The following is a 57,671-nucleotide window of genomic DNA, read 5'->3' as shown; positions in this document are numbered from 1 at the left end:
GGTTGCCCCTAAACAAGATTCGATCTTCTTGGCGTCAAAAAATTGACAGCTGCACTCTCTCACTCAACCCGAAGCGAATGTCAACACGCGTGCTCAATGAACCGAACTAACGGAATACGTTTGCACCCGCATTGCTATAAGAAGCGATAGCAAATACGCATTCAATCGTAAAACATGAGTAAGAAACGCAAATTCATAAACGATGCCAAGAATTTCTCGAGGGTGGTAAAGACTCGTTGGTACTTGCGCCATCGTCGCAAGATTGAGGCGATCCTGCGTGACGGAACGCCGCCGGACACCAGGGAGACCGACCGGAACTTTGATGCCATTCAAAACCGAACTCCAGCGCGACGTTTCGTCTACGGATACAGCCCGCTTGAGTGCTGGACTCGAGCCTCTGAACGTGTCGCAGAGTTGCTCAAGCTTGATTGCCTGCAGGAACCCGGTGCGAAGACGCTTGAAGTGGGCTGTGGTGACGGCTTAGTCTCCTTGCAGTTGTCCGCATTCGGACACGACGTTGCCTGCACCGATTTGGAAGACTGGCGTTCGGAACAATGCAGCCATCTACCAAGCCACATCGGAAAAATGGAGGATGGACTGCCCTATGAAGACAATGAATTTGATTGTGCCTTCAGCTACAACACTTTTGAACATGTCGAACAGCCAGACCAGTGCTTGGCAGAGATGTCTCGAGTGGTCCGCCCGGGTGGCTTGATCCTAATTTCATTTAGTCCGCTGTACTGCAGCCCTTGGGGACTGCACGCCTACCGGACAATCAACGCCCCCTATGCGCAATTTTTGTTCTCCGAAAACACAATCATTGAGAAACTCCGAGAGATCGGCCATCGCGACCTTGGCCGTGAATCAATGGAATTGCAACCTCTCAACAAGTGGCGTATTGAGTCATTCTCCGAGACGTTTGGAGCAGCGCCCCAAACCAGAATCCACACGCTAGTTCGCACTTATGATTTTCTACACCTTGACTGGGTTCTGCGGTTCCCACAGGTTTTCACCGGTCAAGAACTAGAACTCGACGACATCACAGTGGCGGGCATCTCATGCATATTAAGGCGTTGCAAGTAAAATCGTCATGAATTGGAAAACTCGAGTTCTTGAGTATATCAACTCGCTGAGAATCAAAGATGACGCGGGCTTTGCATCCGTAGAGGGAAAGCGCAGGACTGTATATGGAACTGGATATGCGTTACAGACGTTGCACTTTCTCAACGCTCTAGATAACAGTCACAACAACGACCTCGATTGGCTACTCGATTGCCAGGACGCAGAATCGGGCTGGTTTGTCGGAGACGAATTCTCCACCATTCCTAAAGGGCAACAGCACGACATTTCGCATTTGAGCCTGCATCTCACTTGCTCATCTGCTCTTCCGGCGATTGACAACATGGGGGCACGCCCCACCCATCCGTTTCGCTCGTTCGAAAGATTCCTAGATCGCACTCACTTGCTCCAGTGGCTAAATGAAAGAGACTTATCGAACCCTTGGTATGAAGGCAATAACCTGCTATTTGTGGGGCAACTAATTGATTGGCATCAGCGAATCGAGGCAGGCAAAGAATGGAAGGAAAGACTAAGGGATTGGTTCGACTTCCACGATCAGCATTTTGACATTGAAACAGGAATGTGGGGCACTGACGAGGGAGCTTCAACGCGTGCTGCAATGTGCGGTGCCTATCATCAACTGATATTGTATTGGCATCACAGCCACCCTGTTAATCATTGGCAAAGACTTATCGATTGCACCTTGTCTCTCCAACATGCCGACGGAGGCTTTTCAGAAACTCTTGGGGGCGGCGCCTGTGAAGACATCGACGCCATCGATATCCTCGTCAATTGCTATCACCGATTTGATTATCGACGCAGTGAAATTCGAGATGCACTCTTGGCGGCCAGGCGATTGATACTATCAATTCAAAACCCTGATGGCGGTTTTCCGTATAAAAGGGGCGCAACCAACGTGCATATGGGGATGAAAGACACGCGTACATCACGTGGTGGATCAGGTATTTTCCCCACCTGGTTTCGGGTACACGCACTCGCACTAATTGACCGAGTTGTTCAACAGGAAAATTTCGGCATGCAGTTCAATAACTCAGTTTGCATGGGTGGGTACTGCCAACCTGAAGGCAAACTACTTCCTTGCAGTGTAAGCCTCAGCGAACAAGAGCGTCTTCGCCGCAGAGTAAGGAACGATAAGCTCACCCGTGCCGTCAAGGAGTATTCGAAGTTGACTTTAAAGCTCCCATTCAGGGCTGTAAAGCGACTACTTGCAACGGGATAGCAACAGAACGCTCACGACACAAATGAGTAGTGCAGCAAAGCTAACGATCAATTCAATCGCGAATTATCTTCGTTTGGTCATAGTGCTCGTCGCAGGAATAGCAACCATGCGGTTTTTGCTAGACGTCATGGGAAAGCCCGGCTACGGTTTGTATTCTGCAATCTCAGCAAGTGGAACACTTCTCACTTTCATTTCTTCAGCGCTTTTGGTTGGATCTCAGCGGCAAATTGCCTATTCTATTGGAATCGACAATTTTGAAGAGCGTCGTAGGACATTCGCCGGCGTTGTCTTTTCATTTCTTGCCATAGCGGTTCTTATCGGTGGTGTAGGATTTGCGATTCGAGATACAGTCTTAAGTTCACTCGATCTCGGTGACATCTCATTTTCTGTTGCTTCGGCTACCTACTCCGCGGCAATCGTCGCTTTGGTTGTGAATGTCGCTTCGACTCCTTATCGGGCAGCCTTCACTGCGCGACAACAATTCGGTTTTACGTCAACTGTCGACAGCGGCTCCAAAGTCATCTTGTTGTTTGGAGCACTAGCCCTTCCGCTGTTCGCGACGTCGCCACTGGTGTCGTACAGTAGAATCACAGTGCTCGTTGGCTTACTGAATCTTGCACTTTATGCTTCACTTTCAATGCGTCGCTTCAGCGAAACGCGCGTTAGGCCAAGCGATTTAAGCTTATCCACTTTGAAACCGATAGTCACTTTTGCAGGCTGGAAGCTTTGGGAGTCTATTGCTCAAGCTCTCAGGCAACAAGGATCCATTGTGGCTGTCAACTCCTTCTTTGGCCCAACGGTTAATGCAGCTTATTCCATTGGTCAGCAATTCGCGGGACATATCGTCAACGTGGCGGGCGCAATAAGCGCCGTGATTGCTCCTGCTGCGGCGACAAGCGAGGGCAAGGGGCAGTCACAGCGACTTCTGCAAATGTCGGTCGTGGGAAGCAAGTACCCGGTCTTCGCGGCAAGCTTCATCGCCATTCCACTGCTGATCTGCACCAAGGAAACGCTAGAGCTGGCAATTGGCACCAAGGCGGACCAATGGATGGTAGCGTTTCTCCGCATCCTGATCGTCACACGGGTAATCGGAATGATCAGCTGGGGAGAGGCTTTGGCTGCGGATGCAAAGGGAAAAGTTGCCGTTCTTTCGCTCGCTCACACCTTCCCATTCTTCCTGGCGTTCGGACTTGTCATCGCGTGTTGGACAGCTGAGAAGCTGTTCTCGCCATACATGATGCCCATCACAATGCTGATAACAACGGCGCTTATCGCCGTTTGGTTCAAGCCTTGGTGGGTCGGTGCTATGCTGAATCGTCCTTACCAGAAGTATCTTTCGGACACGATTCTTCCAGTAGCCAGCAGCCTGGCCGTTCCGTTCGCCGTCGCGTTCGCCGTCAATGGCACGGTGCAGCACCCCTTCGCAAAACTGATCCTCGTTTCGCTAGTCTCTGGAATCTCGCTAGTCGGATCGATATGGTTCTTTGGAATGTCACCCTGGGAACGCGACAAGTGGATCCCGCTGATCCGTTCAGCGAAAAAGCGGCTATCAACTGGTCTCCGCTGATCTGCCACGCCTAAATTTCTCCTGAAGCGAATGGCGATTACAGATAATCACAACGTGCCCAAGGTAAGCGTGTTGATGGCAGTGCGGAATGGAATGCCGTTCTTGCCATCTGCGTGCGACAGCATCTTGAAACAGAACACTGTTTCATTGGAACTGATCGTCGTGGACGATGGTTCACAGGATGGATCTAGTCACTTTTTAGCAGATTTGGAACAGCGGGTTCCCCACGTACGTTGTATCACCGCTGTGCGTCCCGGGCTTGCGGCATGCCTAAACCAGGCGGCCAGACTGGCCGAAGGAGAGTACTTGGCTCGAATGGACGCTGACGATGTGGCGATGCCACATCGGTTCGCTGTGCAGACAAAGGTTCTGGAATCGAATCCGCAAATGGTTGCCACGTTCAGCCGGGTATTCTGTATCGACTCAGACGATGTCACAGTCGCGCCCGCATTCTCCATCCCATCAGAACAAATCGACCAAAAACATATCCAATCTGGATTCGGAGCCGTTTGCCATCCAACCGCTCTGATTCGTCGCTCGGCGTTTGAAGCGGTTGGTGGCTACACTGAAAAGCTCCAGACATCTCAAGACCTTGATCTCTGGCTCCGATTGGCAGAAATTGGCGAACTACACAATAACCATCAAATTCTACTCAAATATCGAATACACGACGGGCAGGTATCGACAACGAAAGCAGGTAGACAGCGTGAAGACGGACGCCTGGCGGTGGAATCTGCCATTTCAAGAAGAAAGATTCTCGGCATACGCACTACGCAGCCGGCAAAAGCAGCCACAGAATATAGACCATCCCCATTAGCGCACCGCGTGATCGGAAACGGATTTCCGCAATCGCTGTACTACTCGATGCGGTACATTGCGTACAGCAAAGCGTCAAGGCGATCATGGTCTACGCTTTCCGACGTCATCAACTACTATTTCAACGCAATACTTGTGCGTCTTCCACAACGCAAAAACCTTTCCGAGAAGTAGCTGGAAATTACGGTAAACTGTTGAGCCTTTTGAATCCGCACTGCCGAGTCAATATTGTTTCACCGAAGTATTGGAGCGGTGGCGCCGAGCGTGCCTCACGAGAATTGTCGGCTGCACTTCACGCATCCCAAGCGAACGTCACACACTACGTTGCTGTCGAGCAGCCGGACACTCCGACGTATGTCAAGGGCATCCGAATTCCGCTAGAAAAGTACCTGCGTTCATGTGATTCATCTCATAGCTGGGGTGACTGGCGTTGCATTGGCTCTGCGATGCTATTCAACAGACTGGCGAAGGAATCCAGACGCAGCTCCGATTCGAATCTCTTGCATTTGCACAACATTGCGCACAATCGCGGAAATTGGTGTTCATTAACCGCGCTTAAGAATGCTTGCAAAGAGATTCCCGTGGTCTGGACCTTGCACGACGAATGGGCGACTCATCCAGGCATCAGCTACGATTTGGGAAAAATCTACGCATCCGAATTTTTAAAAACAAAGTACCCCGATATCTGCGAGTACCTGGACAGATCGCATCCAATGGCACAAAAACGAGTCAATTCTATTCTGCCCAGGATGCCACGTCCGGATGCCCTTATCACGCCGTCTGTCTGGCTCGCGGATCTTGCACAAAGTGCCGAGCATTTTTCTGGAATTCCGGTTCACGTGGTTCCCTACGGACTTTCGTTTCTTAACCAACCGGAAGTATCATGTCCTCAATTGGCTGCTAGATCGCGGCTGGGCCTGCCACAGAAGGCCAGCATCATTTTAGTTATTGCTGCCAACATGATGTCGCCCTTTAAGGGAATTGGCCATGCGATTCAGTTGTTGTCTCGACCGGAATTATCAGAATACGACGTATTGATAGCTGGAAATAACGGACGATTTATCTCAGAAAGTGTACAACAACGTTGCTTTGACCTGGGCTTCATCGACGGAGATGAGAACTTAGCACTTTGTTATCGTGCTGCTGATATTGTGCTACTGCCTTCCGCGGCCGACAACCTTCCCTATACAGCTCTTGAGGCTATGGCATGCAGCCGAGCTATCGCTGCCTTCGAAGTCGGTGGAATGACCGAACTTGTGGGAAATGATGAACGCGGTGTGGTTTCTAAACCATTCGACACCGACTCGCTTGCCGCGAAAATTGACAGTGCATTCCGAAGTCCGGGCATGCTTTCCACAATGGGCGATGCCGGAAATTCATGGGTGAAAGCGAACTGCGATCCAGATCGGTACCTGAGAAGGACGATTGAAATCTACTGCGATGCGTTTCGGGCAAAGGGAGTTTCGCGCATCAGCGAAGCGTAGATCTTTTTCCGTCATTTGAACACTCCAATGTCTCGTACAACTCTACATAGCAACTCCAGTCGGACTATTCTCTCATTTGAGAATCTATATTTCTTCGCAATGGGTTTGACTGTCACTTTGCCGGTCGTTCTTATTGGAAAAATTGCCGTTGCGGAGATTTTGACAGCCCTGTTCGCTGTTCACTGCGTCTTCTTCGGGAAGCGTCTCGCCACTCGTGAACTTCAGACATTTCTGGTTCTTGGTGGACTCTGGCTTGCTGGAACGGCCATTTCTGGCTGGGCAAATGGCTCAGATCCAGACAAGGTGCTGCGTACTTCGGCAAACGCCGTTTTCTTTATGACAAGCCTACTGGTGCTAACAACGGCATTCCAGCAAAGTCAAAGCCGCATTTTTGCGTATGTTTTCGGGACGCTTATTGCTGCGTTTTTAACGCCAATAACTGATCCCGACCTGATACGCACAACGACAGACTATCGCCAAACCGTACTCCTGCCGATGGTATCGTCTGGCGTGTTTCTGTTGCTTCTTCTGAATTGGCGAATAGCCAAGAACTACAGCGTGCACATGGTTTTGTTGCTTTCGGCAACCGCAGTCTTCTCTGACGCACGCCTGAACTTTATTGGCTACACTCTGACTGCCATCGCTCTCTTGCTTGGTGTTTCACGCACGGAAGAGTTGTCACTGCGGATTCGAAAATCCTTGACGTCGCCGAGATTGATATTTTTCCTTCTGGCAACCTATATGGGTTACCTCGCGCTCGTCTTTATCTCCGAGCAGGGCATCCTTGGAGAGCACAGAAAGTCACAAATTTCAAGAATGTACAATAAGTTCAATCCGCTCGAATACGCCATGTACAATGGGAGAGGCGGTTTGGCCGTCGGGTACATTGCGATTGCGGAGAAACCATTATTCGGGCATGGAAGCGGTGCCGATGGTCGGACGTATGTCGCAAAAGCGCGCAGTCGCTTTCGAGTCACCTTCGAACGTAGTGAGTTGGAGAAGTACGACTGGGTAATTCCAACGCACTCAATGCTGCTATCGGCCTGGGTCGACGGAGGAATCTTGGGAGCCAGCTTCTTTATATACACAATTTACTTTTTCGCGATTCGCGCTTTCGTAGAAGCTCGCCCACCCGATCGAATCAAGGCCTGGCTTACCCACGGGATCATCGCAGCTGGGCTAGCAATCATACTCTCGCCCACCACCTATCGATCACGTCAGCTAATTCCCGCAACGATTGCTGTTTGCGTTGCAACTGCGCATGAAAAGCGAAAGTCCTCGGCGGCCGCGCGAGGATACCATTCGGTAGACGGATTGTCGGCGAGCTTACAACGCGCGTGATTTTTCCAAGACACTTTTGGTCTGTGCAGTCTATTGCGTGAAATACTAGTGCTCTACACGCGCCTGGCGCCCTATTTCCGCGACTGTTTAGAACAGTTTTGCAATAGTCACGGGTATCGCGCTCACATTGTTCATTACAGGCCCAATCCCGATGCGCCGCTATCATTTGAAAGCACATCAAAGTTACGGCTGTACGACCGTGGGGAATACGGAAGGACGGATCTGCTGGAGTTCGCGAAAGGATTGGCTCCAGCCGGTATCCTTTGTGTCGGTTGGAGCGACTCGACCTACAACTATGTCTGTAGGCACATGGGAACACCGACCATCTCAATGATCGACAACCCGTACACTCACTCGCTACGCCAGCGAGTGCTTTGTCGCGTTGCCAGACGCCATTTACTGAAGACTTTTTCGCATGCCTGGGTTTGCGGTCGCTCCCACTATATGTTGATGAGGAAGGCTGGGTTTTCAGATCAACGAATCATACCAGGACTTTATTGCGCATCAGCGAAAACGTTTTCCCCCAACTTTGATCAAGGCATCGACGGAGAGAAGAGAATTCTCTACGCAGGACGCCTTTTGGATTGGAAGGGCGTGGAGGACCTCGTCGTAGCGTTCATGAGAATTCCTGAATCCGAGAGAAACGGGTGGAAGCTGAGGATCGCAGGGACCGGTCCACTAGCGGAGCGCATTGATCGAAAAGCTTCGCAAGAATCTAGCGTCAAAGTGCTCGGATTTCTGTCGCCCGAACAACTGGCGAAGGAGATGAAGAATGCAGACGCCTTTTGCCTTCCGAGCTGGCATGAGCACTGGGGAGTGGTTGTCCATGAGGCAGCCCTCTCGGGACTTCCGCTGATTCTTTCCACTGGCGTTGAGGCCGCATCTGAATTTCTGATCGATGGGTATAACGGCTACTCATTTGAGCCAAGGGACACGCAAGACCTAGAAACTGCAATACGAAAACTTATGTCGACTGACGACCTCTCAGATTTTAAGCGCCACAGCAGAGAGCTAGGTGACCGGCATCGAGTCGAACACTGGTGCCAGCGTCTTCTATCCGTGATCCAATCAGCACACCGTGGGGATTGATGCCAAAGATGGATCAACCTGACTTTCCTGTACTCACGATCGCAACGATTTCATTCAACCAGGCTGAATTCCTCGAGCAGACCATTGTTTCTGCACTGGAAGCAATTCCAGATGGTAAGACCGTTGACTATATCGTTTTGGACGGCGGGTCCACCGATGGGTCCGTCGATATAATCCGTCGCTATAGTGATCGATTATATCACTGGGACTCTAAGCCCGACGGCGGGCCGGCAGCGGCGCTGAAGGAAGCTGTCGAAAAGTCTCGAGCTCCTTGGTTCTACTACTTGAACGCCGATGATCTCGTTTCAAGGAAAGGATTCCGTTTGGCCTTTGATCGAATTTCCAGAGACGTCAATACCGACGTGTACTATGCCAACGGATACACGTTGAACGAAGCCACTGGTAAAGTCTGTCGCCGCGTCAGCGACACGTGGCATCTATCTAGCTATGCCCGTGGCACGTGCTCGATTATTCAACAATCAACGTTTATTCGCCGAAGTTCACTAATTGAATCCGGCAACTTCAATCCTGAAAATCGCTCTTGCTGGGACGGGGAAGCAATCTTTGAAATTGCGAGAAACGGCGGCCGATTTTGCCGACTCCCATTTCCCGTTGGAGTATTCCGCATCCACGAAAACTCCATCACCGGATCGCAGCAAATAGTCGATCGCTACATTAGCGATCGCCGGAAGATTGCTAGACGCATTGACCAAACCTACCTTCACCCAAGTGGCCATTCAATTTTGGCATACCTAGCTACAAGGCTCAAGCAGCCGCGTGATGCTATTCGTCGGCTTAACGCCTCCATTGCGGATCTCATCAAACCCGTTCATTTGCAAGAGATCCTAAACGATGGCAACTAAGTCTCGCCCCTGTCTTGTCACGTCACAATTCGATAGACAGCTTGGCGGTGCGGCGAACACAATTGGCAAATTTCGGAATGCACTGAATGCCGCGGTGCTGTCCTATGGGGGGGAAGAGGACTCAGATTTCCCCGCCGACTTTCGTGTTCCCATCCCAAAGGGGATTATGGGAAGAGCTTTCGGAATGCCTCGAGCATGTGACAGGCACTTGCCAACGGAAAGTTTCAACCTGGTTTCGAGCCACCTCCTTTATCGATATCACTGTGAAGCTGCCTACCAGATCCATCGAAAGCAAAAGGCGCCGTTGTGGATCGTCCCTCACGGCGGTCTCGATCCATATGTATTCTCATACCGACGAGCACAAAAAGCGTCATGGCTGAAATATGTTGCTTCTCGATACTTTCGATCTGCCAGCCGCGTTATCTTTGCAACCCGTGCGGAAAAGAACAAAGCGCTGAACTATGTTGCAGTTGATAAGACGGCGGTAATCAACTGGCCTGTTAGCCCAATCGAACTGTCTGATGCACAAATCCGACGGAAGGCATTCCGACGATCCCTGGGGATATCAGATTCTTCGCATGCCATGCTTTATTTGGGGCGAGTTTCACCAATGAAGCGGCCAAAAGAGACCATAGCTGCATTCGCGGCAGCCAAGAGGAACCAAGAAGCTGATCTTATTATCGTTGGCAACGAATCGGGCATTACACTTTCTGATTTACATGCTTCGATACCTCTTTCTGTGAAAGATCACGTGCACATCGTAGGCCCACTATGGGGCCGTGACCGGGACAACGCTTTTCTTGGTTGCGATTCGTACATTACACTTTCGTTTCGCGAAAATTTCGGACATACCGTCGCCGAGGCGCTTTCCGCTGAATTGCCGATTGTTTCTGCGCCAGGTATCGACCTGCTTGGTGAGTTGCCGGCGAATCCGTTTGGTATTTATCTGAAATCAGATGATTTTGACGAAGCGGTTGCGGGGATTGAGGCAATGCTCGACATGGCCTACCGAGATCGCAAGCAGATCGGATCTGACGCGTCTGCTTGGGTCCGAACACATCTGACAGCTGAACGCTTTCGATCCCAACTATTGGACATTTATCGTCAAGACATATCATCCCCAGAATCAGCAACCTACCTTGGGCAGCGATCCGCGGCCGAGGGGACGTCTATATGACACACAAACACGGCATCTCAAACTTGTTACGGAATGTCCTCGGACATCCCTTGAATCGTGATCGGAAAATGCACGCTGCATGGAACGTGATCGCTTGGCAATTAAGCCAGCGTCTATTTCCTTCCCCATCTATAGTTCCATTTACATCCAAAACACGGCTGGTTGTATCGAAGGGCATGACCGGTGCCACAGGCAATATATATTGCGGGCTCTATGAGTTTGCAGACATGGCATTCCTATTGCATTTTTTGAGACCTGAAGATTTCTTCCTAGACATCGGGGCAAATGTCGGTGTGTACACTGTGCTGGCATCTGCACACGTCGGCGCAAGTTCGATGTGCTTCGAACCAGTTCCGGACACCCTAAAGCAGTTGCGCGACAATATTTCTACGAATGGAATCGAGCAACTCGTCGAGGTTGCTCCATATGCATTAGGCGAGTCCAATGGAAGCGTGGCATTCTCGAATGAAGAGCTCGACACCGTAAATCATATCGTCTATGATCAATCCGAGAATGTGAATGCCTTGATGATTGAAATCCGAACGCTGGATGGCCTGGAATTGGCCCAGCAGCCAGATCTTATCAAAATGGATGTTGAGGGCTTTGAATCTGCAGTGATAGCGGGTGGTGGAGTCACGTTAAAAGGCGACCGCTTGGCTGCGATACTTGTGGAGTTAAACGGAAGCGGCGAACGTTATGGTTTTTCAGACACCGACACTCACAAAAAGCTTTTGGATATCGGATTTCATCCGTGCTCATACGATCCATTTGAGCGCAGCTTGACGCGGCTTGAGAATCGCTCTGGATCAGTGAACACGCTTTATGTACGCGACTTCAATCGCGTTTCAGAGCGTCTATCCTCCGCTAGCCCAGTGCATCTACCATTTTGCACGGTGTGACTTAATTTTATACTGCAGATTTTGCCTGTGCGTCCACCTGTTAAGTTTGAGTGCATTACGGCGGTTTTCAACCGGGCGTCGACAGTCACTGATTGCCTGAATTCTATTGCGGAACAGACACTGGAGTTTTCGACGTCGCTTGTCGTCGACGGCATGTCTACTGATGGGACGGAGGCGGTGATAGCTGAGCATCGAGGTCCCACGACAACGGTGATCCGTGAGCCGGATGACGGGATCTACGATGCGTTGAACAAGGGGATTCGGTACGCGACCGGAGATGTGATCGGGTTTTTGCATGCCGATGACATGCTGGCCGATGCGGATTGTCTGGCGGCTGTTGCCGAGGCCTTTGAAGATCCCGATGCCGATGCGGTGTTCGGGGATCTGGTTTATGTGGATTCGGTGGATACTAACCGAATCATTCGGTATTGGCGAGAAAAGCCTTTCGATCGCCGGCGATTTCGAACGGGTTGGATGCCGCCACATCCGACGGTGTATATCCGGCGCGAGATCTACGAGCGCTACGGCGGGTTTCGCGATGATCTGAGAACGTCCGCCGACTATGAGTTGATGGTACGTCTTTTCTACAAGCATCAGGTGCGGCTGAAGCACATCCCGAAAATCTTGGTCAAGATGCGGATGGGAGGACAGAGCAACGCGTCTTGGTCCAACCGAAGACTAGCAAATCGTGAAGATCGCATGGCATGGATCGTGAACGACTTGAAGCCTCCGCCCTTCCTGCGTTTGACCAAGCCGATGCGGAAACTTCCGCAGTATTGGCTTCGTCCCAGCGAGCCTCTTCCGAACTTTCCGTGAAGCGAAAGCTCGGAGTTCGTGATGATTGCTCCGGAAACCCTGTATTCAAAGTTGCGGGATCTCTATCTTCGGAACCCTAGGCGTCTGCACGACGTGATCGACGCCTCATCGCTGCTTTCCGCCACCGATACGAGGATTTCCGATGATCAACAACAATACGTTGTCGCAGACAATGAGTGCATCTGAACTTCTTCGTGAACGTATCGCTGATGGGACGGCGAAGGTGGGGGTGGTTGGTCTGGGGTATGTCGGGCTGCCGCTGATCAGCGCGTTTACCAATGCGGGGTTCCAGTGCATCGGGTTCGATGTGGACCAGAGAAAGGTGGACGCTCTGCTGAAGGGCGAAAGCTATATCAAACACATCGCCGACCAGACGATCGGTGAGTGGATCGAAAAGAAGATGTTGGATCCGACCGCCGATATGAGCCGACTGGCCGAGGCGGATGTGGTGCTGATTTGTGTCCCCACGCCTCTTTCGGACACTCGCGATCCCGATCTGAAATACGTGACCAGCACCACCGAGGCGATCGCAAAGGTGCTGCGCCCCGGTCAAATGGTCATCTTGGAAAGCACCACTTACCCGACCACCACGCGGGATGTGATGGTGCCGATCCTTGAAAAGAACGCCAGCGGACTGAAGATCGGCGAAGACTTCTTCGTCGCCTACAGCCCCGAACGCGAAGATCCTGGCAACGCGGATTACACCGCCGCCGGAATCCCGAAGGTCGTCGGTGGTGTGGATGAGGCGTCCACGAAACTGGCGTGTGACCTGTATTCCAAAGCGATCGTGCAGGTCGTCCCGGTGTCATCGGCCGAAGTCGCCGAGGCGTGCAAGATCCTGGAGAACACTTATCGCAGCGTGAACATCGCGTTGGTCAACGAGCTGAAAACGTTGTACGACCGCATGGGCATCGACGTTTGGGAAGTGATCGATGCGGCGAAGACAAAGCCGTTCGGCTTCCAAGCGTTCTATCCCGGTCCAGGCCTGGGCGGTCACTGCATCCCGATCGATCCATTTTATCTGTCGTGGCTGGCACGCCGTGAAGGTATGGCGACTCGGTTCATCGAGCTTGCCGGTGAAGTCAACACGAACATGCCGCACTACGTGATCACTCGCGTGGCCGAGGCGTTGAATGACGCCGGCAAACCGATCAAAGGCAGCCGCATTTTGATCCTGGGGATGGCTTATAAGAAGGACGTCGATGATTCGCGGGAAAGCCCGTCGTTTGAGCTGATGGACTTGTTGCTCGATCGCGGTGCGGACGTCTGTTACAACGATCCTTATATCCCCGAACTGCCTCCAAAGCGTCGTTATCAAGACTTGCCGTCGTTGTCGAGCGTGCCGCTGAGTAGTGAGTATTTGAGGGCGATGGACTGTGTTCTGATCGCGACGGACCACAGCGATTATGACTATGACTTCATCGTGAAGCATTCGCCGTTGGTCGTGGATACTCGCAATGCGACGAAGGATGTCACGGAGGGTCGGGAGAAGATTCGGAAGGCTTAGGGGCTTGGGTGACGGGTGGGGCAGGTCGCGGGTTCGCGGGGTGCCGGGTTCGCGCGGGAGAGGACGCTACTTTCGCGGAGCGAAAGGCGACGATGTGAGCCGCAGGGCGCTAGCCGCGGGTTCGGTTTGTCGATGCGGCGCAGCCCTCCCCTCGCTTAGGCTCGACCCTCCCGGAGGGAGGGTGAAGTGGGGTGGGCCCGGCCGCTCACGCGTCACGGCTCACGTGGAGGGTGAAGGACAGTTACATTTCACCCTGCTGTTTTGCGCGAGGGTCGGAATTGAGGGACGAGATACCGGGGAGGGTGTTTGGGTGTGGGGCGGACGCTACTTTCGCGGGAGCGAAAGGCGACGATGTGAGCCGCGGGGCGCTAGCCGCGGGTTCGGTTTGGCGATGCGGCGCAGCCCTCCCCTCGCCTAGGCTCGACCCTCCCGGAGGGAGGGTGAATTAGTTTGGGCCCGGCCGCTGACGCGTCACGGCTCACGTGGAGGGAGGGTGAAGTCCGGTTTGTTTTCACCCTCCTGCTCTGCGGTAGGGTCGCGAAGTGAGCTCCAGCGAACTCACGCGGGGAGGGTGTGCGGTGGCGAAGAAGACGAGCGAACAGCGTCTGATCAATCATGCACGTCGGCGCAGGAGTGAGGCGACCACCTCCGAAGGGCTGCTTTGGAGCTTGCTCCGTGGCAAGCAGTTGTGCGGACTGAAGTTCCGACGTGAACACCCGGTCGGATCGTTCATCGCGGATTTCGCTTGCGTCAGCGAGCAAGTCGTCGTGGAAATCGACGGCGGGTATCACGACGAGAATGCCGAATCCGATTGGCAAAGGCAAAATGCGATCGAAGGCTTGGGCTGGCGAGTCATTCGGTTCACCGACCAAGAGGTCGAGCAGGACGCTGATGCGGTTTGCCATGGCATCGCGAGTTTCTTGGGGATCCCGTACGAGTTTCAGGAGAGGTCGTGTGAGGGATCCGGGTTTCGCAGCGTTCACGCTTCGCCCGCGAAGAGACGTAGGGAAGGATGACGCGGCCCTCCCCTCGCTTTGGCTCGACCCTCCCGGAGGGAGGGTGAAGGACAGTTACATTTCACCATCCTGCTTTTCGGGAGGGTCGGAATTGAGGGACGAGATTCCGGGGAGGGTGTTTGGGTGTGGGGCGGACGCTACTTTCGCGGAGCGAAAGGCGACGATTTGAGCCGCTGGGCGCTAGCCGCGGGTTCGGTTTGTCGATGCGGCGCAGCCCTCCCCTCGCTTAGGCTCGACCCTCCCGGAGGGAGGGTGAAGTGGGGTGGGCCCGGTCGCTGACGCGTCGCGGCTTACGTTGGGGGTGGGTGCTGGTTGGGCGGAGGGCACTTAGAATGGCGGGATGAACGAATCATCTCAGCCAGCCGACGCGGACTTTTCGGCACTCTGTGATTGGCGTGATCTGCACGCCGACGCTTTCGACGGCACCCGGTGTTTGATCACCGGAGGTGCCGGTTTCATTGGGTCGCATCTGGCCCACGCTCTTGTCACCCTGGGCGCCGAAGTTGTCTTGCTGGACGACCTGTCGGGAGGATCTCGTGACAACGTGCCGCCGGGATGCCGGTTGGTCGAAGGCTGCATTCGCGACCACGACGCGGTGGCGTTGGCGATGGACCGCGCGGAGCTGGTCTTTCACTTGGCGGCACTGGGCAGCGTTCCTCGGTCGATCACGATGCCCGCGGTTTATACTGACATCAACATCGGCGGGACCATGCGAGTGTTGGAGGTCGCCAGACAAAGCGGCGTGCGACGGCTGGTCCTGGCCAGCAGCAGCAGCGTTTATGGCGAAACGCCCGAGTTGCCCAAGCATGAATCGATGCCGATGTTGGCCTTGTCGCCCTATGCGGCCAGCAAGATCGCGTGTGAAGCTTTGGTGCGGTCTTACGCCAAGTGTTACGACATCGACACCGCTTGTTTGCGATTCTTTAACGTCTTCGGGCCTCGCCAGAACGCCAATTCCGCGTATGCCGCCGTGATCGCCGCGTTCGGCAAAGCGCTTGCCGATGGCAAATCACCGATCGTCTATGACGACGGCGAACAGTCACGCGATTTCACGTTCGTGGAAAACGTCGTCCACGCGAATTTGTTGGCGGCTCGATCGTCGCAACCTATCGACGGTGCCGCGGTCAACGTAGCGTGTGGTCGCCGCGTGACGGTCAATGAGTTGGCGAAGCGAATGATGCAGTCGTTCGGTCACGGTGATTTGTCGATCGATTATCGCCCGGCGCGAACCGGTGATATTCGGCATTCGTTGGCATCGTTGGATCGAGCGTCCGAGTTGTTGGGATATGAACCGGTCGTCGATTTCGAAGCCGGATTGGACGCGACGGTGCGATGGATGCGATCGGAAGGGTAAAGGATTGGTGATTGGGGGCAGGTCCCGAGGCCTGACGGCCGGCGGCTCACGGGGGGGCGGCGGATTAGAGAGAGCCGTGGGCCGTGAGGCACCGGGATTGGGGATGTGGCAGTGGAAGGGAACAAGGGCCCGAGGCCTGACGGCCGGCGGCTCACGGGGGCGGTGGTTTGGGGTGAGCCGTGGGCCGTGAGGCACCGGGAATTGGGGTGTGGAAGTCAGCGGGCGAATGCGAACAAACGGCTGAAGGTGGAGATGTACAGCGTGCCGCCCGAGGCGACGGGGCTGCCGTACAGGCCGGTCTCAAACTGCGTTTCGCTGATCAAATTCTTTTGTCGACCGGCTTCAAAAACAAACATCGATCCTCGTTTGTTCCCCACGTAGACTTTGCCGTCGGCGACCAGAGCGGTCGACCAGAATTCTGCTTTCGTCGGATGTTCCCAAACGGTTGCACCGGAGTCGGCATCCAGGCAATAGAACGTGCGTCCAAAATCACCGATGTAGACCAAGCCGTTGTGGATGGTCGGGGATGCACTGCAGTGACGCCCCAGAGGAAATCGCCACAACAAGTTGGTTTTCGTCACGTCGCCGGTGCCCGACAAATCGATGCACTGGAGTGAGGCTTCGTTTTTTCCCCACCAGATGTCGCCGCCGCTGCTGACGAACAACCGATCGTCCACGACCACCGGCTGGCTCATCACGTTCGTCGGACTCTCGTGCCGATTGCCGACGAAGTCGTGGACGTGTTCCTTCGGCGAACCGGGGTCCAGATCAAACTGCCAGACTTTGCGAAGCGTTCGCCCGCGACCGGGCTTCGCGTCAGACACCAGGGGTTCGAAGCCGTAACAAATGCCGTTGCCGCCGCAAAACAGGATACGTTCGCGGCCGTCGACATTGGCGACCACGGGCGACGACCAATTGCAATGAAAGATCTCGTTGCCGATCCCCAAACCATCGGTGGCCAAGAGTCGTCCGGTGTGACGATCCAACACGACCAGGCTGGGCGCATCGGGTTGGGGGATGTGACTGTGCTTCGGATCGACGCCGTTGGCCGTGTTCAGGTAAAGGTGATCGCCATGGGCCAGGATGATACTGTGGGCGGCATCGTGATGATGCACATCCAATTGCTCGGGCATGGAATATCGCCAAAGGATATCGGCGTCATGATCCGCTAGCGTGATTGCCGCTTCGGAATTGCCAGCGACGAAAGCGGCTTCATCCACGAACGGGCCGTCGTTCCCATCGGCCAATCCGTTGATGTCCAGACACAAGACTTCCGCACGATTGCTGACCACATAAACATGGTCACCCACGACGGTCGGCGCGGAACAGATTCCGCCGAGATGCCAATCCAGGTACTTCTTGTCCGTCAACTTCGGCACGGTCAATTGCCAGATCAATTCGCCGGTCGCTTCATCCAAACACAACAGCGTCCCGCGGATCCCCGTGAATCGATCGTCCATGGGGGCACTGTTGTTGCCGCCGATGATGACCTTGCCGCCGACGATCACCGGCGTGCCGTAGGACGAATTGCCCATATCGATCGACCACCGCAAATTTCCTGCGGCGTTGGGATCCAATTGATCGGGAAGACCGGTTTCGTCGGAGACCGAGTTGTGGGTCCGTGGGTCGCCCCATTGCGGTTGATCGGCCGAGAGGTGCGCAAGCCCAAAGATGATCAGCAAGCCACCGAACAGCGTGAATCGACGGTCGGGTGGCATCGTCCCAATCCTCTGTTTCGCGATGCGGCACGCGCGGGAGAAGGTATCGCGTTGGCGGAGCAAGCGAGGATTCTTGAAACCGTTTGAACGAATCATGGAGGGGTGTTCAGCTTGGCTGGGTGGGATGATTGGCGGGGCCGATGGGTGCGTATCGACCACTTCAGTTTAGCCGACACGGTATCGCCGGATGTCTGGCGAATTTTGAGGCATCCCATGATTGCCAGCGGGCTTTGGTACCATTAACGATCCACCAACGGTCTTTCATCCGGACCGCACCCTACGCCGCCACGGTTCGTCTTCCATGCGTCTAAATTTTTTGCGATTTGCCGATCGTATTCACTCGGTCCCCTGCCCTGCACGACGGTCGTCTGTTTTGGCCAACACGTTGCAGTTGGCCGCGATTGCGATGGCGGGTTTCGTGACGCTGGCAGTGGTAACTCACGGCGTCGCCGATGAACCATCGTCCGGTTCAAACGCCGTTACCGTGACCGCTGAAGACTTTGGGGCGATGTCTGACGGGACGCGGGTGCAGCGGTTCACCATCGACAACGGTACGTCGGTTCGGGCGAGTGTGATCAGCCTGGGTGCCACGCTGCAGAATGTCGAGACCGTCGATCGCGACGGCCAGTGGGCCAGCATCACGCTGCACCGTGACACGCTGGACGAGTACTTGGCCGGTCATCCGCTTTTGGGCAGTGTGGTCGGTCGGTACGCCAACCGGATCTCCGGTGCATCGTTTCGCATTGATGGCGAAACGTACGATCTGACAAAGAACGCGGGAAAGCACCACATTCACGGCGGCGGCAAGACGGGCTTTCAAAACCAATTGTGGGCCGCGGAACCATTCACGAAGCCCGATCGAGCGGGCGTGCGATTGCGGCTGACCAGCCCTGACGGCGAAGCGGGCTATCCCGGAACCTTGAAAGTCACGATGACTTACGCGGTGACATCCGACGGGCGGCTGATCATGGATTACCGGGCGACGACCGATGCGGCGACGGTTGTGAATCTGACCAATCACGCTTACTGGAACTTGGCCGGTGCGGACACAGAGTCCACGGTCGCGGATCACATCGTCACATTACAGGCGGATCAATACTTGGTGGGTGATGAAAAGAAGGTTCCAACGGGCGAGATCCGATCCGTCGATGGTGGGCCGATGGATTTTCGCCAGCCGCGTGCGGTGGGCTCGCGACAAAGCGAAACAGATTACGGAATCTACGACCATTGTTATGTCATCCGGGGCTGGGATGGCAGTTTGCGAAGGTGCGCCAGTGTTTACGAACCATCGTCGGGGCGCACGATGAGGGTCCACACCACACAGCCCGGCGTCCAGCTTTACACGGGCAATCCACAGGGCCTGTGCTTGGAAACGCAGCACTTTCCCGATTCACCCAACCAGCCAAAATTTCCGTCGACTTTGCTGCGTCCTGGTCAGACGTTTCGCGAAATCACCGTGCACACATTCGGTGTCCGCAACGATTGATTTCCTCCTTGGTGGTGGGCGCATTTCGGGAACGGAAGGATGCGATAAATTGTCCACATGAACAAAAAGCAAATTCGAATTTCCGCGGTGACGCTGTTTTCGGCGTTGATCTTGTTGGCCGGGCCGTCCGGATGTGATCGGCAAACGGAGACGCCAGAGACGACCGAGCGACGCCCGGAGAGTTTTCGGACGAAGTATCGTGCGTTGATCCGGTCGAGCAACTTGGCGGCAGCCGATGAATTGGTCGTCGCGGAAATGGTCCGTCGTCCGGACGATTTGGAAGTGCTGCAACTGGCGGCGGAGCTGTCGGCCGAGCGTGGCCGATGGGACGAAGCGGCCCAGCGATACCAAGCCTTCATCGAATCGGGCGCGACGGTCGACGACAAAATTCGCCAGCAATGGATCGACGCCCGATGTGCCGCCGGCGACGTGATGCTGTGTATTGAAGAACTGCAACATACGGACGAGCCGACGGAGTTCGAACGTCGCCAATTGAGTCGTCTGGCTGCGATCGTCGGTGATGTTTGGCTGTCACAGCAAGCGATGTTGGACTTGCTGGATGCCAGACGCATCGAGCCGTTGGAAGCCGCGTTGTTGACGTGTTTCCGTCAACCTCGCGAGACCAACGACGAATTCATCCAGGCGGCGTTGCAAAAACACCCGACGGATCAACGGCCGGCGATGGCGGCGGCCGTCCGCCAATGGCTGGCTCAAGACCGTGCATCGGCCATCGAAGTCTTGGAACCAATCGTCCAGCAGCATGCTGATTATCGACCGGCGATCGGACTGCTGGGGTTTTTGTACGCTGATTCTGCGGATTTCCAGTCGCTTCGAGAACTGCTTCAGGAGTTTTCTCCCGACAGCATCGACCGAGCGGAGTATTGGTACGCCCTCGGCGTCGCCAATCAACAATCGGGGGCCAACGAAGCGGCGATCGGAGCGTTCGCAAAATCCGTCGACGATCCGTTTTTGGGAATGCTGGCGTCCGGACGCATGGCGACAGTTTTGGCGGCCGCTGGAAAGCTGGATTCGGCCAAGGCGTTCACGGCGGATGATGCCACCTACAAACAACTGTGCATGGCCCAGGGGACGTTTCTGAACAGCGGCCAGCAATCGCAGAAAGCTTGTTTGGAGATCGCGCAATTACTGGCGACGCTGGGACGCGAACGTGAAGTCCAGTTTTGGACTCGGCTGGCGTCATCGCGAACCAGCGAGCCGGTAGATGATTTGACCGCGCAAACACGTTCGATCAACCGTGCGGCTCGAACCTCCGATCGCCGCAACCTCTTGGCCTCACTTCGCCAAGAGTATCCAGTCGTTGCATCGGAGCTGGAGCCCACCGACACAAACGACGTCGCGGACACGGCATCGGGCCGAATTCCCAGTGTCGACTTTGAACAATTGACGCCGGTTCGGTTGATCGACGAAGCGAAACAACGCGGGCTGGAGTTCACGTTCAACCACGGCGAGCCCGACGGATCGCTGGGACGATGGATTTTGCACATCACCGGCGGTGGCGTCGCGGCACGCGATTTTGATCGGGACGGATGGCCGGACATCTTGATGACGCAAGCGGGCAGCGACCCACGTTCCGGCGGCGCGACGGAGACCGCCGGCACCTCCGATGCATTGTTTTGGAACCATGATGGGAGGTTCGCGCGAGCGCCCGACTGGGCCATTGATTCGCGGGGATACGGCCAGGGCGTGGCGGCCGGTGACGTTAACGGCGACGGGTTTGATGACTTGTTCATCGCGACGGTGGACCGAAATCGGCTGTGGATCAACCGCGGGGATGGCACGTTTCGTGACGCGACCGACGAAGCACAGATGACCAGCCGCCAATGGTCGTGCAGCGTGGCGATGGCTGATTTGAATGGCGATGGGCTGAGCGATCTGATCGAGACCAACTACACCGAAAAGCCGGCCTCGCTGGATTTGCCTTGCTATGACAACGATGGCGAACTGACCGCATGCATGCCGTTGGCGTTCGGTCCGACGCCGGATTATTTGTGGCTATCCAACGGCGACGGGACCTTTCGCAACGACGGCGACTGGGACGAACCGTCACGACAAGGCCGCGGCTTGGGCGTTTTGGTGGCCGACGTCGATGGCAGTGGCGAATTGGATGTGTTGGTGGCCAACGACCAATCGGCCAACCATCTGTGGCAACGTCGTGATGATCGCTGGGTGGATATGGGAACGCTGCGAGGGCTGGCCGTCGGTTCGGCTGGGCGACCGCAGGGATGCATGGGCATCGCGTGGGGTGACCCGGATGACGATGGCGACATGGATCTGGTGGTCACGAACTATACCAACGAGCACAACAATTTCTTCGTCCAGCAATCCGCCGGGCACTTCATTGACCGGGCGGCGATGAGTGGGATGACCGACATCTCGTTGGTCATGCTGGGGTTCGGCGTCGCGTTGACCGACTTGGACGTCGACGGTCGCGACGAAGTCTTCATCGCCAACGGCTTGGTGAACAAGAACACGGACCCGGGATTACCGTTCAAACAACCGGCGCAGGTGTTGCGAACGTCGGGCATCCGGTTGTGGGACGACTTGCGAACCGAAGGCACCTATTTGGAAGAACCCCATGTCGGCCGCGCGATCGGACTGGCGGATTTCAATCGCGATGGTCTGACCGACATCGCGATCACGCACTTGGGTGAACCTGCGGGGCTGTTGATCAATCACAGTGATGTGGAAACGCCGGACCGATGGATCGCTTTCGATTTGGTCGCCAGCAACGGTGATCGCGACGCCGTCGGTGCGACGGTGACGGTGAAAACCAATTTGCGTAATCGCGTCATTCAGCGGGTCGCCGGATTCGGTTACCAGTCGACGCACGACCGAGTTTTGAAGACCACGCTGGCGTCGGGCGAGACGATTGAATCGGTACAGGTCCGCTGGCCCGGCGGCGGGACGGATGACCTGGGACCGCTTGCGGCCGGAAGCGTTTGGCAGCTTCGCCAGGGCGAATCGGATCCGATTTTGCTGGGCGGATTGTCGGCCGGGCAATAGTCCAGCCGGAACCCTGGGGGGCTCTTCACCAGGCCGGCTTTTCTGGATCGCCCCGCACTGATTGACCCTACAGAATCTGGTGCGGTTCCGGTAAGTTGATGCCAAAATTCAAGACTCCGACATTGAAAGCAAAGATGACGACACGCAAAGGTTCGGATTTCGCTGGCTTATCGGTCGCCATTGTGACGCCGTTTCGTGACGGCGAAGTCGACTATGGACGCCTTCGCGAACAGGTCGAATTTCAGATCGCAGCCGGCATCACTTGTCTGGTTCCCGCCGGTACGACCGGTGAGAGCCCGACGCTGTCGCACGATGAGCACGAGAAGGTGATCGGCGAAGTGATCCAAATCGCTGCCGGTCGCTGCAAAGTGATGGCGGGAACGGGCAGCAACAGTACCGCCGAAGCGTTGCGATTGACCAAACGCGCGGCGGCCGAAGGTGCCGACGCGACGCTGCAGGTCGCCCCGTATTACAACAAGCCGACGCAGGAAGGGTTTTACCAGCACTTCAAAGCGGTGGCCGAAGCCGTTGATATCCCGGTGTGCGTCTACAACATTCCCGGGCGTACGGGAAAGAACATCGAAGTCGACACGATTGCGCGGCTGAGCGATGTTCCGGGCATCACGATGGTCAAGGAAGCGACCGGTTCGCTGGACCAGTGCACCGCGGTTTTGGGATCGACCGACCTGACGGTGCTGTCGGGCGACGATTCGTTGACGTTGCCGATGATCAGTGTGGGTGCGGAAGGCGTGATCAGCGTGGCGGGCAATATCGTCCCGGGCGACATGAGCGAGTTGGTTCAAGCGGCCGTGGCCGGTGATTTGGCGACGGCCCAGCGGCTGCATCACCGTTTGTATTCGCTGTGCAGCAACATGCTGGGACTGGCGACCAACCCGATTCCGGTCAAAGCGGCGATGGCGATGCTGGGGCGTGACAGCGGTGAATTGCGATTGCCGATGACGCCGCTGGACGACGCCGGCAAGGAGAAGCTGGCGGCGACTTTGAACGCGTTTGGGATTTCGGCCGCGGCGGTTTCTTGAACGTTGGGTTTGACACGTCGGAACAGGTTGCGAGCTGTTATTCGGAGCCTGAGGGTATTACAACAGCAGCCCTCCCCTCGCTTAGGCTCGACCCTCCCGGAGGGAGGGTGAATTCGTATGGGCCGGGCCGCTGACGCGTCACGGCTCACGTGGAGGGAGGGTGAAGGACGGTTTGATTTTACCCTCCTGCTCTGCGGGAGGGTCGCGAAGTGAGCTCCAGCGAACTCACGCGGGGAGGGTGTGCGGTGGCGAGAAAGACGAGCGAACAGCGTCTGATCAATCATGCACGTCAGCGCAGAAGTGAGTCGACCACCTCCGAAGGGCTGCTTTGGAGTTTGCTCCGTGGCAAGCAGTTGTGCGGACTCAAGTTTCGACGTGAACACCCGGTCGGATCGTTCATCGCGGATTTCGCTTGCGTCAGCGAGCAACTCGTCGTTGAAATCGACGGCGGGTATCACGACGAGAATGCCGAATCCGATTTGCAAAGGCAAAAAGCGATCGAAGGCTTGGGTTGGCGAGCCATTCGGTTCACCGACCAAGAGGTCGAACAGGACGCTGAGGCGGTATGTCGCGCGATCGCGAGTTTCTTGGAAATTCCGTACGAGTTTCGCAAGAGAGCGCTGGGTGGATCCGGGTTTCGCAGCGTTCATGCGTCGCCCGCGAAGAGAGGTAGGGAAGGGAGACACGGCCCTCCCCTCGCGTAGGCTCGACCCTCCCGGAGGGAGGGTGAAGGACAGTTTGAATTCACCCTCCTGTTTTTGGGAGGGTCGGAATCGAGGAACGAGATTCCGGGGAGGGAGTTTGGGGGTGGGGCGGACGCTACTTTCGCGGGAGCGAAAGGCGACGATTTGAGCCGCTGGGCGCTAGCCGCGGGTTCGGTTTGTCGATGCGACGCGGCCCTCCCCTCGCCTAGGCTCGACCCTCCCGGAGGGAGGGTGAATTTGTGGGGGCCCGGCCGCTGACGCGTCACGACGTACGTGGAGGGAGGGTGAAGACGGCGACTATAGACCCAGGTCGCCGAACAGCGGTGTGCTGAGATAGCGTTCGCCCAGGCTGCACATGATCGTGACGATTCGCTTGCCTTTCATTTCCGGTCGAGCGGCCAATTGGGCGGCAGCACACATGTTGGCACCGCTGCTGATCCCCGCCACGATGCCTTCTTCCTTGGCCAGCTTGCGGCCCCAAGCGAACGCGTCTTCGTCGTCGACTTGGATCACGTCATCAATGATTGCGGTGTCCAAATTCTTGGGGATGAAGCCGGCACCGATGCCTTGGATGCGGTGCTTGCCTGGCGACCCACCGCTGATGACCGGCGAATGCTTTGGTTCCACCGCAATGGCTTTGAAGTCCGGATTGCGTGACTTCAGATAACGTGCGACCCCGGTGATGGTTCCGCCGGTGCCGACGCCGGCGACGATCGCATCGATGTTGTGATCGCTGTCTTCCCAGATCTCCGGTCCCGTGGTCGCTTCGTGGATCGCCGGGTTGGCCGGGTTTTCGAACTGTTGTGGCATGAAAGCACTGTCGGTCTGGGTGACCAATTCGTGAGCCTTTTCGATGGCACCGCCCATCCCGTCGGCGGCCGGTGTCAAAACTAGGTTCGCGCCCATCGCCCGCAACAGGGCTCGCCGTTCGACGGACATCGATTCCGGCATCGTCAGCGTCAACTTGTATCCTTTGGCGGCACAGACGAAGGCCAACGCGATGCCGGTGTTGCCGCTGGTCGGCTCGATGACGTGGGTTTCCGACGTGATGCTGCCGTCTTTCTCGCCGGCTTCGATCATCGCGACGCCGATCCGGTCTTTGACACTGTTCAGCGGTTGGAAAAATTCGCACTTCGCGAACACCGTCGCATGGTCGTCGGGGACCAGGCGGTTGATGCGAATCATCGGGGTGTCACCGATCGCCTTGGCGACGTTGTCAAACGTGTGATTTCGCGGCATGGGGTAAGCCTCTGCGATGCTGGGTGAATGCGATGTCAATGTGCGATGGATGGGTGCGACCGCCGCGCCGCGACGTGAACGCGATGATGCGGGTACCGAGAAGCGGATCTGGATGAAACCGAATCCGATTCCGCATTTCGGCCCGAAAGAGCGTCATGATACGAATTTTCCGCCGCGCGTACGGTGGGGGACACCGTCACAAAAGTGATGGCGGCATGATTCGTCGGAGACATCGGCGGTGACTTCATCCGTGAAGTGCCCGTGAATGTTCAAAAGAAGACCGAACGCGCTCTAAATCAGTGCCCACGCGGCGAATGCCGAAGCGTCATGCCAGGGCAGTCGGACGATGACACGCGGATTCGAGTGCAAGTATCACCACCACCCGGGCGATGATCGCTTCGCAAACGTGATCAGGCGACGTTCCAGGTGTCGCCCGAATGGAACAGGGTGTTCAAATCGCCTTCGCCCTTTTCCCGCTTCGCCGTCGTGACTTGATCGTTGATCTGGTCGTTGTAGGTGGCAACGCCGTCGACCTGACGCAAGATGCCGAACGGTTCGGGCATCACCGGGTAACGCATGCGAGCCAGCATCATTTGGATCGACGGATCCGGGTTGTGGGCGTCGTGAATCAGCAGATCATCGGCGGGCACGTCCGCGGTGTCGACGACTTCCAAGTGGTTGCCGGTCAGACGGATCCCTTTATCACGGTTTTCGCCGAAGATCATCGGCTTGCCGTGTTCCAGTTCGATGATGTTGTTCGGACGCTGTTTCTTTTCCTGGGCGTACGCCATCGCGCCGTCGTTGAAGACGTTGCAGTTCTGGTACACCTCCACCAGCGACGTGCCCTTGTGCTGGGACGCAGCCATCAGCATGTCGCCGAGGTGCTTGACGTGGGCGTCCATGCTGCGCGCGACGAAGGTGGCCTCGGCGGCCAATGCGATCGACAGCGGGCTGAGCGGGTGATCGATCGAGCCCATCGGGGTGCTCTTGGTGATCTGGCCTTCGGCGCTGGTCGGGCTGTATTGGCCCTTGGTCAATCCATAGATCCGGTTGTTGAACAAAACGATGTTGATGTCCAAGTTCCGGCGGATCGCATGGATGAAGTGGTTGCCGCCAATGGACAACGAGTCACCGTCGCCGGTGATCACCCAAACCATCAGATCGGGCCGAGTCGACTTCAATCCGGTGGCAAACCCCGGTGCACGTCCGTGGATGCTGTGCATCCCGTAGGTGTTCATGTAGTACGGAAAACGGCTGCTGCAACCAATCCCGCTGATGAAGACGATCTTTTCACGCGGCACGCCGACGTTGGGCAAGACTTTCTTCATCTGGGCCAGGATCGAATAGTCGCCACAGCCGGGGCACCAGCGGACGTCTTGATCGGAGGCAAAGTCGGTGGCTTTCAGAACGGGCAAAGACATGAGTGGCTCGGTCTTGCAGGAGAACGTTGAAATGTCGGGGTGGCAGCGAAGGAACGGAACGGCAGGTCGATCGGTGAAGCGTCACGCGAGTCTCCGGTGCAAACGCCTGTTCGCAACCGAATCACAGATGACACGGTGACCGGATCGATCTTATCCGGCTTTGCTTTTGCGAGCCGGCGCGGCGTGCGACTGGATCGCATCGACCAGTTCGTTCACCGTAAACGGCTTGCCTTTGATCTTGTTGATGCCGATGCAGTCGACCAGGAATTCGCTGCGTAACAGCATCCGCAGCTGTCCGGCGTTCAATTCCGGCACGATGACTTTGCGGAACGATTTCAACAGCGTGCCGATGTTGCGTGGCATCGGGTTCAGGTAACGCAGGTGCGCGTGGCTGACGTCGTGTCCGTCCATCCGGGCACGGCTGACGGCGGTGTGACAGGCACCGTAGGTCCCGCCCCACGAAACGACCAACACGTCACCGCTGGTTTCACCCAACACGTCCTGTTCGGGAATCCGGTCGGCGATCCGAGCGACCTTTTCCGCGCGGGTTTGAACCATGTGTTGGTGGTTGTCTGGGTCATAGCTGACGTTGCCCGTGCGGTCTTCTTTCTCCAGACCGCCGATGCGGTGCATCAGTCCGTCGGTTCCGGGAACGGCCCAAGGTCGCGACAGGTTTTCGTCACGCTCGTACGGCAAGAACGGTTCTTCGCCCGACGTGGCCGGCGGGTGCTGGATCGTGATCTTGGGCAACGAATTCATTTCCGGAATCTTCCACGGCTCGCTGCCATTGGCGATGTAACCGTCGGACAACAGCATGACCGGGGTCATCGTTTCAGCGGCGATTCGCCAAGCCTCGATCGCCATGTCGAAACAGTCCGCGGGCGAACACGGAGCCAAAACCGGCATCGGGGCTTCACCGTTGCGTCCGAACATCGCTTGCAACAAGTCGCTCTGTTCGGTCTTCGTGGGCAAACCTGTGCTGGGACCGCCACGTTGGACGTTGATCACGATCATGGGCATTTCCATCATCACGCCCAAGCCCATGGCTTCGCCCTTGAGCGCGATTCCAGGACCGCTGCTGGCGGTGACTGCCATTTCGCCGCCGAACGCGGCACCGATGGTGGCACAAATCGCGGCGATCTCGTCTTCCGCTTGGAAGGTTCGCACGCCGAAGTTCTTGTGCTTGGTCAGTTCGTGCAGGATGTCGGATGCGGGCGTGATCGGATAAGTGCCGTAAAACAGTTCTTTACCCGAGATCTTTGACGCCGTGATCAGCCCCCAAGCCAACGCCTGGTTGCCCATGATGTTGCGGTACGTGCCTGGCTGCAATTCCGCAGCGTCGACACTATACGATTCGCCAAAAGCTTCGGTCGTTTCGCCGTAAGCCCATCCCGCACGCAGTGCCGCTTCATTGGCCGCGACCACGTCTGGTTTCTTGTAGAACTTTTCTTGGATGAACCGCAGGGTGGGTTCCAAGGACCGGCCGAACAGCCAGTACACCAACCCCATTGCGAAGAAGTTCTTGCAACGATCGGCGTTTTTGGCGCTCAAGCCGTGTTCTTCCACCGCGGCTCGAGTCAGCTTGGTCATCGGAACCTTCACCAATCGATACGACTGGTTGATGATGTCCGATTCCAGCGGGTCCGATTCGACCTTGGCCAGCTTGAATTCTTTCGCGTTGAAGCCGTCTTCGTTGGCGATCAAGATGCCGCCTTTGCGAAGATCGCCCAGGTTGGTGACCAACGCGGCCGGGTTCATCACGACCAGGGCGTCCAGCGTGTCGCCGGGCGTGAAGATTTCTTCCGAAGCGAACTGCAACTGGAACCCGGACACACCGGCGCGAGTCCCACGCGGGGCGCGGATCTCCGCAGGGAAATCGGGGAATGTCGCGACGTCGTTGCCGGCCAGCGCGCTGGTGTTGGTCAGTTGGGTGCCCAACAACTGCATCCCATCGCCACTATCGCCGGCCAAACGAACCGTGATCCCGGTAACCGAACGCACCGATTTTCCGGCGTTGTCGGATACTTCGGTGCCGGAGACGTCGTTGGCCAGGGGACCGGGTTGGGATGCCGTCATGGAAAAACCGTGCAAAGGCTTGAGTGTTCAAAATGACAGCCGGCAATGAGGTTGCCGCGGTCAATGACGCGACAATTTTGCATCCGCCAGCGGGTTGTGGCGGTTGTGCCCTTCGTTCGAATCGGGCCGGCCGTGTGGGATGTATCGATCATTCCGGATCGGATACTTGTTAAAAATTCTATAATTCGGACCGAGCACGGCTAGTTCAGGATCACCGGAAGGTCGGATTTTCCACGCTCTTTACCCGATTTGCCAACTTTGCGAGCCCGCTTCGATCTGCCGCAGCGTGGCAAATCGTCAGTTTTGACGCAAGAGGCTGCTGAGAACGGTTCTCAACAGAAAGGGTCGAAGTTGGGGGTGATGGACGGTTTGATTTCACTCTCCTGCTCCGCGGGAGGGTCGGAATCGAGGGACGAGATTCCGGGGAGGGTGTGAAGGATGATGCGGCCCTCCCCTCGCTAAGGCGCAGCCCTCCCGGAGGGAGGGTGAAGGATGGGGGCCCGGCCGCTGACGCGTCACGGCTCATGTCGAGGGAGGGTAATGGATGGTTTGATTGCACCCTCCTGCTCCGCGGGAGGGTCGGAATCGAGGAACGAGATTCCGGGGAGGGTGTGAAGGATGGCACAGCCCTCCCCTCGCTTAGGCTCGACCCTCCCGGAGGGAGGATGAAGTGGGGTGGGGGCCCGGCCGCTGACGCGTCACGGCTCACGTCGAGGGAGGGTTGGAATCGGGGAACGAGATTCCGGGCAGGGTGTGCAATATGATGCGGCCCTCCCCTCGCCAAGGCTCGACCCTCCCGGAGGGAGGGTGAAGTGGGGTGGGTGGGCTGGCTGCATTTCTCGTTCAGTCAGTGGGCCGGGAAACTACTTCGCGCATCGCCTTAGGACGGCGTCGAAGCGGTCGACCAAAGTGTCCCACCGGAAGTTTTGGCGGACGTCATTGCGAGCACGATCGGCGACGGCGGCCGTGACATCGTCGGGGCGACCGGCGAATGCGGTGATGCCACCGGCGATGCCGGCGACGGTGTTTTCCACCAGCCAGCCGTTTTCTCCATCGCGAATGATCTCTCGCGGGCCGCTGGGACAATCGACCGACACGCAAGGCACGCCCACAGACATCGCCTCCAACAACGCCGACGGGAATCCTTCGTAGCGACTGGGCAGCACAAACAAATCACACCCGGCGTACATCGGCCAGATCGGGCGGCACCAACCGGGCAATTGCACCGCCGCGTCGACACCCAAACGCTCCGCTTGTTCGATCAACGCATCCCGCTGGGATCCTTCGCCGACAATCCGCAACGACATTGCTTGATCGGTTTCGCTAACGCCCAGCGCAAACGCCTGGATCAACCGATCGAATCCCTTTTCTGTTTCCAGACGTCCGACGGCCAGGATCCGAAGCTCCGAATCACCACGCGACCGCTGGCATTCATCGCGAAGTGGACCGGCATCGTTCGGAGCCTCCACGGCGGACGGGATCACATCAATTTCGCGGCCGGTCATCTGACGCAGCGTCGCGGCTTGGCCATTGGTCTGCGCGACCACCGCGGCGGCACGACGATAGGTCATGTTTCGAAGCCGATCGCCAACCGTTCCCAACGATTGCATCGCGGGATCGCTGCGTTCGGCAACGACGACGGGAATCGCCAGCCCCTTGGTCGCCAACAGCACTTTGACGTTGTTGGAATCACAGAACGAAAGCACCACGTCGGGCCGTGAGTGCACGATGGCGTGGCGAATGGCCTTCAATCGGCTGGCCGCTGCGACGGCGCGGCGGAAGATGCCGGGCGGCGGCTCGTGTTCGGCCATCACGTTCAGATCAACACGGGCAACGTTCGGGGCGACATCGTGCCGATCGTCGTTGCCGCTGCCCAAAGTGATCAGAGTGACCTGATGACGCGTCGCCAACTTTGACGCCAGCGCGGCCATGACGCGCTCGGCACCGCCACCGGCCAGCGAGTGAATGAAGCAGGTGACGCGCAGCGTAGCCCCCACCGACGCGGGCTGTGACGCGTCGGAATCGGATCGGGCAAGCGGATCGGATGCATTTTCATCCAAATCGGCGGCTGAACGATCAGGCAAAGCGGGCTTCTCCGGTTAAGTCCAAATCCTCGGAATCTGTGGGCACTTTCAATTGAAGCGGTGCGGTGGGGCAATTAGCGTGGAACCAGTGCGTGGGGTGCCGTTCTGGCTTGACTTTGATGAAACCGTTCGGTCGCACGATGGTCGTCGCGATCGAATCAACAGTGATCCGCCCCCCTTCGAGGAACTTACGGAGTCCGATTCAGATGAGACGATTATTGATTGCCGCGATTTTGACGGTCATGACGGTTGGTATGGCCGCCGACCGCGCCGAGGCGAACCAGCCTTATCCGTACGGATTCGGATTCCAACCGTTCGGATTTTATCAGCCTTACGGCGTTCGCTATCGTTCCCGCACGCCCACGCCGCCCTATTTCGCGCTGAATCCACCGGTCTATTACGGTGCTCGGTATTCGCGACCTTATGGGATCAGCCCTTTCGCCGCCTATCCGACCGCCGCGGCACCGTCGGGTTACCAAGGCCGATTGCGGACCGATTTCTATGAAGGTCCTCAAGGTTACATGAACTATCACAAGACCTTGAACCCGACCGCCAACCCGTGCATCCACGTGTCTAGCCGAGCGGATGAGCTGACGTCCAGCGTCGCCAAGGGACCGATTCGCACCAATCCGTTCGTCACCGATGCGGCCGCCAAGCCGGAAGATGACCAACTGGTGGCGAAGTAGTCGTCGCAGCAATCCTTCCAGGCCTCTTCCCATTGCCCGCCGGTGCGTAAAATACGTTCGGCCCGACGGTCGATCGGTGCCAATGCATTTTGTCCGGAGAGTGAACGCCCATGCCTTTGTATGAATACGAATGCAAGACGTGTGAAAAGACGGTGGAGGTCTTGGTCCGCAATGAATCCGAAGAGCCGGAATGCCCCGGTTGTGGCGACCATGACTTGGAAAAACTGATCAGCGTTCCGGCATCACCCGCGGTGAAATCCGCCGGCGGCAGCAGTCTGCCGATGGCGGGCGACTGTGGCGCCCCGGGTGGCTGTTGCGGTGGTGGTGCCTGCGGAATCTGATCCAGCCAAAACAAAGTGCCGTTGCGAACACTCACGGTGATTCGCGACGGCATTTTTTTAGATCGTCGTTCTGTGACGGCAATGTCTGAACGACCACGCTGTGCGGATGATCGGTTGCAACCGCTTCCTGGTCGACGTGCGGCCTATTCGTCGGCGGCCCGTATGAACGAAGTCAGCACGGGGTTGTACGCACAGATTTCGTCGTCGTTGAAGTACAACGCCAATTCACGCGCGGCGGCTTCTTCGCCATCGCTGGCGTGGACCAAGTTCATTTGACGGCTGCTGCTGAAGTCGCCACGAATCGTGCCGGCCGCAGCGTTCAATCCGTTGGTCGCGCCCAGCATTTCTCGCACAACGCGAATCGCTTCCAAGCCTTCGATCGCCATCGCAACGATCGGGGCGGAAATGATGAAGGCTTCCAATCCAGGATAGAACGGTTTTTCGACGTGTTCGGCGTAATGCTCCTTGGCCAACGTCGGCGTGACCTGCAGCATCTTCATCGCGATGATGTTCAGGCCCTTCTTTTCGAAACGGCTGATGATTTCGCCCATCAGACGACGTTGGACCGCATCGGGTTTGAGCAAAACGAGGGTGCGTTGCATGGTTCTTTCAAAAAGTCATGAAGGGTGATGGCGTGTGAATCGTGGGGATGATCCACGTCGCCGAAAATAGCCAGCCGGATCGTTGGCCGGCCGATGACGCGGCGTAGTATGAAACCGCAGTGCCGGATCGGGCAACGGGACTACAGCCCCGCGACCGGGCATCGGCCGTTACCAGGGCTGGCGAATGAATTGGTCACCGGACCGCAGAACCGTGCGAGTGGAACCGTTACCGGCGGCGGGATTCGACCGTGTGCGTTGGCCGCCGGATGGCAACCTTGACGGGCGGTCTTGGGCGGCCGGTCGCGGGACGGGAGTGGAGTCGGATGACGGTGTCGCGGATGGAAGCCGGACGGGTCGCAGCGTTTTGCGATGCACCCGCTGTTTCCATTCCTGCCACGTCGGTTTGCGGGTCTGTTGCAACAGCCGATCCAAATCGTCCAAGTCGCCCGACTGGACTGCGTCGATCAACGTTTCCGCATCGTCGTCGCGTCGAGGCAGAACCGGACGTTCGCCTGCATCGCGCACCGAGGGCGGCACGATCAGCAAGTCATCGTCGTCCGCCGGGTCTTGGCCCAAAAACAAGTCGGATTCCGGCTGGTAGATCGTCGACTGCGCGGGCTCGGGCAGTTCCGCCGCGGGTGCTTCGGTCACGGGCAAATCACTTTCGACTGATTCGTCCGAAGGTGACTGGATCGATTCCACATCCGACGGTTGCGGCGCGGAATCCAACAGAGCATCCGCGTCCGTGTCGGCCTCCGCATCACTGGTTTCCGAATCCGACGCCGAATCCGGTGGACCATCGGGCAGGTCATCCACGGACAAATCGCTGGGACTTTCAATCGACGATTCTGGTTCAGCCGGATCGGGCTGTTGGTCGATCACCGGCGGCAACAACGTCGCTTCGTCACCGTTCCATGGCGTTGACGGTGCGGGCGCCGGGGACGGCATCATCTGGCCGCTGTCATGCATGACCGATGGATCGGTCGGCATGCCGCAAGACCCGCACTGACACGACGAAGTCCCCAGCGATGGTTGCAGCGCAGGACCGCAGGAGTCACAGCCGGTCGACGAATCGAACAGATCATAAAAGCTAATCGCCGGCACACGGTCGCCACAACGTCCACAACCACACTGTCCCGTTGCGCACAGGCCGCGTTGGAACCATTGCCCGCCGCATTGGCCATCGGCGCAGCCGCGAAACCGGTCCAGCGGGCTTCCGTACAGGCTGCTGTAGCTGCGCGGCGGCATGTCGGCCAGCGGACGAACCCCGGAACTTTGACAGGCGTGATATCCGTCACCCCATCCACAACCTTGAGCCCGCTGCCATCGCTGGAACGTTTCCGGATATCCCGCCGCGGCCACAGTCAAACCCACGGTGGCGGCGGCGGCAAGGATCGCCATCACACGGCCGGTCGCGGGCGGGCATAGCCAGTGGTACAGCCGTTTTCGTCGTTCGTTCATGACAGCGTAACCAACGGATGATTCATGGAAGGTCGTGGGGAGGATCGCGGCCGAACACCAAGCGTGTGATCGCCGCACATCAACGCTTGTTCGTCTTGCGGCCGCCGCCAGAATCAGTTGGCTGTTTCAGGTTGCAACGACTGCACTGAACGTTCCGTTTAAAGTCGAAACGTTGCACCGGAGTTGTCGGTCACAAGGATCGTGGCGGTAAAACAGGCACCGATGCAAACTACCATCGCCAAACGGAGAAACCTTATCCGGCAACAGAGGGGGATGTGACGTAAGTTTGCCCGGATGGGATCACAGGTCGATTCCGTTCGTTCGGCCTTGGCCAATACATTTCAATCAAATTGCGAACTACCAAAGAAACGGGGCTGCGGTGACTGACATGCCAAAACAACAAGCCAACCGAAAACGACTGCTGATCGACCCACAGGTGCAATGGGCCCTGGCGCTACGCGTGCTAATGCACTGGGGGATGCTGATGGTTTGTCTGTTGATGGCCAACACGATGCTGACGCTGCTGTCGATGGCCGGCGAAAAACCGTTGACCGGCGCGGTGGGCGAAGCGGTCCGTCATCAAGTTCCGTTGATGCTGGTATTGCTGGTTTTGATCCCCGTCTTCATTCGCGACACGCTGAAGCTTAGCAACCGCTTTGCCGGGCCGATGTACCGTCTGCGGATCGCTTTGAAAGAATTGGGTGGCGAGAACGGCGAAACCAGGCCACTGAAGCTGCGGGATGGTGATTACTGGCAAGAAGTTGCCGGTGAATTCAATGCCGTGCGTGACCGCATTGAACAATTGGAAGCCGAAAACCAAACGCTTCGCATGGCCGAACACCCGCCGACGCAGGCACCGGCCGAATACACATCGCTGTAGCGCAAGGTTCGTTCAACGACGTCGGGCGAATCAACGGCCGTCGTCATGTTCGGTCTTGCGACCGCCGTTCAGTATTGCGACCGATCGGCCGAATCGAACGAATCGTCGCTTAGATCGACAACGGTCGACAGGCGATCAAAATCACGCAGCATTTCTGCCAAGCGTTCCATCGGCAAACCGACGACGTTCGACTCGCTGCCAGTACCGACGATTTCCAACCAGTCGTTGCCGTCTTGAAATCCGAAGGCACCGGCTTTGCCTTCCCAGCGGCCGGAATCCAAGTGATCCGTCAACGTCGCGTCGCTGATGGGCTTCATCTGCAACTCCGTTCGCACGACGTCCACTACACATCGACCGTCGGTCGATCGCCACAGGCAGACGCCGGTGAACACGTCATGACGACGCCCGCTCAGTCGCCGCAGCATCGCGGCGGCATGATCGCGATCATCCGGCTTTCCCAGAACCAGTCCGTCACAAGAGGCCACCGTGTCGGCCGCCAAGACGACGGCATCGTCGCACTTTCGCACGACATCCAACGCTTTGCGAAACGCATAACGGGCGACCAATTCCGGAGCGGTCACGCTGCTGCATAATCCGCATTCGGCATCATCGCCGGCGGGTTGGACGGAAAATCTGTAACCCGCCGCCTTCAACAACTGGCTGCGCCGTGGCGATCCGCTGGCCAAAACCAGTGGCAGGCCGCCGGGAACGTCCGCGTTGGGCAACCCGTTCATCAAGGGCAATGCGTGTGGTGAGGATGATTCGTCCGATGCCGCCATCAAACCGGCCCGTTCCCATTGTCTGCACCGGAGTCGTCATCGTCGCCGTCGGCGTTATCGCTTGGTGGCGGTTCCTGCGGCTTGAAATCCTGATTCGGATCATACGAATGCGACTGACCCTGGGGCGGTTCCTGGCGACGCTGGCTCAATTGGTTCACCGCGCCCTTGAGCGAATCCAACAAACGTGGGACTTGGCCGGCGGAAAGAAACACGCGCGCACTGACGGCGGATTGGGGGAAAAAGCTGGTCAAGAAATCGAGGCCAAACTCGTTCGCGCCATGGCCGATCATCACACCGTTGGCATAGGTCCCGCTGAGCACTTCATCGGGCAGTTTCAAATCGTCATAGATCTCTTGCGGCGACGGCCGCCGCGCGTTGGGATCCTGGGGCGGCTGGTTGGGCTTCGGCGGGTCACCGAAACGGTTGCGGTACAGATCGATGTTCTTTTCCAACGCATCGATGAACTGAGGCATCACGTTGTGCGGGATGACGATCCGCCGGGCAATGCGATGGGGCCGTCCGATCGTCTGCAAAAAATCGACGATGAATTCGCTGGGGCCGGTCATCACGATGGCCCCGGTGCTGAAACAACCGTCGGCGACGTGATCGGGCACTCGCGCCCGCAGGGCTTGATTGGCGGGTTGTTCGGGCTGGGACGGATCGGGTTCGTTTCCGGTCATCAAAATTCCGGCGGCATGAAGATATCGGTCGGGGCGGACGCCACGCATGGCCGCCCGCACGGGGGGCGGCATTGTATCGGCTTTGCGTGACGATCGTTACCCGCAAGCGTGATGGATCACGACTTCGACGCATCGGCATTGTCACGGGCGTACCGCTTCAGACGTCGGTCCAGGGTGCTGCGTTCGATGCCCAAAATGGCAGAGGCTTTGGATTTGTTGTTGCCGGTGTGCCGCAGGACACGAAAGATGTGATCTTTCTCCAAATCCGCCAAAGTCCTTTCAACGGGCCCGCCGGGCACAGAACCGTTTGAATCAGAACCCGCCGACACATTCCGGCCGCCGGTCGTCGGCGATCCCGCGGTGGGCAGTACCAGATCGTCCGCGTCGATCACCGTGGTGGTGTTCAGCACGACGGCGCGTTCGATCACGTTCTTCAGTTCGCGAACGTTGCCCGGCCACGTGTGGTCCAGCAAACGCTGTTTGGCGGCATCGGTGAACGCTTCGATCTTGCGTCCCATTTCCTGGTTGAATCGCTGCAGAAAAAAATCGGCCAACCTCAAGCAATCGTCACCACGCTGGCGCAGCGGCGGCATCAAAATCTCGACGACGTGCAATCGGTAATACAGGTCTTCGCGAAACGTGCCTTCGGCCACCATCGCCTGAAGGTCACGGTTCGTCGCGGCGACAACACGCACATCGGCGCGAATCGGGCGGTGGCCGCCGACACGTTCAAACGGATGGCCTTCCAAGACACGCAGCAACTTGGCTTGCAAGTCGGCTTCCATTTCCCCGATTTCGTCCAGCATCAGCGTGCCGGTGTGCGCCGCTTCGAACTTGCCCTGCTTGCGTTCGGTCGCGCCGGTGAAGGCACCTTTTTCGTGACCGAACAGTTCGCTTTCCAGCAACGTCGGCGACAACGCGGCACAGTTCAGGCACACCAACGGGCCTTCGCTGCGGGCACTGGCGTGATGCAGTGCCGCGGCCACCAATTCTTTGCCCGTCCCCGATTCGCCGCGAACCAGCACGGTCGCGTTGGTCGGTGCGGCCAGCGAGATCTGGCGGCTGACTTCGACCATCGCGTCGCTTTCGCCGATCATGCGAACGCGTTGGCCCAGACGTTTTTGCAGCTGTTTCAACTGGTCGCGGGTCCGATGCAATCGCCGACCCAAGTTTTGCGATTCGGCCAAGGCACGCAGCGATTCCCCCAAAACCTCCGCCGCGGTAACGGCAAATTCCAGATCCGACGAATCAAAATCGCCTCGGTCGATCCAGGCGGTCAGGTGGATCACGCCCCAGATTTGTTCCGCCGCGTCACGCACCGGCAGCACGATGACGCTTTCGACATTGATTTCGCCGCGGCTGTCTTCGGTGGCCAAGTTGGCATCGCCGGCCGCATTGCGAGCCAGAACCGCCTCGGCGTCCACCCGTTGGGCCGATGCGATCAACGGATCAGGCGGACGTCGGTAACTTCGCTGGGACGTCTGGCGGGTGGCGATCAGCCGTGGCAAATCGCCCGCCGCCGCATCGCCATCGCTGCCTGCGGTGGAGTCATCGGCCTTCCCGGCGACCGGTTTTTCACGCAAATACACGCCCACGGTCGACGGCCGGACGTGCCGAACCAGACAGTCCAACGTGGCTTCGGCCCGCTGGACCGCCGACGTCATGCGTCCCAGCTCAAACGCCAAACGCAATAGCGACGCGCTGCCGCCGCCCCCATCGCCGCCGGATCGTCCCGCCGAATGACCTGTCGATTGCCCCGCCGAATTTCCGTGCAGCAAACCGCTGTGTCGCTGACGACGGGTGATTTGTGGCGTCGCGGCGGCCCCCGCGGACGAATCGTCAGCCAAAGAAATCTGGTCCTCGGTCATCTCCGCCGAAGATTCGATCGCCGCGTCAACGGCCCCTGGCGAAACGCCGGGGTCGATGGTGGTGGAAAAAATGATCGAGTGGCCACCAATTTCGATGGTGTCGCCATCGCAAAGTGCCACCAACGGCGGGTCGCCCTTTAATTCGACGCCGGAAACGCGGGTGCCATTTCGGCTGCCCAGGTCTTCGATGCACCAGCGACCGTCAAAGAAGACGCGGGCGTGACGTCGGCTGGCTTTTTCGCTGCGGATGACGATCTGGTTGGACGACGATCGCCCCAAAATCGCCTCGCCGCGTCCACCGGATCCGGAGCCGTCACCACCCGTCTGGCCGGCTTTGGCATCCGCTTTATTCCCGCCGCCGGGGGCCTTCAATCGGTACACGTCGCTCCACCGACCGGCCCAGCGGGCGATCAAATAGGCGGAAGTGGCGGTGACCGGGGCGTCGCGTCGCCCGGAGGTCGCGTCGTCAGAATCAGAAGCGGAAAGGTTCAAAGCGTTGGGAAGACCCCGAAGGTTCTGTTGTAAGCGGTTTTGCAGCCAATTATTCTAGCCGGTGACGTCGTCCGAAAAGATCCGTCTGGAAAGATCCACGCGACCGCCCCAAACCAGCCGTCGTCGACTTTTTGGCATCTTGCGCGGACGGACACGACCGGATCCGTCAAACCCTTCGGGCTTTTCGATCCCAAGTGGGCCTTTTGTCCCAACTTTCCCCCCATCTTTTCAATCGTTGACCGCCACCAGTGTCGCGCCAACTTGCTTCGGAGATCCATTCGATGGAATCGGGTTCGCAACGAATTTTTCGCATTCCCACCGCCCTTCGGGCCGCCACGCTGTCGCTTGCGATGGCGTTGGTCACTGCCGTCACCGTGAATGCCGGCGGGTTCGGTGGTGCCAACACCGGCGCCGTCGGGGGTGTGGTGATTGATTCCGAAGGCATTGTGCGTGCGGCCACGGTCGACGAACAACAAGACTTTGCCAACCGCATCCGCGCCCTGTTGGACGCACCGGCGGGCGATTGGAACGAAGCGTCCGACATGCGGGTCGTCTCCCTGCGTGGGCTGCAAGACCAAGTCGCCAAGGCTCGTGCCGAAGGCCGCCCGATCCCAGACGAAGTGTCGTTGATGGCCGGCCTGACCCGCATCGAATACGTCTTCGTCGACTCCGATCGTTCCGACATCCTGGTCGCCGGCCCCGCGGAACCTTGGAAACTGTTGCCCGAAGGCTCGATCGTCGGGACCAAGACCGGCCAGACGATTCTGCGACTGGACGATTTGGCCGTGGCCCTTCAAAGCGTCGAAATGGCTCGCCAGCAAGGCATCCTGTGTTCGATCGAACCGACCGCCGAAGGCCGGGCGAACCTGAAAAAGATGCTCAGCCGCGTCGCCCTGCGTCCCGGCCAAAACCCGTCTTACCTGGTCCCCGCAATGCGTGAAGCCTTTGGCCCGCAACAGGTCCAGTTGGCCGGCATCCCGGGTGAAAGCCGCATGGCACGCACGCTGGTTGCCGCCGACTTTGAAATGAAGCGTCTGGCGATGGGATTGGTCGATTCGCCCGTCCGTGGATTGCCCAGTTATCTGGACATGGCCAAGAATTCCACGCAAAGCCGATCCAGCAACCCGCGTTGGTGGATGGCATGTGATTACGACAACCTGCGTCGTAGCGACGACGGTCTGGCTTGGAAAATCAGCGGCCAAGGCGTCAAGACGATGACCGACAACGACTTGATCGAAGCCGACGGTCGTGCGGTCGCCGCCAATCAAAAAAGCAAAGTCGCCCAGCGTTGGGCCGACCTGATGACCCAACAGTTCAACGAATTGGCCAAATCGATGCCGGTCTTCAGTGATCTGCAAAGCACGATGGACATGAACGTCGTCGCAACGCTGATCGTGCAAGAACGCTTGGCAGAAAAGGCCAACCTGGACCTGACGATCCTGAGCAGCGACAAAGACACGCTGGACTTGGGATCGTACTTCGTTCCCGAAGAAATCCCGCCGCATTGCAGCTTCATCCAAGGCGTCAACGGCTGGATCGTCACCGCATCGGGCGGCGTCGACATCAATGCGTTCCAGATCGTGGAAAAGCAAACGGTCGACGCGAAAGTCGCCGATGTCCGCACCGCGACCTTGGCCGCCGCCGGCGACCGCTGGTGGTGGAACAAGTAGGAACAGGGGACAGGTTAGGACGGGTCGCAGGTGACAGGTTTTTGAAAACCGGTGACCTGTCGACCTGAAATGCCGTCGGCCTTCTACCCAAACAACTTCGTGACCGCGGACGCTTTGACCAGTTCGCGGGGCTGGTTCAGGTGGTTGTAGACGATCGTTTCGGGGTCGATCCCGAACGCGTGATAGATCGTCGCCAAGATTTCCGCCGGATGCACCGGTGATTCCAAGGGGGCCGAAGCGGTTTTGTCGCTCTTGCCGTGGACGTAGCCGCGGCGAATCCCCGCTCCGGCGATCACCGACGTGTAACAGTACGGCCAGTGGTCGCGGCCGTCGTCGGAGTTGTTGTTGCCGCTGGTGCTGACGCCACGCTGCGGACTGCGGCCGAATTCGCCGATCGCCACGACCAGCGTTTCGTCCAACATCCCGCGGCTGTCCAAATCTTCGATCAGCCCGCTCAGGCCCTGATCCAGCATCGGTGCGGACTGGTCCTTCATGCGTTTGCTCAGCCCGCTGTGGTGATCCCAACTGTGGTTGTCGCTGTTGGCAACCTTGGGCCAGATCACTTCCACGACTCGCGTGCCCGCTTCGACCAAACGCCGAGCCAACAGGCAGCTCTGGCCGAACGTGTTGCGACCGTAACTATCGCGGATCGCATCGCTTTCCCGGCTCAGCTCGAACGCCTCGCGTGCCTTGCCGCTGACGATCAACGACAACGCCTGTTCGTACCGGTTGTCCAGTTCATAGTTTTCAACCGCTTGGTTGATCGCAGGCATTTGCCGGTTGACCAGTTCGCGGAGACTGGCGCGACGCTGCAACCGCACGTCAAAGACGTTTTCACGCAGCGTCAGATCGTCGATCTTGATCCGCTGCATCTTCGCCATGTCCATGTCGTCGCCGTCGGGGTACAGCGTGTACGGATCGAACGATTTCCCCAGAAAGCCGGCCGTGCCGCCTTTGCCGACGACGTTGGATTCTTGCAGCGGTCGCGGCAGCATGACGAATGGCAACATCGGTTCGTCGACCGGACGCATTTTGATGATGTTGCTGCCGAAGTTCGGAAAGTCCTTGGGCGACGGCGGTTCCAGCTGTCCCGACGGGCTGACCTTGTCCGTCGTGTACCCGGTCATCATCTGATAGATCGCTGCGGTGTGATTGAACAAACCGTTGGGCGTGTACGACATCGAACGGATCATCGTGAACCGATCGTTCAGCTGGCTTAGCCGTGGCAAGTTCTCGGTGAACTTCACGCCAGGGATCTTGGTGCTGATCGGCGAAAACACGCTCTTCACATTGTCCGGCACGTTTTCCTTGGGGTCCCAAAGGTCCAGATGACTGGGGCCACCCTGCAGGTACAGCATGATGATGTTCTTGGCTTTGCCCCATCCGGGACCGCCGACGTGTGCCGCAGGTTGCTCCGATGCATCCGCCTGTAATCGCATCAGGTTTGGCAGCGTCAGCCCCAACATGCCGATCGAACCGACACGAAGGAACGTGCGTCGCGTTCGCCCCAGGTGCGGATCACACAAGTCTTTGGCGGCATAGCCTTTGAAGGAAAGCATGGCAGTGCACCTGAAATTCTTTGAAACGAAAAATCTTCGAAAACGAAATCGATGTCGCAGTGAAAACTCGACGGACCAGAGCCGCCGACAAACCCGCGACTAGCGGTTGAACAAGAACGCGGGGCTGTTGACCAAAGCCCAGACCAAATCTTCCGCCGCAGTCAGCCGCGGGCGGGACGATTGTTTTTGACTTTGCACCACGTCGCGACGCAGACGCACCAGACGCGAATCGTCCGGTGTCGGCGTCTCCAAACGCTTCTGCTGGGCAGCCAGACGGGTCAGTTCGGCGTCCGGCGGGATTGCCTTGTTCGCCTGGACGACCGCCGCGTTGGCTTCGGTCCACGCTTTGTCTTGCAAACGAACGTGTTGTGCCAGTTGTTCCTGCTGTGCTTCGCTGCGGTCGGTCTTGGCGGTCCGCACGATCGCGTCCAGCGATTCGGGCAGCCCCAGTCGAACATCCGCGTCGGTCGTCACGCTGATCCGGAAACGCCCCAGTCGGTGCTTGGCTGCGTTGTGGTACTGGTGAATCTTGAACGTCAACTTCGTTGAACCGGATGTCGCGGCGTCACCGTTGATCGGCTTGGCAAATTGGAACGTCGCCCAGTGCGTGCGGCTGGTCCCACCGGCGACGGCCCAGCCGGACTGGTTTCGAGTCGCCTGGTCGAAGGCGCGTTTGATGTCGAAACCGTTTTGAGTGAAGTCCGCTTGGGCTTTCAATATCCCGACTTTGGTCGGCTTTTGGTCGCCCGTGCTTGCGAAGACCTCAATCTCCGTGACCACAAAGTTTCCGTTGTCGCCACGGCCGGGACCTTTGTTGGGCAAGTCGTCAGCGGCGATCGCTTCCAGTCGGAAACCGGTGATTCCGGCAATCGATGTTTGATAGGTGACCTCGTAAGTTTGTTTGTCGGCATTACCAGTGGCCAGGATCGATCGATCGGCTTGTGGCAACAGCTTCGTCTCCTTGGCAGCTTTGGTCGCCACCGCGGCCAACGGATACCATTCGTTGCGGATCTTCGACGGATCCTTCTTGGCGGCTTGGCCGTTGTATCCGTCGACCCAAGCGTCAATCTTGGCGGCCAATTCCGATTCCACTTTCGCCAATCGTTCCTTTGCCGCGGCGATCCGTTGCTGGCGTTCGGTCTGCAGCTTGGCCAAGACCGGTTTGTATTCGGATTCGCGTTTGGCGATCGCGGCCTTGATTTCCGCCAAGCGTTCATTGCGGATCGATTCCAATTCGGCGCGGCGGACCTTCCAATCGGCTTCGGATTCGGCCAACCGTGATTTCATCAATTGGTGATCGGCGACGACTTGATCCACCAAGTCATTGAAGGCAGCGACTTCATCGTCGGTCGCATGCCGGGCCAGCGCCCGCAGGAAAATCTCGTCGACCAGATCCCCGTTGTCGGCAGTACCGGCCACCAAGCTTTCCAAATCGTTCTTGTCGCTGGTGATCGCGTTTCCGATGGTCGGACCGCTGATCAAAGCCATCACGGGCCCCAGTTCCAGACCGCTGGACCGTTCGCATTCACATGCGCTCTCACGAGCCGGGCGTCCCAGATTTTGCAGGAATCCATCATCCAGCTTCACCCCGGCATCGCCGAGCGCCGCGGCGCGAGTGCCCGGCGCAACGCCCGGGATCGACGACGTCGCGCCGGTGACCGAGTGAACAGCATCAAAAATGACTTCGGCCGGCAATCGACGCGCCGTCGCGTGGCTGTAATTCAGCTGGTCGTCCTGGTTCATCGCGTGCGTTGCGACCGACAACTGATAGGTGCGGCTGGACACGATCGTCCGCATCAACTGACGCACGTCAAAGCCCGATTTCACAAACACGTCGGTCAGGTGATCCAGCAGTTCCGGGTTGGTCGGCGGGTTGCCGGCCCGGATATCGTCGATGGGTTCGATCAAGCCGACGCCCATCAGATAAGCCCACACTCGGTTGACATAGCTGCGAGCAAAATACGGGTTGGCCGGATCGGTCATCCAGCGGGCCAGATCGCCACGCCGCGTATCGGGCAGCGACTTTGCGTCGGTGGCTTTGGATTCTTGACGGCTGACCAACGTCTTCCGGTCGTCTTTCGGCAGATCGAAGGGGAACGCCGGCGCGACCGTTTCTCCGGTGCGAGCATGTGTCATTTCCCCTTCGCTGCGATCGCTGATGATCTCGTACAGCGGCTTGGCACCGTCGACCGCCGTGCCGCCGATCTTCTTTCCGCCGTCGTTGGGGTCACGCTTCAGATCGACTCGGGCGAAAAACGCCGCCATCTGATAGTACTGGTCTTGGGTCCAACGTTCGAACGGGTGGTCGTGACACTTGTTGCAGTTGAATCGAATGCCCAAGAACAAGTGCGTGGTGTTTTCCATCGTGTCTTCGGGCGTCCGCAGAATCTTGTAGTACGACGCCGGCGGGTTGTCCTTGTTGCTGCCGCTGGCGGTCAAGATTTCGCGTGCAAATTCATCGTACGGCTTGTTGTCGACGACGCTTTGTCGGATCCAATCGCGGAACGCCGTGCTGCCTTCGACCCCCAGGAACTTGCGGTTCACCTGCAACAAGTCTGCCCACTTGTTGGTCCAATATTCCACGAACGCTTCGTTTCCGATCAGTTGGTCGATGACCTCCGCACGCTTCAATTGCGACGGCCGCGGATCGGCTTCGAAACGCCGCAGGTCATCGGCGGTCGGCGGCAAGCCCGTCAGATCCAAGTGCACCCGCCGCAGGAATGTTAAATCGTCCGCCAGTTCGCTGGGCACGATTTTCATCCGCCGCCATTTTGCCGCGACCAATTCGTCGATGCGGTTGTAATAAGGCGTATCAACCGCCTGGTACTGTGACCGGTCGCCCATCACGGTCAGCGTGGTCGCCGCATAAGCACCTTCATAGCGGGCCAAAATCGGCGCTTCGCCGCGACGGACCGCCGACAGAATCGCGCCGGACACCACCGTCGCGACTTCCGTGTTGCCGCTTTCGATAAACGCTTCGCGAGTGACATCACGCTGCATCCCGTCGGCGTACGTGGCGACCACTCGGACTTGTTGTCGTCCCTGCGTGCTTTGAACCACCGGGTCCTTTGGGAACACTTCGATCGACTTCACCCGCGGGGTCGTCATGTCCAGCGGCGAACCGGCATGAATCCAACGACGCAGAATGACGTGCGACGGGTCCCCGGGTTGCATCAATACGCCGCCTTCGTGCGGGGTCAGCCCCAGTGGTTTCCGCAACATCAATGATTCTGACGGGTGTGCCGGATCAATCCGACGCGCGGCCAGATCATCGGTCAATGCGCGAATGTCAAAGATCGGGTCGTAGCCTCGCAACGAAAGCTTGAAGCCGTTCTTGCCCGCTTGCGCGCCGTGGCAGGTTCCCTGGTTGCACCCCAGACGGCTGAGCACCGGATTGACGTCACGGATGAAGTCCGGCGTCGCTCCGCCGTCGAACTCCGGTGACATTTCCGGCGTCATGTCTTCGACCGACACATCAATCGTCGCCGTGGCTTTGCCAAAGCGGATCGTCAGCGTGTCCTGCCCGGTGGTCACCGGACGCAACAACGCCGTCCGAGTGCCGACCAGAATGTTTCGCTGACTCTCGTATCGGGCATGTCGCGTCACGTCATAGGTCGACCCGTCGGCGGCATGTCCGGTGACGACCAATTGAGCGTACTGCAGCGGCGACGTGAATCGAATCGCGGTCGGTTGGACCGTCAAACGCTCGATCACGCCGGGATCGTCCAGCGACAAGGGTTCCGCATCGGACGCGCTGTCGTCTTCGTTGCGAACCCACTGGGTCGCATCGAACCGAATGCGTTCGTCTTCTTGGGCCTCGCCCAGCGGCAAGGCGTCGAACCGTTGGACCTGGCCGGACGCGTCGTAACGTCGAAGCGAATTGTCGCCGGCGGCCACCCACAAGCTGCCATCCGGTGCGAACCGGATCGCATAGACGACTTGATCGATGATCTGGTCCAGCACCGTCGTCGTCGCGCGGCCGCGATACTGTTCGACCTTCTGTTTGTCTTCGGCTGATCGATCGGACACTCGTTTGCCCAAGATCTGCTTCAGCTGGTCCGACAGCGTGCCGTCAAAATCGTAGTCCCAGATGGCCACCTGTGACTTGCCGTCCAGCGTTGCCGCCGCAGCGATTCGCGCCCCGGCCGGGTCAATCGCGACGCTGAAGATTCGACCTTTCAAGGCAGGCAAACGGCGGATCAAGTTCGCGTCGTCTCCGATGCGTCGTGTCGTTTCGCGAAAGACGCGATACACCTTGGCCACACCGTCGGCGCCGCCCACCACGACTTCGCTGCGCTGCGGATGAACCGCCACGCCGTTCAGACCGCCGGACAATGCGCCGGGGGTGATCGACGTGATGTTGTCAACGAATCGTTCCGTCGCGACTTCGGTCAGCTTGCATGACATGTCGCGAGCGACCGAGACCAAGTGCGACCCATCAGCGGTGAACCCGGTATCGCGAATCCAGTCTTCATGAGCCCCCTGGAACAACACCTGTTGCCCGGTTTCCGCATCGATCGCGCGGATGACATTGTCGTTCCCGCCGAAGGCCAACCGTTTGGAATCCGGCGACCAACTGGCACCCGACAACGTGTCGGCGGTGAAGTGGACGGACAACCGCAGCGACCGTGATTGCACATCCCAGATCTGGATCTCGCCGTCTTCACCCGGACGTCCCCCCGCCACGGCGATGGAATTTCCGTCGGGGGAAAATCGCACCGATTCGATCCTGGGGCTGTCACCGATCAGTCGCGCCACCACGTCGCCGCCGGACGTTTGGCGGACCAGCACTTCGTGAAAACCGGCGATCGCGATCAAGCTGCCGTCGGGCGATACATCGATCGACGCGATGGTCGGCGGTCCGGCATATCCAGGCGGCGAATCCGCCGAATAACGTGGCCCCGAATCGGCGGGCGAATCGTCTGCAGCACCCTCGGCGATCCAGCGACGGACCAGCGCGACTTCATCGTCATCCAACGCCTTCATCGGTGCGGCCGGCATCGCCGCCACCCCATCGATCGGCGTGATTTGTTCGACCAGATAGCTTTCGTCAGGCTTTCCCGGAACGATCGCCGGTTGCCCCGATTCACCGCCGGCGACCAGCGACGCGAAATCCGTCATCCGATAATCACCCTGGTCCTTCGCCGCTTGGTGACAACCGAAGCAGTTTTGACGAAAGATCGGCAGCACGTCGCGGTGATAGCTGACCGGTGCCGGATCGTCGGCCCGCGATGACTCGGCCCACAGCGTGGCGATAGGACCAAACGCCAGCAGACACCCCAGCAAGGTGAACGGCAAAAGCACGCCGGGGCGCACGGATCCGGTGGTCACGACCGACGGCAACGCCGCCATGCGTGTGGCCTTGAAATTCATTCAATCCCTCACAAATGAGCGAGATCTGAAATTCATCAATAGCCGGTCCAGCACCACATTCGCATCAGGGCGAGCGAAAGATCTACGGCGGAACTGGTAGCCCTAGAAGCGGGCAGGCGGGGTCACTTTGGACACCTTCCAGCATACACGACAAATTGTCGCGGCGGCAAATCATTTTTCACTTGCCCGCGTACCGATGCACCAACGCGGCGATCATATCCGCCACAAACGTCAGGTCTTTCGGTTGACGGACCAACAAGTGATCCGCCCCGGCGAGTGTCACCAAACTGGCCAGCGCGTCGGCGCCCGGCCGCTGGTTGATCAGCGTCTGGATGCGAATCGCCTGGTCGTAGCCGACGGTCTCGTCGACCGGTGAGTGCAGAATCATCGTCGGCAGATCGATCGATGCGATCGCAGCGGTCAAATCGTGCGTGCGAAAGTCTTCCACCATCTGGCGATCAATCGCGTATCGAAAACCTCCGATCGTGACTTCGCCGCGACCTTCACTTTCGATCCGACCGTCCATGTGCACCAGCAAATCCGCCAAGTGCCGCGTGTCGCTGGGGGCGGCCAGCGTGACCAGGCAAGCCAATTCCGCAAGCGGCCCATCATCGGTCCGCCGCCCGGCGGCCATCATCGATGCCGCCCCGCCAAAGCTGTGTCCGACCATGGTTCGTACCGGACCAAGTTGATCGGCGGCAAACCGGGCCGCTGCGTGCAAATCGGCCAAGTTGGTGGTGAAGTTAGTCTGTGCGAAATCCCCCTCGCTGCCGCCCAGCCCCGTCATGTCGTACCGCAGCACGGTCAGACCGGCGTCCGCCAATCGTCGTGAAATCCGGACGATCGCCTTCAAGTCTTTGTTGCAGGTGAAGCAGTGATTGAAAAGGACCACCGGAGCGTCCGGATGCGAATCGTCACGATCGACGATCCCGGCCAACGGAAAACCGGCTCCGCCGTCGAAGCGGACGCGAAATGAATGACGTGGCAAAACAGGCGTGATGGGTTTGGTGGATCGCAGGAACGGAAATCGGCGCGGCAATCGTACACGCAAACCGGCCGAACCACCGCCCCTGACCCGCGGCTGTCCGCAACGTCACCGCTACCCGACCCTGGTGAATGCTGGCCCGATCAGCATGAAGCGTAAGAGCTAAGACGTGGGGCCACGCCCGCTGCGGCCAATCAGTGGCGGGCGGGCTCAGATAGAACCGAAAAACAAGTCGAAGCCAGCCTACGACGGGTCTGACGAAGAATCCTGTTGGTCCTGCAATTGTTCCTCGATGAACTGAAACCGTTCACGGAACAGAAAGCGATCCCACAAGCTGGGGCGGCGCAGATTCGGGTCGTCACTGTCGACGACGTTGCGTTTGCCGCCGGGTGTCCGCAGAATCAAGCGACCGTCCGGTTTGACCTGTTCAACAACCCAGTACTTATCGACCAAGTAGTTGTACGATTCGCCCTTGGGTGTGGCCACAACTCTAGCCGCTCTCAGTCCGGGTTTCGAACTGATCTTGCTCTTGCGATACACGGCCCAATCCCCGGCCGTCCATCCCATCGTGTTGCTTCGTAATCCAATCATATGATTCACCCTTCGATTCACGCAGCGTCATCCACGCCGCGTGTGTCTATTGAAGCTTACCCCCTTGACAGTGTGGGTGCAAAGCTAATTCGCGTTGAATCGACAAAATGCATGGAATCCTCACCTTCTTCGCCAGTTTTTCCACACGCCGTCAACGTCTTCGTCGTTTCTTGATCCTGTCTTGGTCGGAATTTTGCCAGACGACTGTCAAGGCGAACACGAATGCAACGAACCACACAGTAACCGACTTGCTACGAAGGCTGCACCAGGACGGTGCGGTATTGCCAGACTTCGGCTCGGCGGACGTCGCTCCAACGTAGTCCAGGGCGTAAGCAAATCGCAGACCGGACGACCGAGATGAAACCGGCCACTTTCAAAATGAACAAGTCATTCCGCAAGCCGCTGGTCGTCACCGTGTCGATTGCGGCGACCTCCGATGGTGTACACTTCCCATTGATTCGCCGCGAACAATGCATCGAAATCTCACCGAGGGTCGATGCCATGATCCCGCGCACGCCAACCATTTTGTTTTGAGAACCTGATGACCATGCTGACGACTTCGTTGATCGACTGCTTGCAAAGCGCGCAATTGATTGCTCAGAGCGGACGCGGCGTTTTTGGCGTCATTGTCTTGGCGGCCATCTTCGTCGGTGTGTTCTTGCTGGCCGTTCTGGGATTCTTTTTCATCCGTTACGGCAAGCTGTGGTTCCAGGCCTACATGTCGGTCGCCGACGTCAGCCTGGTTTCGCTGATCCGCATGCACTTCACTAAGGTCAACCCGAACGTGATCGTGCAGGCGAAGGTCATGGCGGCCCAAGCCGGATTGAACACCGATCGACGTGACGGGATCAGCACGCGTCGATTGGAAGCCCACTACTTGGCCGGCGGCAACGTGATGAACGTGATCCATGCGATCATCGCCGCCCACCGTGCGGAAATCCCGTTGGATTTTGATCAAGCCAGCGCGATCGACTTGGCGGGACGCGATGTCCTGGACGCCGTCCAAACCAGCGTGTACCCCAAAGTCATCGAATGTCCCGATCCGAAACGCAGCGGTAAAGCAACGCTGAGCGCGATCACTCAAAACGGGATCGAATTGAAAGTCCGCGCACGCGTGACGGTGCGAACCAACTTGGAACAATTGATCGGCGGGGCGACCGAGGACACGGTGATTGCCCGCGTCGGCGAAGCGATCATCAGTTCGATCGGATCGTCCGATACGCACTTTGATGTGCTGGAGAACCCCGATATGGTCAGCCGCGTGGTGTTGGAACGCGGCTTGGACGCCCAAACGGCTTTCGAAATCGTCTCCATCGACATCGCCGACATCGACGTGGGTGAAAACATCGGTGCCCGTCTGCAATCCGATCAAGCCGAAGCCGACACGCGGGTCGCACGCGCTCGGGCAGAACGACGTCGAGCCGAAGCGATCGCGGAAGAACAGCAGATGAGTGCTCGGGTGGCGTCGAACCGTTCGCGTCTGGTCTTGGCCGAAGCGAAAGTGCCCGAGGCGATGGCCGAAGCATTCCGCGCCGGACGCGTCATCGGCGATAACAACTGATCCCGGCGCCTTCGTCGGCTTTCGATCCGCGAAAGCAGCGTCCCCAAACGGTTCCTATTTTCCGATACGCAACACCGCGTCTTGGTCGGTTTCGAAAACCGACGGCCGCTTTAGCCCATGATTCCGTGACGCAGTTCTTTCAGATTGCGTTTGTTTTGGCCAAAATCGCCTTTGCCGACACGTGACTGGCTTTCCGCGTGAACCAGGCAACCGTTGGCATCGGGAACGATTTCCACGTTGATGTCATCGACAAATCCGAACAGTTGGGTCTTCCGCGTCAGGTGCAAACGACAACGACCGTCGCGGCCCTCGTGTCCGATCACCGACCAGTGACTTTGCAATTGCGTCCAGCTTTCCAGTCGTTGTCGCATCGCATCGACGGACAACGCCATCGCAACTGGACGCAAATCATGGTCCTTGGATTCCGCGTCATAGCGGGCGTAATTTTGGGTCAGCCCCTTGATCCAGTTGTCCAACATGATGTTTGCCGTGACGATGGAAAGCGATCAATTCATCCTATGTCAGAAACACCGCTTCTGACCGTTCCAACCGTACGGGTTCGCAAACCTTGGCCGCCAAAAAGCAATCGCCTTCGTTGTTCGATGACGTCGAACAAGACAACATGAACGCCGTGGCGCCGCTGGCGGCCCGCATGCGACCGGACAGTCTGGATCAGTATATCGGTCAATCCCAGATCCTGGGCGACGGCAAATTGTTACGTCGTATGATCGATTCGAAACGGCTGGGGTCCATCATCTTGTTCGGGCCACCCGGCACCGGCAAAACCACCTTGGCGTATTTGTTGGCGAAAGAAACGGGAACGGAACTGCGTCAGTTAAGCGCGGTGTCCAGCGGCGTCAAAGATGTCCGCGAAGTGTTGGCCGAAGCCGGCGACCGAATTGCCGCGGGCGATCCGCCCTTGGCACTGTTCATCGACGAAATCCATCGCTTTTCCAAGTCACAACAAGACGCCCTTTTGCCCGACGTGGAAGCCGGCATTGTGTCGCTGATCGGCGCGACCACCGCCAATCCACACTTTGCCGTCAACGGTGCGTTGATCAGCCGCAGTCAGTTGTTTCAATTGACCTCGTTGACCCCGGACGACGTCGAAACCCTGCTGCGACGCGCCCTGCAGGATCCCGTCAAAGGCTTGGCCGATCACGACGTCCGTGTCGACGATGACGCGATCGCTTTCCTGGCCGAAGCCTGTGAAGGCGACGCGCGTCGGGCGCTGACCGCACTGGAAATCGCCGTGGGCAGTGCGGGTGACGGCAAAGTCGATCGCGCCGCCGCGGCCGAATCGATGGGCAACCGTTTGGCGGGTTACGACTCGACCGGTGATGACCATTACGACCTGGCCAGCGCGTTGATCAAATCAATCCGTGGCAGCGATGTCGATGCTGCGATGTACTGGCTGGCGCGAATGCTGGAAGGCGGCGAGGACATTCGGTTCCTGTGTCGGCGTTTGGTGATCCTGGCCAGCGAAGACGTCGGCAACGCGGACCCCCAAGCACTGACCATCGCCGTTGCCGCCATGCAAGCGTGCGAGTTCGTCGGTTTGCCGGAAGCCCAACTGACGCTCAGCCAAACCGTCGCCTATCTGGCATTGGCCCCGAAAAGCAACGCCGCAACGCGAGCCATCGGTGCGGCCCGCCGTGATGTCCGCGATCGACCGATTCTGGCGGTTCCGGCGGCACTACGCGACGCCCATTACAGCGGTGCGAAAACGCTGGGGCATGGCGAAGGCTACGTCTATGCGCATGATGCCGAGGGCGGGATTGCCGCGCAAGATTATTTGGGTGAAGACCGGCGATATTACGAGCCGACCGACCGCGGATTCGAAGCCACGCTGGCCGAGCGTCTTACGAAGATTCGTCAAATTTTGGGCGATCGCGGAGCGTCTGGCTGACCCGACGAAGCACTTGTTGTTCGTCATCGCTCAGACTGTCGAACCCGTCGCGATGCAGTCGATCCAAGATGTCGTCCAACCGCGCCACATCCATCGCTTCGCCGACTTCGCGCTGGTGTGCGTCTCGCAAACGACGCTCGTTCTTGCGGTCGGTGATTCGTCGCCGCACTTCGTCCAACAACGTTGCACAGGTTTCGCTTTCTTCGCGAGACAACGTTGACACGGCAAAACTGTCCAGCCAAGCCGTCAGGTCTTTCCCACCGGATGTTCCCCACAAGAACGCGCCCACCAATGCCACCACCGACCACGTCGGCAATCGTCCGCCCGGTGATCCGGTCGCCATCGCCAGTGCCGCGACGAACAGCAGCAGCGCAAAAATGCGGATCAGCTTTCGCATCACGACCAGCTTGGGCTCGATCTGGATCGACTGGTTCAACGTTCCGATCAGCGACAGCAAACCGATCCGCCCGAGCGTTCGAGGCATCGGGATCAGCTGGCACAGCATCTGAAACCAAATCAATGCACCGGAGGCTTTCCACGCATCGTCGGCACGACTGAATCCCAACGCCATCCACGACACCCAGCCACCGGTTTGACCGGCACCGTCAACACTGGATTGCGGATGTGCCGCCCCGACCAACCACAACACGAATCCCATCGCCGCCAAGACCTGCAAAACGATCACCACCAACAATGCCGTCCGCTGGGGATGCCATCGGTGGACCGGCAATTCCACGCCGATGATTCCCAGTACCAACGAACGCAGACGCAAACCGGCAAACGCACAGAACCCGATCGACACGGCCGCCTGGACAATCAGACCGCTGCACCAGACCGCCACGCCGGTGATCGATGCGGCGACCAGATCGGAATTTCCCGGTCGACCGGCCAGCACACTGACAGCCCCGAAAACGGCCGCCGCGGCGAAGAAGACGCCGTACGAAATTCCGATTCGTGTCCCCGCGATCCGGCCGGCGGGAATCGAAGCCGTCGAATCATCGACCGCCCAATGCGACGGCCGATCGCTGTCATCCGGCTTCGCCGTCGGGTTCGGGGATCGTTTCGGAAGGCTCATGGTCGTCCGGGGAAGAGATTTCGTTAACCGTTTGGCCGATGCTGTAAGCCAGCCGACCCAGCATTGCAAAGTACAGGAACGTGACAACCACCGTCGCCGACACCGCAGCAAACACGCCGTAGGGCGATCCGTTGACGGTGAACATCAGATACGACAGGTATAGCACGACGAAAAGCAGCCCGGCCGAAAAATAGAAGCCGCCCCAGGCTTCCCGGCAACGCGTCGCACTACGAGCAACCTCCGGCGAAAACGGCGCGAAGACACTTTGCATGTCCAGCATCGACAGCAGTACGAACGGAAACAACGCATAGATCGACGCCATCACCAGAAACAACGTCACCAACGCGTTGCTGCCGAAAACGGCCAGCCCCAAAAACGCCGCCGGGGCACTGACAAGCCCGATCGCCGCCCCACACGTCACCAACGGACCGAACCACGTCATCGGGTCCAGCACCTCCGGCCATCCCATGATCTCATCCGCCTCATTGGCCACCGCCTCCATGATCGCGAACCCACAAGCCAGGGTCATCGCGGCAAAGATGATCACGCCGACGAACAACCCCATCGGCAAAATCGGAACCATCCAAAATGCCGCCACCAACGCGGACGCACCGCCACCCAAAACGCTCATCAGAACCGCGTACATCACCACCGACGGGTCCTTGAAGACGCCGAAAACGTCGGCGAACCAGGCCATGATGTCGGGCGTGTCGTAGTTCTCCGGTTCCTCTTCGATCTCTTCTCGCTCGGCCGAATCCAACAACTCCTTCGCCGACTTCATGAACGGATCCGCTGGTCGTGAAGACTCCGCCGTGTTGCTGAAGGAAAACGATTCGACCTGGTCCAAGTCCACCTTCGGCTTTTGAACGACCTTGGGCGGCGGTGGAACGACGATCGGCGAATGACAGTCGTAACACTGAATCGTCTGACCGGCCTGGTCCGCAGTCACATCGGTCGGCGAATCACACACCTTACAGCGGACGCGATACTGGGTTTCGTACTGCACTGGCACCGCGGTCGGTGACTTTCCGGGCGCCGATTTTGATCCGCCAGTCGAACTGGGCGGCGGCAAATCAGGCAGATCCGGGATATCCCCGAACAGGTCATCGCCATCACCGCCCGATCCGTCCCCGAACAAATCGTCTCCGTCGGGTAATTCTCCGAACAACGGGTCGTCATCGTCAGACGCGTCGGCCGGCGTCGGCTTTGGTTTCGCTTTCGGCGTTGCGGGCTTCTTCGATGCCGTGGCAGGATTCAGGGGCTTTTTGGCTTTGCCCGCCGGCGGCGCATCGGCCTTCGGCATCACGTCATCCAGATTCAGCCAATCGTCGTCGTCGTTGGCTTGTGGCGCGGCGCCGGGGACCAAAAACGTCATCTGACAATGCGGGCAACGAACCTTCTTTCCCGCATGGTCGCTGCTAATCCGCACCGACTTGCCGCACGAGGGACAGGAAAGTCGTTGCTGGGTCGACATGGCCGAGGATGAGTTATCGGGGACGAAGAGGCAAAGAAGAAAATCCAACCCTGCCAAAAAACGCGGTGGCAATCGGATCGTCGCGAAGTCGCCATTGTAAGGCGGTCGCGTGGTCCCTCCTACACTTATCGGGCCGAATCCGCCGGCCAAGGGGGCGTTGAAACGGGTTTGCCTGGGCCAGAGTGGACCGCCGAGACCAAACCGGCGGCCAGAAAATGAAGCCATGGGGAAGAAAAAGCGTTCACCGGCCTCTGCCCCACAGGCCGGTCGCTGCGAGACCTTAGCAACATCGGACGCCCAGCACCACCCACACGGGGTTTTTAGCCACCCCGAAAATTGACATTTTTCTCAGCCTGCGGTACCGTGCGCGCCAGGCGGGACAGGGGTTCCGTCGATTCGACTCGAAGCACGGGAGAACACCAGGATGTTCATGAATGAGTCTGTGACTAAACGTATTCGTTCCGCGGCCGCCAAACGTCGTCGCCGCCGGCTGCGTTTGGAATGTCTTCAGGGCCGACTTTTGATGGCAGGTGACTTGACCAATGAAGTCAATCCGCTGGACGTCAACGGTGACGACCAGGTCAGTGCGGGCGACGCACTGCTGGTCATCAATCATCTGCAGCGCAGTGCCCACGCCGAGGGCGAACAGGCATCGCTGTACTACTTGGACGTCAACGGTGACGAATCGGTGACCGCCGGCGATGCCCTGATGGTGATCAACGGGATCGCACGCGCCCAATCGGATCCCTCCCCACCGCTGGGCGTGGACGTAGAAAACGGTACGCCCGATGAAGTGATGCACAGTGGCAATGTCGAAGTCAAACGATACGGCAAAGACGTGCATCTGAATTTCACCGGTGACGACGGCGACTTCGTCGTCACGATGCCGGAACCGGGAATCTTGGAAATCGATCGTTTCCGTGACTTCGAACCGATCCCGGAATTTGATTCGCTGGCCGAAGGCGAACAAATTGCCGAAGAACAATTTCCCTATCGCGTCCCGCTGGGCGACGACCTGTTCATCAAGATGTACGGCGCCGGGACGATCGTCGAACTCAGCGGGGTCGACGTGCCAGACGATTTGATCGTCGATGCCAAAGCGGAAGACACCATCTTCTTGGTCTATGGGACCCGCGTCCACGACGACTTTATCTATCGCGGCAGCGAAGGCAACGACGTGGTCGACATCGACGCGATCGATGAAACGGATGAAACAGGCAGCGAATTCGGCGACGTCGTCAACATCCGCACCAAGGGCGGTGACGACGAAGTCTACGTCTATCACACGCGAGTCCGAAACGACTTCTTTGCCGACCTTGGCAGCGGCAACGATTCGATCGAATTCTGGCGTGCCGAACTGGGTGACGACGGCAAAGTGCTGGCAGGTTCAGGAGACGATTTCCTGCTTCACTATCAACTGCGGGTCCATGACGACTACATCGTTCACGGACAGGACGGGGACGACGGTTTGTTTGCCGAAGAGATCGAAGTCGGCGACGACGCGCTGCTGTTCCTGCAAGACGGAAACGACGAAATCGGATTGAACTTTATCCGTGTCGGTGATGTGGGCGAAATCAACGGCGGCGACGACTATGACACTCTGCTCGCCGACGAAGACACCATGGAAGTCCGCAAACCTCGCATCCGCAACATCGAAGAAACCCTCCCCGTCCCCTCCTTCTAAAAAGGGGGTCAGGCCCGCCCCTCAAAAGGGGTCAGGCCTCTTTTCTGGTCCGGGACGCCCCTGAACGGCCCCGAAACCGGGGGCAGGCGTTTCTTCGTGTCCGAGTCGAAAACTCCCTCCGTCCCCTTAATCTTCTATTTACTAGTTCCCAATTTTAACAAGTCGAATTAGCAAAGTGCTTTGTGATGCGCGCGACCTATCTGATGTGTCAGCAGGCAAGAGTAAACACCTTGGGGGGGAGGCGAATGCGCTTCGCATCTCAAGGAACTGTATGCTAAGCTGCTCGTTTGATCGCTACAGTAGGTCGTGAACGGCGAGGCGCTTTCGATGCGTTTTCGAATTAGGTGGTCTATCAGATACCTGCTTCTTCTAGTGTTGATTAGTGCGGTCGCGTTCTATATTAAGCAACGCGAGCCTTTCAGTACAAGTTCTTATAGCATCAAATATGACGTTCTATACTCTACAGATCGCGAATCTCCGATTGGCTTTGGAATGATCGGATGGCGTACGTCAGGCCCGGTAACGGATGCGAGTTTCGCCTACATTGTAGTCAATCCCAGACATAGGCTAAGTGGCCCAAACGAGAGTCTTGAATGGAAGGGGAATGTTCCCTATTTCTGCGGGAGAAAGGCCTGGCCCCGACGCGACACATTTGTTTTGGCAATCAAGCAGGACGAAGCACTCGTCTTTTTTGACGAGATTACTGATCAAGAGACGACGGATCTCTTCAAGTGGAATTGGACGGGCACTTCCGAACAGTATTCCGATGCGCTCTGGAGAGTTGTCGAGGATCTTGAGGCGGACGGTCGACTCAAGTCACGTAACTGAGCCGCTTCAGCTAAACCCAAGCAAGGGCTCACGCCTTACCAAGATTTACCCACTTATTTCGTGGGAGAGCCAAAAGGTCCATCTGGGAACTCTGTGGGCCGGCTAGAGTTCTCCGTAATGTTGAGATCCGAAAAGGGGTCAGGCCTGAATGGG

The 57,671-nt window shown here is 57.9% G+C and carries 43 protein-coding genes; 25 read left to right on the top strand and 18 right to left on the bottom strand.

Annotated elements, in window-relative coordinates; all coding sequences use genetic code 11:
- Positions 1-174 precede the first annotated feature (174 nt).
- The 14 genes from HFP54_RS23165 to HFP54_RS23100 all read left to right on the top strand — a co-directional run bounded on the left by HFP54_RS23165 (position 175) and on the right by HFP54_RS23100 (position 16,228).
- Entirely contained in the window at positions 175-1,083 is a 909-nt protein-coding gene (locus HFP54_RS23165; RefSeq protein WP_168566979.1) for a class I SAM-dependent methyltransferase, read from the top strand.
- Between the two features lie 7 nt (positions 1,084-1,090).
- Positions 1,091-2,299, top strand: a complete 1,209-nt coding sequence (locus tag HFP54_RS23160) for a prenyltransferase/squalene oxidase repeat-containing protein (protein ID WP_168566978.1) — start codon at positions 1,091-1,093, stop codon at positions 2,297-2,299.
- 106 nt (positions 2,300-2,405) lie between these two features.
- On the top strand, positions 2,406-3,866 hold the full coding sequence (locus tag HFP54_RS23155; RefSeq protein WP_168566977.1) for a lipopolysaccharide biosynthesis protein: 1,461 nt from the start codon (positions 2,406-2,408) through the stop codon (positions 3,864-3,866).
- 30 nt (positions 3,867-3,896) lie between these two features.
- The gene (locus HFP54_RS23150; protein ID WP_168566976.1) at positions 3,897-4,856 is read left to right on the top strand and encodes a glycosyltransferase family 2 protein; all 960 of its coding nucleotides are present in this window, start codon (positions 3,897-3,899) and stop codon (positions 4,854-4,856) included.
- Between the two features lie 20 nt (positions 4,857-4,876).
- Positions 4,877-6,166 (top strand): glycosyltransferase, encoded by a 1,290-nt coding sequence (locus tag HFP54_RS23145; protein ID WP_168566975.1) that lies wholly within the window; start codon positions 4,877-4,879, stop codon positions 6,164-6,166.
- A 99-nt stretch (positions 6,167-6,265) separates the two neighbouring features.
- Positions 6,266-7,507, top strand: a complete 1,242-nt coding sequence (locus HFP54_RS23140) for a hypothetical protein (RefSeq protein ID WP_168566974.1) — start codon at positions 6,266-6,268, stop codon at positions 7,505-7,507.
- 309 nt (positions 7,508-7,816) lie between these two features.
- The gene (locus tag HFP54_RS26480; protein ID WP_390658181.1) at positions 7,817-8,596 is read left to right on the top strand and encodes a glycosyltransferase family 4 protein; all 780 of its coding nucleotides are present in this window, start codon (positions 7,817-7,819) and stop codon (positions 8,594-8,596) included.
- 8 nt (positions 8,597-8,604) lie between these two features.
- Complete coding sequence (locus tag HFP54_RS23130; RefSeq protein ID WP_168566972.1) at positions 8,605-9,459, top strand: glycosyltransferase; 855 nt, start codon at positions 8,605-8,607, stop codon at positions 9,457-9,459.
- Entirely contained in the window at positions 9,449-10,636 is a 1,188-nt protein-coding gene (locus HFP54_RS23125; protein ID WP_168566971.1) for a glycosyltransferase family 4 protein, read from the top strand. Before HFP54_RS23130 ends, HFP54_RS23125 begins: the two co-directional genes overlap by 11 nt.
- Before the next feature lie 176 nt (positions 10,637-10,812).
- Positions 10,813-11,535, top strand: coding sequence for an FkbM family methyltransferase (locus HFP54_RS23120; RefSeq protein WP_206036361.1), 723 nt, complete (start codon positions 10,813-10,815; stop codon positions 11,533-11,535).
- A gap of 27 nt (positions 11,536-11,562) precedes the next feature.
- Entirely contained in the window at positions 11,563-12,351 is a 789-nt protein-coding gene (locus HFP54_RS23115) for a glycosyltransferase family 2 protein (RefSeq protein ID WP_168566969.1), read from the top strand.
- Between the two features lie 142 nt (positions 12,352-12,493).
- Positions 12,494-13,858, top strand: a complete 1,365-nt coding sequence (locus HFP54_RS23110) for a nucleotide sugar dehydrogenase (protein WP_235952244.1) — start codon at positions 12,494-12,496, stop codon at positions 13,856-13,858.
- Positions 13,859-14,436: 578 nt separating this feature from the next.
- Positions 14,437-14,874: an endonuclease domain-containing protein gene (locus HFP54_RS23105; protein WP_315853962.1), complete on the top strand. Its 438-nt coding sequence runs from the start codon at positions 14,437-14,439 to the stop codon at positions 14,872-14,874.
- A 340-nt stretch (positions 14,875-15,214) separates the two neighbouring features.
- Positions 15,215-16,228, top strand: coding sequence for an NAD-dependent epimerase/dehydratase family protein (locus tag HFP54_RS23100; RefSeq protein ID WP_146413516.1), 1,014 nt, complete (start codon positions 15,215-15,217; stop codon positions 16,226-16,228).
- Positions 16,229-16,443: 215 nt separating this feature from the next.
- Here the strand turns inward: HFP54_RS23100 and HFP54_RS23095 are convergent, their stop codons facing one another.
- Positions 16,444-17,946, bottom strand: coding sequence for a BamB-related PQQ repeat family beta-propellar protein (locus tag HFP54_RS23095; protein WP_168566968.1), 1,503 nt, complete (start codon positions 17,944-17,946; stop codon positions 16,444-16,446).
- Between the two features lie 301 nt (positions 17,947-18,247).
- Between HFP54_RS23095 and HFP54_RS23090 the strand changes: the two genes are divergently transcribed.
- The 4 genes from HFP54_RS23090 to HFP54_RS23075 all read left to right on the top strand — a co-directional run bounded on the left by HFP54_RS23090 (position 18,248) and on the right by HFP54_RS23075 (position 24,200).
- The gene (locus HFP54_RS23090; RefSeq protein WP_206036359.1) at positions 18,248-19,432 is read left to right on the top strand and encodes an aldose epimerase family protein; all 1,185 of its coding nucleotides are present in this window, start codon (positions 18,248-18,250) and stop codon (positions 19,430-19,432) included.
- 57 nt (positions 19,433-19,489) lie between these two features.
- A complete protein-coding gene (locus HFP54_RS23085; RefSeq protein WP_168566967.1) occupies positions 19,490-22,456 on the top strand; it encodes a CRTAC1 family protein in 2,967 nt (988 codons plus the stop codon).
- A gap of 134 nt (positions 22,457-22,590) precedes the next feature.
- Entirely contained in the window at positions 22,591-23,496 is a 906-nt protein-coding gene (dapA, locus tag HFP54_RS23080; protein ID WP_168566966.1) for a 4-hydroxy-tetrahydrodipicolinate synthase, read from the top strand.
- Between the two features lie 245 nt (positions 23,497-23,741).
- Positions 23,742-24,200 carry an endonuclease domain-containing protein gene (locus tag HFP54_RS23075; protein WP_315853961.1) on the top strand — a complete coding sequence of 153 codons (459 nt, stop codon included), beginning with the start codon at positions 23,742-23,744 and terminating at the stop codon, positions 24,198-24,200.
- A 297-nt stretch (positions 24,201-24,497) separates the two neighbouring features.
- Here HFP54_RS23075 and cysK read toward each other — a convergent pair whose 3' ends face one another.
- The 4 genes from cysK to HFP54_RS23055 all read right to left on the bottom strand — a co-directional run bounded on the left by cysK (position 24,498) and on the right by HFP54_RS23055 (position 31,020).
- On the bottom strand, positions 24,498-25,439 hold the full coding sequence (gene cysK / locus HFP54_RS23070) for a cysteine synthase A (protein WP_168566965.1): 942 nt from the start codon (positions 25,437-25,439) through the stop codon (positions 24,498-24,500).
- A 410-nt stretch (positions 25,440-25,849) separates the two neighbouring features.
- Positions 25,850-26,860 (bottom strand): 2-oxoacid:ferredoxin oxidoreductase subunit beta, encoded by a 1,011-nt coding sequence (locus tag HFP54_RS23065; RefSeq protein WP_146413522.1) that lies wholly within the window; start codon positions 26,858-26,860, stop codon positions 25,850-25,852.
- A 150-nt stretch (positions 26,861-27,010) separates the two neighbouring features.
- Positions 27,011-28,936, bottom strand: coding sequence for a 2-oxoacid:acceptor oxidoreductase subunit alpha (locus tag HFP54_RS23060; RefSeq protein ID WP_168566964.1), 1,926 nt, complete (start codon positions 28,934-28,936; stop codon positions 27,011-27,013).
- An 863-nt stretch (positions 28,937-29,799) separates the two neighbouring features.
- Positions 29,800-31,020: a glycosyltransferase gene (locus HFP54_RS23055; protein ID WP_168566963.1), complete on the bottom strand. Its 1,221-nt coding sequence runs from the start codon at positions 31,018-31,020 to the stop codon at positions 29,800-29,802.
- Positions 31,021-31,226: 206 nt separating this feature from the next.
- Between HFP54_RS23055 and HFP54_RS23050 the strand changes: the two genes are divergently transcribed.
- Positions 31,227-31,706: a hypothetical protein gene (locus tag HFP54_RS23050; RefSeq protein WP_146413525.1), complete on the top strand. Its 480-nt coding sequence runs from the start codon at positions 31,227-31,229 to the stop codon at positions 31,704-31,706.
- 110 nt (positions 31,707-31,816) lie between these two features.
- Positions 31,817-32,047 carry an FmdB family zinc ribbon protein gene (locus HFP54_RS23045; protein ID WP_168566962.1) on the top strand — a complete coding sequence of 77 codons (231 nt, stop codon included), beginning with the start codon at positions 31,817-31,819 and terminating at the stop codon, positions 32,045-32,047.
- 143 nt (positions 32,048-32,190) lie between these two features.
- Here HFP54_RS23045 and ndk read toward each other — a convergent pair whose 3' ends face one another.
- Positions 32,191-32,649, bottom strand: a complete 459-nt coding sequence (ndk, locus tag HFP54_RS23040) for a nucleoside-diphosphate kinase (protein WP_168566961.1) — start codon at positions 32,647-32,649, stop codon at positions 32,191-32,193.
- Positions 32,650-32,817: 168 nt separating this feature from the next.
- Positions 32,818-34,110: a hypothetical protein gene (locus HFP54_RS23035; protein ID WP_168566960.1), complete on the bottom strand. Its 1,293-nt coding sequence runs from the start codon at positions 34,108-34,110 to the stop codon at positions 32,818-32,820.
- Between the two features lie 379 nt (positions 34,111-34,489).
- Between HFP54_RS23035 and HFP54_RS23030 the strand changes: the two genes are divergently transcribed.
- Entirely contained in the window at positions 34,490-34,990 is a 501-nt protein-coding gene (locus HFP54_RS23030; protein ID WP_146413529.1) for a hypothetical protein, read from the top strand.
- A gap of 68 nt (positions 34,991-35,058) precedes the next feature.
- On the opposite strand, the gene HFP54_RS23025 is transcribed toward HFP54_RS23030, so the two are convergent.
- The 3 genes from HFP54_RS23025 to HFP54_RS23015 all read right to left on the bottom strand — a co-directional run bounded on the left by HFP54_RS23025 (position 35,059) and on the right by HFP54_RS23015 (position 38,809).
- Positions 35,059-35,724 carry a Maf family protein gene (locus tag HFP54_RS23025; RefSeq protein WP_168566959.1) on the bottom strand — a complete coding sequence of 222 codons (666 nt, stop codon included), beginning with the start codon at positions 35,722-35,724 and terminating at the stop codon, positions 35,059-35,061.
- A gap of 44 nt (positions 35,725-35,768) precedes the next feature.
- Entirely contained in the window at positions 35,769-36,449 is a 681-nt protein-coding gene (locus HFP54_RS23020) for a DUF3467 domain-containing protein (RefSeq protein WP_168566958.1), read from the bottom strand.
- 116 nt (positions 36,450-36,565) lie between these two features.
- The gene (locus HFP54_RS23015) at positions 36,566-38,809 is read right to left on the bottom strand and encodes a sigma 54-interacting transcriptional regulator (protein WP_168566957.1); all 2,244 of its coding nucleotides are present in this window, start codon (positions 38,807-38,809) and stop codon (positions 36,566-36,568) included.
- 281 nt (positions 38,810-39,090) lie between these two features.
- On the opposite strand from HFP54_RS23015, the gene HFP54_RS23010 reads away from it, so the two are divergent.
- Complete coding sequence (locus HFP54_RS23010) at positions 39,091-40,479, top strand: DUF1598 domain-containing protein (RefSeq protein WP_146413532.1); 1,389 nt, start codon at positions 39,091-39,093, stop codon at positions 40,477-40,479.
- Positions 40,480-40,562: 83 nt separating this feature from the next.
- Here HFP54_RS23010 and HFP54_RS23005 read toward each other — a convergent pair whose 3' ends face one another.
- The 5 genes from HFP54_RS23005 to HFP54_RS22985 all read right to left on the bottom strand — a co-directional run bounded on the left by HFP54_RS23005 (position 40,563) and on the right by HFP54_RS22985 (position 49,463).
- Positions 40,563-42,038, bottom strand: a complete 1,476-nt coding sequence (locus tag HFP54_RS23005; RefSeq protein ID WP_145298370.1) for a DUF1501 domain-containing protein — start codon at positions 42,036-42,038, stop codon at positions 40,563-40,565.
- Between the two features lie 99 nt (positions 42,039-42,137).
- Positions 42,138-47,411 carry a DUF1549 domain-containing protein gene (locus HFP54_RS23000; RefSeq protein WP_235952242.1) on the bottom strand — a complete coding sequence of 1,758 codons (5,274 nt, stop codon included), beginning with the start codon at positions 47,409-47,411 and terminating at the stop codon, positions 42,138-42,140.
- Between the two features lie 178 nt (positions 47,412-47,589).
- Entirely contained in the window at positions 47,590-48,399 is an 810-nt protein-coding gene (locus HFP54_RS22995; RefSeq protein WP_168566956.1) for an alpha/beta hydrolase family protein, read from the bottom strand.
- Between the two features lie 240 nt (positions 48,400-48,639).
- Positions 48,640-48,996 (bottom strand): hypothetical protein, encoded by a 357-nt coding sequence (locus HFP54_RS22990; RefSeq protein ID WP_235952240.1) that lies wholly within the window; start codon positions 48,994-48,996, stop codon positions 48,640-48,642.
- Positions 48,997-49,238: 242 nt separating this feature from the next.
- Positions 49,239-49,463: a hypothetical protein gene (locus HFP54_RS22985; RefSeq protein WP_168566955.1), complete on the bottom strand. Its 225-nt coding sequence runs from the start codon at positions 49,461-49,463 to the stop codon at positions 49,239-49,241.
- Positions 49,464-49,528: 65 nt separating this feature from the next.
- Here HFP54_RS22985 and floA point away from each other — a divergent pair, with 65 nt between their 5' ends.
- Positions 49,529-50,548 carry a flotillin-like protein FloA gene (gene floA, locus HFP54_RS22980; protein WP_235952238.1) on the top strand — a complete coding sequence of 340 codons (1,020 nt, stop codon included), beginning with the start codon at positions 49,529-49,531 and terminating at the stop codon, positions 50,546-50,548.
- A 110-nt stretch (positions 50,549-50,658) separates the two neighbouring features.
- Here floA and HFP54_RS22975 read toward each other — a convergent pair whose 3' ends face one another.
- On the bottom strand, positions 50,659-51,027 hold the full coding sequence (locus HFP54_RS22975) for a DUF1499 domain-containing protein (RefSeq protein WP_168566953.1): 369 nt from the start codon (positions 51,025-51,027) through the stop codon (positions 50,659-50,661).
- 143 nt (positions 51,028-51,170) lie between these two features.
- Here HFP54_RS22975 and HFP54_RS22970 point away from each other — a divergent pair, with 143 nt between their 5' ends.
- Positions 51,171-52,457 (top strand): replication-associated recombination protein A, encoded by a 1,287-nt coding sequence (locus tag HFP54_RS22970; RefSeq protein WP_168567026.1) that lies wholly within the window; start codon positions 51,171-51,173, stop codon positions 52,455-52,457.
- Here HFP54_RS22970 and HFP54_RS22965 read toward each other — a convergent pair.
- Positions 52,411-53,532 carry a hypothetical protein gene (locus tag HFP54_RS22965; RefSeq protein WP_146413535.1) on the bottom strand — a complete coding sequence of 374 codons (1,122 nt, stop codon included), beginning with the start codon at positions 53,530-53,532 and terminating at the stop codon, positions 52,411-52,413. The genes HFP54_RS22970 and HFP54_RS22965 overlap by 47 nt on opposite strands.
- Positions 53,486-54,907: a hypothetical protein gene (locus tag HFP54_RS22960; protein WP_168566952.1), complete on the bottom strand. Its 1,422-nt coding sequence runs from the start codon at positions 54,905-54,907 to the stop codon at positions 53,486-53,488. The genes HFP54_RS22965 and HFP54_RS22960 overlap by 47 nt, the downstream gene beginning before the upstream one ends.
- Before the next feature lie 541 nt (positions 54,908-55,448).
- On the opposite strand from HFP54_RS22960, the gene HFP54_RS22955 reads away from it, so the two are divergent.
- The gene (locus tag HFP54_RS22955; RefSeq protein WP_315853960.1) at positions 55,449-56,690 is read left to right on the top strand and encodes a dockerin type I domain-containing protein; all 1,242 of its coding nucleotides are present in this window, start codon (positions 55,449-55,451) and stop codon (positions 56,688-56,690) included.
- The last annotated feature ends 981 nt before the right edge of the window (positions 56,691-57,671 follow it).

Source organism: Crateriforma spongiae, assembly GCF_012290005.1.
In the GTDB taxonomy this organism is placed as follows: Bacteria; Planctomycetota; Planctomycetia; order Pirellulales; family Pirellulaceae; genus Crateriforma; species Crateriforma spongiae.
Note: the sequence above shows the minus strand (reverse complement) of the source record. Positions and strands in the feature narration are given on the sequence as shown.

Excerpts from the sequence above, each read along its gene's own strand:
- HFP54_RS23165 (WP_168566979.1), top strand. The coding sequence starts at position 175 with ATGAGTAAGAAACGCAAATTCATAAACGATGCCAAGAATTTCTCGAGG.
- HFP54_RS23160 (WP_168566978.1), top strand. The coding sequence starts at position 1,091 with ATGAATTGGAAAACTCGAGTTCTTGAGTATATCAACTCGCTGAGAATC.
- HFP54_RS23155 (WP_168566977.1), top strand. The coding sequence starts at position 2,406 with ATGCGGTTTTTGCTAGACGTCATGGGAAAGCCCGGCTACGGTTTGTAT.
- HFP54_RS23150 (WP_168566976.1), top strand. The coding sequence starts at position 3,897 with ATGGCGATTACAGATAATCACAACGTGCCCAAGGTAAGCGTGTTGATG.
- HFP54_RS23140 (WP_168566974.1), top strand. The coding sequence starts at position 6,266 with ATGGGTTTGACTGTCACTTTGCCGGTCGTTCTTATTGGAAAAATTGCC.
- HFP54_RS26480 (WP_390658181.1), top strand. The coding sequence starts at position 7,817 with ATGGGAACACCGACCATCTCAATGATCGACAACCCGTACACTCACTCG.
- HFP54_RS23130 (WP_168566972.1), top strand. The coding sequence starts at position 8,605 with ATGGATCAACCTGACTTTCCTGTACTCACGATCGCAACGATTTCATTC.
- HFP54_RS23125 (WP_168566971.1), top strand. The coding sequence starts at position 9,449 with ATGGCAACTAAGTCTCGCCCCTGTCTTGTCACGTCACAATTCGATAGA.
- HFP54_RS23120 (WP_206036361.1), top strand. The coding sequence starts at position 10,813 with ATGACCGGTGCCACAGGCAATATATATTGCGGGCTCTATGAGTTTGCA.
- HFP54_RS23110 (WP_235952244.1), top strand. The coding sequence starts at position 12,494 with ATGATCAACAACAATACGTTGTCGCAGACAATGAGTGCATCTGAACTT.
- HFP54_RS23100 (WP_146413516.1), top strand. The coding sequence starts at position 15,215 with ATGAACGAATCATCTCAGCCAGCCGACGCGGACTTTTCGGCACTCTGT.
- HFP54_RS23095 (WP_168566968.1), bottom strand. The coding sequence starts at position 17,946 with ATGCCACCCGACCGTCGATTCACGCTGTTCGGTGGCTTGCTGATCATC.
- HFP54_RS23090 (WP_206036359.1), top strand. The coding sequence starts at position 18,248 with ATGCGTCTAAATTTTTTGCGATTTGCCGATCGTATTCACTCGGTCCCC.
- HFP54_RS23085 (WP_168566967.1), top strand. The coding sequence starts at position 19,490 with ATGAACAAAAAGCAAATTCGAATTTCCGCGGTGACGCTGTTTTCGGCG.
- dapA (WP_168566966.1), top strand. The coding sequence starts at position 22,591 with ATGACGACACGCAAAGGTTCGGATTTCGCTGGCTTATCGGTCGCCATT.
- cysK (WP_168566965.1), bottom strand. The coding sequence starts at position 25,439 with ATGCCGCGAAATCACACGTTTGACAACGTCGCCAAGGCGATCGGTGAC.
- HFP54_RS23065 (WP_146413522.1), bottom strand. The coding sequence starts at position 26,860 with ATGTCTTTGCCCGTTCTGAAAGCCACCGACTTTGCCTCCGATCAAGAC.
- HFP54_RS23060 (WP_168566964.1), bottom strand. The coding sequence starts at position 28,936 with ATGACGGCATCCCAACCCGGTCCCCTGGCCAACGACGTCTCCGGCACC.
- HFP54_RS23050 (WP_146413525.1), top strand. The coding sequence starts at position 31,227 with ATGAGACGATTATTGATTGCCGCGATTTTGACGGTCATGACGGTTGGT.
- HFP54_RS23045 (WP_168566962.1), top strand. The coding sequence starts at position 31,817 with ATGCCTTTGTATGAATACGAATGCAAGACGTGTGAAAAGACGGTGGAG.
- ndk (WP_168566961.1), bottom strand. The coding sequence starts at position 32,649 with ATGCAACGCACCCTCGTTTTGCTCAAACCCGATGCGGTCCAACGTCGT.
- HFP54_RS23035 (WP_168566960.1), bottom strand. The coding sequence starts at position 34,110 with ATGAACGAACGACGAAAACGGCTGTACCACTGGCTATGCCCGCCCGCG.
- HFP54_RS23025 (WP_168566959.1), bottom strand. The coding sequence starts at position 35,724 with ATGAACGGGTTGCCCAACGCGGACGTTCCCGGCGGCCTGCCACTGGTT.
- HFP54_RS23020 (WP_168566958.1), bottom strand. The coding sequence starts at position 36,449 with ATGACCGGAAACGAACCCGATCCGTCCCAGCCCGAACAACCCGCCAAT.
- HFP54_RS23010 (WP_146413532.1), top strand. The coding sequence starts at position 39,091 with ATGGAATCGGGTTCGCAACGAATTTTTCGCATTCCCACCGCCCTTCGG.
- HFP54_RS23005 (WP_145298370.1), bottom strand. The coding sequence starts at position 42,038 with ATGCTTTCCTTCAAAGGCTATGCCGCCAAAGACTTGTGTGATCCGCAC.
- HFP54_RS23000 (WP_235952242.1), bottom strand. The coding sequence starts at position 47,411 with ATGAATTTCAAGGCCACACGCATGGCGGCGTTGCCGTCGGTCGTGACC.
- HFP54_RS22985 (WP_168566955.1), bottom strand. The coding sequence starts at position 49,463 with ATGCATTGTTCGCGGCGAATCAATGGGAAGTGTACACCATCGGAGGTC.
- floA (WP_235952238.1), top strand. The coding sequence starts at position 49,529 with ATGACCATGCTGACGACTTCGTTGATCGACTGCTTGCAAAGCGCGCAA.
- HFP54_RS22975 (WP_168566953.1), bottom strand. The coding sequence starts at position 51,027 with ATGTTGGACAACTGGATCAAGGGGCTGACCCAAAATTACGCCCGCTAT.
- HFP54_RS22970 (WP_168567026.1), top strand. The coding sequence starts at position 51,171 with ATGAACGCCGTGGCGCCGCTGGCGGCCCGCATGCGACCGGACAGTCTG.
- HFP54_RS22965 (WP_146413535.1), bottom strand. The coding sequence starts at position 53,532 with ATGAGCCTTCCGAAACGATCCCCGAACCCGACGGCGAAGCCGGATGAC.
- HFP54_RS22960 (WP_168566952.1), bottom strand. The coding sequence starts at position 54,907 with ATGACGTTTTTGGTCCCCGGCGCCGCGCCACAAGCCAACGACGACGAC.